This window comes from Pelomonas nitida, assembly GCF_043555975.1.
Classification (GTDB): Bacteria; Pseudomonadota; Gammaproteobacteria; order Burkholderiales; family Burkholderiaceae_C; genus Pelomonas; species Pelomonas nitida.
In genome coordinates, this window is the sequence record NZ_JBIGIA010000027.1 from 1 (window position 1) to 41,412 (window position 41,412).

Consider the following 41,412-nt stretch of genomic DNA (forward strand, 5'->3'; position numbering starts at 1 on the left):
CTTCCGCACCTCGGGCAACAGCGGCTGTATCCGCGACCACAGTGCTGCGCTGACTTCCTTCTTGACTGCCATCTTCCTCAGCGGTTCTTGAACTGAGGCAGATGATAAGTTTCGTTAGCGGCTCTAACTCAGGTGATGGAAATCACGGTGTCCGGATGCCTAGGAAACTGCTGTACGCACTGCGTATAGAGTTTGTGGAGCTGCTTCATGGGCTCAGCTGGGAGAACTATGTAATTTCCGAGCCCCCAATAATCGCGGCATAACGGAAGAAGAGCTTGGCCATGGGGTGTCGAAAGCAATGCTGCATTGTCCTCGGCGTCTGACTCCGTGTTTGTCTGGTGGTGCTGTCATCAATCGTGTGTCCCAATGGGTCTTTCGTCCTGACCTGTGCGAAGCATGAGCAAAGACACCGTTACCGCGGTTAGCCAAGATGGCCTGCGCTACCAGTCGAAAGTGGGTGGATCGCCCTTCCTCGGCAGCGGGCACACCCGGTCGTGCTTCAAATGCGGCAAGCACCGCTCGCCAGCCAGCCTGCAGTCCATCCGTCTGCTGGGGCGCAACGAGGTGATCTGCAAGCCCAGCTGCCAGACGCTGCCCTAGCGTCAAGGTCCAAGGGCGCGACTGCGGCGCTCTCGCGGCGCCACATGGCGGCTCGCTGGCGAGTTAGGGGTTTCAGCGAGGCCATCGTCAGTCGAGAGGATGTGGCGGCCCTGGCAGGCCGCCTAAGCTGCGCCGGTCTTGTTTGACTGGGAGCAGCAGATGCCCATTCCATTGATCGCGGCGGCGGTGTCGGCGATCGCGCCGCAGCTGGCCCAGAAAGGACTGGATCTGCTGAGTGGCGTCTTCCGGGGGGCCGTCAACAAGGGCACGTCCGAGATCGCCAACCTCATCCAGGAAAAAACGGGCATCGACATCAACGATGTTGCCGACAACAAGCTGACCGAGACTCAGTGGTCGCAGCTCAAGCAGTTCGAGTTCGAGTACCAGGGCAAGTTGCTGGCCTACCGGCAGCAGAGTGACGCCAACCAGCTGGAGTACGAGCGCATCGCCGCGGCCGATCGGGCCAGTGCCCGGCACATGCAGGAGGCGGCCATCGGCAGCAGCGACCCGTGGGTGCGTCGTTTCATCTACATCTACGCCAGCGTGCTGACGCTGCTGACCTTCATCTTCATCTTCTGGGCGGCGTTCGTTCACCAATACACCGCAGAGAACAAGGACGCCTCGCGTGTCATCGACACGGTGCTGGGCTTCCTGCTGGGCGTGTCGCTGTCGGCGATCATCCAGTACTTCTTCGGCTCCAGTGCGGGCAGCAAGGCCAAGGACGAGAAGATCGGTCAGCTCGGTGACGCGATTCGCGCGCAGAGCGTGGCCATGATGGCCGAGCAGGACGGTGACCAGGGGGCCAAGCCATGACGGACCTCGTGCGCGAGCAATCGGTCTTCCTGTTGCATGTCTGCGAGCTGGTCAAGAAGGCCGGCGAGCTGGGCTTCTCGGCGTCGGCGGGCGAGCTCTACCGCACGCCCGAGCAGCAGGCGCTGCACGTCAAGAACGGCCGCAGCACGACCATGGCCAGCCAGCATCTCAAGCGCCTGGCCATCGACCTGAACTTCTTTCGCGATGCACCCGACGGCCGGCCGATGCTGATCTCCGATGTGGAGACGCTGCGCCCCATCGGGCAGTACTGGGAAAGCCTGGACACGGCCAATCGCTGGGGCGGCAACTGGACGACGTTCAAGGACACGCCGCACTTCGAGCGACGCGAGGCGACGTCGACCGCCGCCGTGGCGGCCGCCGCTGCACAGGCGCCGGCGGGCAGCGGCTCGCGCGGGCGCGGCCTGACGACCGGGGCCGTCGGCGCCCAGTGCAGCAACGCGCGGGACGATGTCGAGACCGTCCAGCAGCTGCTGAATCTCTGCGGGGCTGCGGGGCGGGTGGCGCTCGCCGACGGTCCGCTGAAGGCGGACGGCGCTTTTGGCCAGAAGACTCTGGACGCCATCATGGCCTTCCAGCGCAGCGCACTGGGGCTGGGTGCGCCCGATGGCCGTGTGGACGCCAACGGCGCAACGCTGCTGAGCCTGTGCGAGTCGCTGCCCGCGGCGTTGGAGCCGCCCTGGCTGAGCGTGCTGTACCTGCGCGCCAAGGACAGCGACGTGGCGGACTTTTCTCCGCGCATTCGGCAGGTCATGGCCAATCGTCACATCGACACGCCGCTGCGCCAGGCGCACTTCCTGGCCCAGGTGGGGCACGAATCCGGCGAATTCCGGTTCCGTGCCGAGATCGCCAATGGCGAGGCTTACCAGGGGCGGGCAGACCTCGGCAACCTGCAGCCGGGCGACGGCCGCAAGTTCAAGGGGCGCGGCCTCATCCAGCTCACCGGCCGCGCCAACTATGGCGAATACGGCCGCGCCATCGGCCGCGAGGCCGAGCTGCTGGACAAGCCCGAGCTGGTCGAGACGGACGCCGAGCTGTGCGTGGACGTGGCCGGCTGGTTCTGGGCCAAGCGCAACTTGAACACCTGGGCCGATGCTGACGACCTGACCACGTTGACCAAGCGCGTCAACGGCGGCCTCAACGGCATCGACGATCGCCGCCGGTTGCTGGTGCGCGCCAAGGCACTGCTCGGCGTCTGATCGGCCGAGGCCGGCTGGCGGTGCGCCGGCGCAGCGCTGAGCGTCGCCCGGCTCAGGCGCCGGCCACCCTCACGGGCGCCGGGCTCCAGCCACCGCCTAGTGCGCGGATCAGCCCGACCGTCGCCTGGTATTGCGCGGAGCGCACCTGCAGCGCCGAGCGGCGGTTGGCCAGCTCGCTGCGGCGGGCGTCCAGCAGTTCCAGCTGGCTGATGAAGCCATTGCGGTAGCGGGAGTCCGACAGCTTCAGCGCCTGGCCGGCTGCGGCCACGGCGCGCTCGCTGGCTTGCTCCTGGGCCTGCAGCAGTGACAGTGCGCCGAGCTGGTCCTCCACGTCCTTGAGCGCCAGCAGGAACTGCTCGCGGAACGCGATGGTGCTGCCGTCCAGTGCCGCCTTCGCGGCGTTGACGCCGGCCTCGCGGCGGCCGCCGTCGAACAGCGGCAACGCGCCCAGCAGGCCGACGCCCCAGGTGCTGGCGCCGCTCTTGAGCAGGTTGCTCAGCTCGTTGGACACGCCGCCCCCTTGGGCCGTCAGCTGAAGGCTGGGCCACCAGGCGGCGCGCGCCTCGCCCACGCGGGCCTGCGCGGCCTCCAGCTGGCTGCGTGCGGCGGCCAGGTCGGGGCGGCGCTGCAGCAGCTCGGAGGGCAGGCCGGCCGGCACGGTGGGCAGCGCCGTGCTCCAGGTGGTGGGCTTCAGGCTGAACCCGGACGGCGCCTCGCCGACGAGGACGGCCAGCGCCGTCTCCAGCTCGATGCGCCGCCGGTCCAGCGACAGGGCCTCGGCCTCGTTGGCGGCCAGCTCGGCGCGCACGCGGGCCAGGTCCAGGTCGGCCACGTCACCGGCGCGGGCGCGCTTCTCGGTCAGGGACAGCGTTTCGCCGTAGGCCGCCACCGTGTCGCGCACGAGGTCGCGTTCGGTGTCCAGCGCCCGCAGCGCGAGGTAGCCGCGCGCCACGTTGGCCTGCACCAGCAGCCGCGCATCGGCGAGCAGCTGCTCCCGGGCCTGCACATCCAGTGCGGCCGCGTTGCGCTCGTGCAGCAGGCGGCCGCCCAGGTCCAGCTCGTAGGCCAGGTTGAGGCCGGCGCTGTATTGCGTGGCGGGCTGCGGCACCAGCTGGCCCGGGGTGGACGAGCGGCCGGCGCCGGCCGACGCGCCCAGCTGCGGCAGCCGGGCGGCCTGCGCCGTTCCCAGCGCCGCGCGGGCCTGTGCCAGCCGGGCGGTTGCCGCCTGCACGGTTGTGTTCGCCGCCATCGCGCGGCCGACGAGGTCGTCCAGCACCGGGTCGGCAAAAGGTTGCCACCAGCTGGCGGTCAGTGCGGCGGCGTCGTTTGTCCCGGTGGCCTTGTAGGCCGCAGGGGCCTGCGGCAGCTGCGACGGGTCGACGGTGCCGACCGAGGCGCAGCCGGCCAGCAGCAGTGCGGTGAAGAGCGAAGTCAGTTGAATCTTCATGATTACTTGCCTCGTTGCGGCAGCGCTTCGATCACGGGTGATGCGGGCTGCGCGTGGGGTGCGGGTGCGGCGGGCGTGGCCACCTGGCCACCGTGGTGGCGCAGCGGGGCGTTGCCGGTCAGGCGGCGCACGATGACGTAGAACAGGGGCGTCAGGAACAGGCCGAACAGCGTCACGCCGATCATGCCGGCGAACACCGCCACGCCCATGGCCTTGCGCATCTCGGCGCCGGCGCCGGTGGACAGCACCAGCGGCAGCACGCCCATGACGAAGGCCATCGACGTCATCAGGATGGGCCGCAGCCGCAGCCGCGCCGCCTCCAGCGCCGCCTGGATGGGTGAGCGGCCGGCGAACTCCAGCTCGCGGGCGAACTCGACGATCAGGATGGCGTTCTTGGCCGACAGGCCCACGAGCACGATGAGGCCGATCTGCGTGAACACGTTGTTGTCGCCGTGGCTGAGGTAGACCCCCGCCATCGCCGCCAGCAGGCCCATGGGCACGATCAGCAGGATGGCGATGGGCAGCGTCAGGCTTTCGTACTGCGCGGCCAGCACCAGGAACACCAGCAGGAGAGCCAGCGGGAACACCCAGACGGCCGAGTTGCCGGCGATCTTCTCCTGGTAGGTCAGGTCGGTCCATTCGTAGCCGATGCCCGGGGGCAGCGTCTCGGCGGCGATGCGCTCCACGGCAGCCTGCGCCTGGCCCGACGAGAAGCCGGGTGCGGCACCGCCGTTGATGTCGGCGGACAGGAAGCCGTTGTAGCGCAGCGCGCGCTCGGGGCCGAAGCTGGGGTTGACCTTCATCAGCGCCGACAGCGGCACCATCTCGCCGGTGGCGGAACGCACCTTCAGCGCACCGATGTCCTCGGCGCGGGCGCGGAAGGGGGCGTCCGCCTGCACGCGGACCGAGTACGTGCGGCCGAACTTGTTGAAGTCGTTCACGTACAGGCTGCCGAGGTAGATCTGCATCGTGTCGAACACGTCCGTCACGGCCACGCCGAGCTGGCGGGCGCGGGTGCGGTCGAGGTCGGCGAACAGCTGCGGCACGTTGACCTGGAAGCTCGAGAACAGGCCGGCCAGTTCGGGTGTCTGCATGGCCTTGGCCATGAAGGCCTTGGTGGCCGCGTCCAGCGCCTCGTAGCCCAGGCCGCCGCGGTCCTGCAGCTGCAGCTTGAAGCCGCCCGTCGTGCCCAGGCCCTGCACGGGCGGCGGCGGGAACATGACGATGAAGGCGTCCTCGATCTGGCCGTACTGCGCGTTCAGCGAACCGGCGATGGCGCCGGCCGACAGCGCCGGGGACTTGCGCTCGTCAAACGGCTTGAGCGTCGCGAACACGATGCCGGAGCTGGCGCTGTTCGTGAAGCCGTTGATCGACAGGCCGGGGAAGGCCACGGCGTGCTCGACACCCGGCGTCTTCAGCGTGATGTCGGTCATGCGGCGGATGACGTCCTCGGTGCGGTCCAGCGTGGCGCCGTCGGGCAGCTGGGCGAAGCCGATCAGGTACTGCTTGTCCTGCCCCGGCACGAAGCCCCCGGGCACGGCCTTGAACAGGCCGGCCGTGGCGGCCACCAGGCCCAGGTAGAGCACCATCATCACGGCCTTGCGCGACATCAGCGTCTTCACGCCGCCGCCGTACTTCTCGGAGCTGCGCGTGAACAGGCGGTTGAAGTGGTGGAAGAAGCCGCCCAGCACGCGGTCCATGCCGCGCGTCAGCGCGTCCTTGGGGGCGTGGTGGTCCTTCAGCAGCATGGCGGCCAGCGCGGGCGACAGCGTCAGCGAGTTGACGGCCGAGATCACCGTCGAGATGGCGATGGTCAGCGCGAACTGCTTGTAGAACTGGCCGGTCAGGCCGGTGATGAAGGCCAGCGGCACGAACACCGAGATCAGCGTCAGCGCGATGGCGATGATGGGGCCGGACACCTCGCGCATGGCCTGGTAGGTCGCGTCACGCGGGGACAGGCCGTTCGCGATGTTGCGCTCCACGTTCTCCACCACGACGATGGCGTCGTCCACGACGATGCCGATGGCCAGCACCAGGCCGAACAGGCTCAAGGCGTTGATGGAGAAGCCGAAGACATGCATCACCGCGAACGTGCCGATGATGGACACCGGCACGGCCAGCAGCGGGATGATGGACGCGCGCCAGGTCTGCAGGAACAGGATGACCACCAGCACCACCAGCGCCACGGCTTCCAGCAGCGTATGGATGACGGACTCGATGGACGCGCGCACGAACTGCGTCGGGTCGTAGACGATGGTGTAGTCCACACCCTCGGGCATGGCGGCCTTCAGCTCGGCCATCGTGGCGCGCACGTTGGCGGAGATGTCCAGCGCGTTGCCGCCCGGTGCCTGGAACACCGGCACGGCCACGGCGGGCTTGTTGTCCAGCAGCGAGCGCAGCGCGTACTCGCTCGCGCCCAGCTCCAGCCGGCCGAGGTCACGCAGCCGCGTGACGGCGCCGTTCGCGCCGGTCTTCACGATGATGTCGCCGAACTCCTCGACCGTCTGCAGGCGGCCCTGGGCGTTGACCGACAGCTGCAGGTCGATGCCCTGCAGTCCGGGCGACGCGCCCACCACGCCGGCTGCGGCCTGCACGTTCTGGCTGCGGATGGCGGCCACCACGTCGCTGGCCGACAGGCCGTGCTCGGCGACCTTCTGCGGGTCCAGCCAGATGCGCATGGAGTAGTCGCCCGAGCCGAACAGCTGCACCTGCCCCACGCCGGGGATGCGCGCGAGGCGGTCCTTCACGTTCAGCACCGCGTAGTTGCGCAGATAGGTCATGTCGTAGCGCTCGTTGGGCGACGTCAGGTGCACGACCATGGTCAGGTCGGGGCTGCTCTTGACGGTCGTCACGCCCAGGCGCTTGACCTCCTCGGGCAGCCGCGCCTCGGCCTGCGAGACGCGGTTCTGCACCATCTGCTGGGCCTTGTCGGGGTCGGTGCCGAGCTTGAAGCTGACGGTCAGCGTCATCAGGCCATCCGTCGTGGCCTGGCTGCTCATGTAGAGCATGTTCTCGACGCCGTTGATGGCTTCTTCGAGCGGCGTGGCCACCGTCTCGGCAATGACCTTGGGGTTGGCGCCCGGGTACTGGGCGCGGACGACGACCGACGGCGGCACGACATCGGGGTACTCCGAGATCGGCAGCGCACGGATCGACAGCAGGCCGCCGATGAAGATCAGCAGCGACAGCACGCCCGCGAAGATCGGGCGGTCGATGAAGAATTTGGAAAGATTCATGGGTGCTCCTGCGCGAGCGGTGCTGTTTTTCGGCGACAGCACGCCCCCCGCAGGCCGGCTGGACCGGCCCGCAGACAGCGCTCGCGGGTGGGGTTTGGGCTTCTTAGATCAGGAGAGGGATCACGAGGTCTTGGCCGCGGATTGCTGGGCTGCCAGCTCGGGCTTGGCGTTCATCGCCACGTCCTTGGGCGCCAGCAGCGAGCCGGGCCGCACGCGCTGCACGCCGCCGACGACGACGCGCTCGCCGGCCTTCAGGCCCGAGGTGACGACGCGCAAGCCGTTCACGTTGGCGCCGAGCGTCACGTTGCGCCACTCGGCCTGGTTGCCTGCGCCGACGACGATGACGTAACGCTTGTCCTGGTCGGTGCCGACGGCGCGCTCGTTGATGAGCAGGGCCGGCTCGCTGCGGGCCTGGCCCATGCGCAGCTTCGCGAATTGACCCGGGATCAGCTGGCCGTCCTTGTTGTCGAACACGGCGCGCACGCGCAGCGTGCCGCTGCGGGCGTCGACCTGGTTGTCCACCAGTTGCAGCCGGCCGGTCTGCGCGCCGACACCGGCGCTCATCTCGACCGGGATGCGCGACAGGTCGCGGCGGTTGGCGCCGCCGTCGGGCAGGCTGGACAGCGCGTCGCGGACGACCTTCTCGTCGGCGTCGAAGCTGGCGTAGATGGGGCTCACCGACACCAGCGTCGTCAGCACCGGCGCGCCGGCACCGGCCGCCACGAGGTTGCCGGTGGTCACCTCGATCTTGCCGACGCGGCCGGCCACCGGGGCGCGCACCTGTGTGTAGCCCAGGTTGAGCTGGGCCGACTGCAGTGCGGCCTGCGCGGCGCGCAGGTTGGCGGCGGCCTCGCGGGCAGCGTTGTCACGCTCGTCGAAGTCGCGGCGCGCCACGGCACGCTCGTCCAGCAGCGCCTTGGCCCGTTGGGCCTCGCTCTGCGTGAAGGCGACGCGTGCCTGCGCCGCCGTCACCTGGGCTTCGGCCCGGGCCACGTCGGCCTGGTAGGGCGCGGGGTCGATGGTGACGAGCAGTTCGCCGGCCTTCACGAGGCTGCCCTCGCGGAAGTGCACGGCCTGCACGGCGCCCGACACGCGGGCCCGCACGTCGACACGGTCCACGGCCTCCAGCCGGCCGGAGAACTCGTTCCAGGCGGCCACGTCCTGCGCGACGACCTGGGCGACGGACACCGGCGTGGCCGGCGGTGCGGTGGGGGCCGGGTCGGCCTGGGCGGTGCCAGCCAGGTGGCCGGCGCCGACGGCACCGAGCAAGACCAGGGCGGCGGCGCCGGCGATGAGGCCGGCGCGGCGATTGAGTTGAGGGATGGGCTTCATTTCTAGGGCTCTCCGAGGGTGCGGGCGGGATGGGCGGGATTCAGTCGGGCAGCGACAGCGCCCGGCGGGCGGCGTCACGCAGGAATTCGTGGATGGGGTTGACGACGGCGGCGGCCTCCAGGTCGGGCAGCGTCAGGTCGCGCGCGGCGCCGCCGTGCTCGCGCAGCGTGGCGGCATAGCGGTGCGATTCGTCGTTCAGCGGGTGGCCGGCCACGCTGAGCACCAGCGCTGGCGCCAGCCCGGCGAGCCGGCTGGCGTTCAGCGGCGTGGCGTAGGGGTGGTCGGCGCGGATGCAGTCACCCAGGTAGGCCTTCCAGCCCTTGGCGTAGATGCACTCCACGCCGCCGCATTCGCCGTCGCGCATGGACGCGCTGCCGAGTTGCGGGTCGAGCATGGGCGACACGAGCAACTGGCCGGCCAGGGCCGGCGCGCGCTGGTCGCGGGCCATCAGCGCCAGCGCGGCGGCGATGTTGCCGCCGGCCTCCTCGCCGCCGACGAACAGCACGGTGTGCGTCGAGCCCGTCAGCTTGGACGGCTTGGCGGCGATGGCCTGCAGCGCGCTGAACGCCGCCGTCAGGCCGGCGGGGAACGGGTGCTCGGGGGCCAGCGGGTAGTCCAGCGCGACGACGTCGGCGCCGGCCTCGGCCAGCAGTTCGCTGCGCCGGCGCGTCGCGTCGATCGAGCCGTCGGTGAAGGTGCCGCCGTGCATCCACAGCAGCAGCGCACGGGTGTCGCCGTCCAGCGGGCGCCGGGCAGCGTAGACATGGGCCACCAGGCCCGGGGCCGGGCCCAGGCGCAAGGTGGCAGGGAGGGCGATCTTGTCCATGGGCCGAAAGATAGAGATTGACGGCCTAGGGATAAACGGGCGCCAGGACGACTCACTTTTCCTTGGCGTGGAACAATCTGAACTTCCCTGCCGTTCTTGGGGGCTTAGCCAGCCCGAATCCCGCCGATGGACCGTCTCACCGCGATGCAAGCCTATGTCCGCGTTGTCGAAGCGGGCACGTTCACGAAGGCCGCCGACTCCCTGGATCTGCCCAAGGCCACCGTCACGCGCCTGATCCAGACGCTGGAAACCCATCTGCGCACCAAGTTGCTGAACCGCACGACGCGCCGCGTCACGGTCACGCCCGACGGCGCCGCGTACTACGAGCGCGCCATGCGGCTGCTGTCCGACCTGGAGGAGCTCGAAGGCAGCATGAACCAGGCGCGCGTCACGCCGCGGGGCCGCATCCGTGTCGATGTGCCGGGCGTCGTGGGGCGCGAGATGATCATTCCGCACCTGCCGGACTTCTATGCGAAGTACCCCGACATCCAGATCGAGCTGGGCGTCAGCGACCGCACCGTCGATCTGGTCAGCGACAACATCGACTGCGTGATCCGCGGCGGGGAACTGACCGACCAGAGCCTGGTGGCCCGGCGCATTGCGGAGTTCCGCTTCATCACTTGCGCCACGCCCGACTACCTGCGCCGGCACGGCACGCCCGCGCACCCGCGCGAGCTGGGCGAGGCGCCGCACCGCATGGTGGGCTACTTCTCGGCGCGCTCGGGCAAGGTGTTGTCAGACACCTTCAAGCGTGGCGAGGAGACGGTGGAGATCGTGGGCAACCACGCCATCGCGGTCAACGATGCGAACGCCTACCTCAATGCGGGGCTGGCCCACCTGGGGGTCGTGCAGGTGACCTGCTTCATGGCGGCGCCGCTGCTCAAGAGCGGCGCGCTGGTGCGCATCCTGGAGGACTGGGATGCCGAGCCGGTGCCGGTGTATGTGGTCTACCCGCCCAATCGACACCTCAGCAGCAAGCTGAGGGTGTTCGTCGACTGGGTCGTCGAACTGATCGGCCGCGAAGCGCTGGGCGGGCTGAAGATGCGCTGCACGGCCGACTGAACGCGGCGGGCGTTCAGGCCTGGGCGTTGCTGGCCGCGCCGGACACGGCCTGACCGAGGTCGTTGGTGGCCACGGCCGGCGCGTTGATGGCCAGCAGCATGCCGGCCGCCAGCGCCGTGACGGCGGTCGCGGCGGTGATCAGCGTGAAAAGGGAGCGGGTGTTGTTGTTCATGGTGACTCTCCTGTGGCGGCAACCTCTTGTTGGAATGGGGCTGCCGATGGGTTCTCACTGTATGAATTGAGCGCCCCGGGAAAAAGCCGGTGGAATAGAACGGCGAGTTGCGGCTGGCGCAACAATCGTGGACAGGGAGCGTTTACATGGGGCGAACAAAAACCGAGCCTGCCGGCCACAACGCGGCGGACTTCGCTTGGCAGCAAGACGACGTGTTTGGCCGTGTCGCCGACCGCTACGACCTACTCTGTGACTTGTTCAGCCTGGGCATACACCGGCTGTGGAAGCGCCGTGTTGCGCGGGTCATCGCACGTGAGCGCTGGACCACGTTGCTGGACGGCGCCACCGGCACGGGCGACATCATCCTGCGCGTGTTGCCAGACGTCGCCGAGCAAGGGCGTTCCATTGTTGCCTCGGATATCAGCTTGAAAATGCTGGCCATCGCGGAGCGTCGGCTGGCGCGGTACCCAGAAGTTGTCCAGCTGCGGCAGCTGGACGCCGAACGCATGCCATCCATCGCCAGTGGCAGCGTCGATGCTTACGCCATTTCATTGGCCTTGAAGATCTGCGATCGGACGCTTGCCATGCAGGAGGCTTGGCGGGTACTCCGCCCGGGGGGACGATTCATCGTGCTGGAAGCCTCTCGAATCCGCTGGGCGCCGCTACACCGGGTCTACCTTGCCTATATGTCGGTGTGCATGCCTGTGCTCGGCTGGCTTGCCACCCGAGGTGACGCATCTGCCTACCGCTACCTGCTCAATGGCATTCGCGACTTTCCCGATGCAGAGGGGCTGGCGCAGGAGCTGACACGCTGCGGCTTCGAAGACGTGAGCTTCGAGCGTTTGTCCCTGGGCATTGTGGCCATCCATACGGCGCGCAAGCCACCGGCCACCGCTGCCTCTCAGTCCGGCTGAACCTTGGCTGCCGGCCGTCCCCGCCCACGTTCTTCCAGCCAGGCCTTGGCTGTCGAGAAGTGCCCGCAGCCGATGAAGGGGCGCGGCGGCTTCAGGGCCGACAGTGGTGACGGGTGGTTGGCCTTGAGCACGAGGTGGTCGTTGCGCGCCGCCTCGATCAGCGGCGCCTTGGCCTGGGCGTAGTTGCCCCACAGCATGAAGACCTTGGGCGCCGGGTCCTCGGCGGCCGCCCGGATGAGGGCGTCCGTCAGCGCTTCCCAGCCTTGGCCCGCGTGGCTTGCGGCCTGGCCGTCCTCGACGGTCAGCACGGCGTTCAGCAGCAGCGTGCCGCCCTCGGCCCAGCGCACCAGGCTGCCGTTGGGCGGAAAAGGCTTGCCGAGGTCGCGCTGGATCTCCTTGAAGATGTTGCGCAGGCTGGGCGGCAGGGGCACGCCTTCGGGCACGCTGAAGGACAGGCCCTCGGCCTGGCCGGGGCCGTGGTATGGGTCCTGCCCCAGGATGACGACGCGGGTCTGGGACAGCGGCGTGAGTGTGAGCGCGCGCAGCGGCTCCGGCGGGTAGATCGTGGCGCCGGCGGCGTGGCGCTCGGCCAGGTAGGCCAGCAGCTTCTGCCCGACGGGCGAGGCGGCCCAGGCGTCGACGACGGGGCGCCAGTCGGTGTCCGGCAGATTCAGCGGGAAGTTCATCCGAACAGCGTCGCCAGCGCGGCGCCAGGGTCCGGCGCGCGCATGAACGTCTCGCCGACGAGGAAGGCGTGCACGTTGGCGTCGCGCATGCGCTTCACGTCGGCCGCGCCGAGGATGCCGCTCTCGGTCACCAGCAGCCGGTCCGCCGGCACGCGGGGCAGCAGGGCGAGCGTGGTGTCCAGCGTCACGTCGAAGGTGCGCAGGTTGCGGTTGTTGATGCCCAGCAGCGGCGTCTTCAGCGTCAGCGCGCGGTCCAGTTCGTCGCCGTCGTGCACTTCCACCAGCACGTCCAGCCCGATGGCGTGGGCGGCGGCTTCGAGGTCGGCCATCTGCGAGTCGGCCAGGCAGGCGGCGATCAGCAGGATGCAGTCGGCGCCCATCGCGCCGGCTTCCATGACCTGGTATTCGTCGACCATGAAGTCCTTGCGCAGCACCGGCAGTTCGCAGGCGGTGCGCGCCTGGCGCAGGTAGGCGACGGAGCCCTGGAAGAAGCGTTCGTCGGTCAGCACGGACAGGCAGGCAGCCCCGTTGCGCGCATAGCTCTCGGCGATCTGCGCCGGGTTGAAGTTCTCGCGGATGACGCCTTTGCTGGGGCTGGCCTTCTTGATCTCGGCGATGACGGCCGCGCGCCCGGCCGCGATGCTGGCGCGCAGCGAGCGCTCGAAGTCCAGCTGCTCGCCGCGACGGGCCTCGGCCTCGTCACGCAGCGAGGCCAGCGAGCGCTTCGCCTTGGCCGCCGCGACCTCTTCCCACTTGACCTCGACGATGCGGTTGAGGATGTCAGACATGGTGCCCCTCGTTCGGTGAGTACACCTTTCGGCCTTGCAGGCCGCGCAGCAGCGACAGCTGCAGCCCTTCTGCAGGCACAGCAAGTCCACAGGACTTGCCGTGTCCGGCCTCAGCCCCCGAGGGGATGCGGGCCGGCTTGGGGGCGGCCCGGCGCTCGGCCCGCCGCGTCTTCCTGCAGAAGCCGCTCATGCCTTGCTCCCGAGGTCTTGCGTCACCTTGACGAAGCTGTCCAGCTTGGCGCGTGCGGCGCCGCTGTCCAGCGCCGCGCGGGCGCGGCCCACGCCGTCGGCGATGCTGGCGGCGACGTTGGCCGCGTACAGCGTGGCGCCGGCGTTCAGCAGCACGATGTCGCGCGCCGGGCCGCTGTGCCCGTCCAGCACGCCCAGCAGCATCTGGCGCGACTGCTCGGGGCCTTCGACCTTTAGGCTGCGGTTGCTGGCCATCTGGAAGCCGAAGTCTTCGGGATGGATCTCGTACTCACGCACGGCGCCGTCCTTGAGTTCGCCCACCAGCGTCGTCGCGCCCAGGGAGATCTCGTCCATGCCGTCCTTGCCGTAGACCACCAGCGCGTGCTCGGCGCCCAGGCGTTGCAGCACGCGCACCTGGATGCCGACGAGGTCGGGGTGGAACACGCCCATCAGGATGTTGGGCGCGCCGGCCGGGTTGGTCAGCGGGCCCAGGATGTTGAAGATGGTGCGCACGCCCAGCTCCTTGCGCACCGGCGCGATGTTCTTCATCGCGGGGTGGTGGTTGGGCGCGAACATGAAGCCGATGTCGCACTCGGCGACCGAGGCGGCCACCTGGCGCGGCGTCAGCTGGATGTTGGCGCCCAGCGCTTCCAGCACGTCGGCACTGCCGGTCTTGCTGCTCACGCTGCGGTTGCCGTGCTTGGCCACCTGCGCGCCGGCCGCCGCGGCCACGAACATCGAGCAGGTCGAGATGTTGAAGCTGTGCGCGCCGTCGCCGCCGGTGCCGACCACATCGACGAGATGGGGCTGCGGCGCCAGCGGCACCTTGTTGGAGAGTTCGCGCATCACCTGCGCGGCGGCGGTGATCTCGCCGATGGTTTCCTTCTTCACGCGCAGGCCGGTCAGCAGCGCGGCGGCGATGACGGGCGACATCTCGCCGGCCATGATGCGGCGCATCAGCGTCAGCATCTCGTCGTGGAAGATCTCGCGATGCTCGATGACGCGGGTCAGGGCTTCGGTGTCGGTGATCGGCATGGCTCAGCTCTTGTTGAAAAAGTCCGCCGCGACGGCGATCGCGTGCTCGATGCCTTCGGCATCCACGTCGAGGTGGGTCACGAAGCGCAGGCCGATGAGGCCGGTGGCCAGCACGCCGTGCGCCTTCAGGTGCGCCAGCAGCGCCGGGGTGCGGCCATCGCTGACTTGCGCGAAGACGATATTGGTCTGCGGTGGCGTGACCGTGACACCCGGCAGCGCGGCCAGGCCTTCGGCGAGGCGCCGGGCCAGCCGGTGGTCGTCGGCCAGGCGGTCGACGTGGTGGGTGAGCGCGTGGTCGGCGGCTGCCGCCAGCAGCCCCACCTGGCGCAGCCCGCCCCCCACCATCTTGCGCACGCGCAGCGCCCGCTGGATCAGCTCGCGCGAGCCCACCAGCATGGAGCCGATGGGTGCGCCCAGCCCCTTGCTGAAGCAGATGGAGACGGAGTCGAAGTCCCGCGCCAGTTCGGCCGCCGGGCGGCCGGAGGCGACCGCGGCGTTGAACAGCCGGGCGCCGTCCAGATGTGTGGCCAGGCCGCGCGAGTGGGCCAGCGCGCAGGCCTCGGCCACGTAGCTGGCCGGCAGCACCTGGCCGCTCCAGGTGTTCTCCAGCGCCAGCAGGCGGGTGCGCGCGAAGTGCGGGTCGTCGGGCTTGATGGCGCCGGCGATGTCGTCCAGCTTGATGGTGCCGTCGGGCTGGTTGGGCAGCGGCTGGGGCTGGATGCTGCCCAGCACGGCGGCACCGCCGCCTTCGTAGCGGTAGGTGTGGGCCAGCTGGCCGACGATGTACTCATCGCCGCGGCCGCAGTGGGCCAGCAGGCCGCACAGGTTGCTCTGCGTGCCGCTGGCCATGAAGAGCGCGGCTTCCTTGCCCAGCAGGGCGGCCACGCGTTCCTGCAGCGCGTTGACGGTCGGGTCGTCACCGAAGACGTCGTCGCCGACCACGGCGCGGGCGATGGCCTCGCGCATGGCGGCGGTGGGTTGGGTGACCGTGTCGCTGCGCAGGTCGACCACGGCAAGGCCTGTCTGGGCGCTGGACGGCAAGGGCGCGTAGTCAGTCATTGCAGCGGGCTCTCAGATGGGGTGCGCAGGCCGAGCGCCGGGCCGCCCCAAGCCGGCCCGCGGGCGATGTGCGCGCGGCTCGATGCCGCGTGCATCGCCGTCCCCGCGGGGGACCGACTGGGCTTGCCGGCGCTCAGCCGGGCGAGACCGGGCGAGGGGCTCATTTCAGCTCCAGGAAGTTGCGCAGCATCGCGTGGCCGTGCTCGCTGAGGATGGACTCGGGGTGGAACTGCACGCCCTCCATCGGCGTGGCCGTGCCGGCCAGCTCGCGGTGGCGCACGCCCATGATCTCGCCGTCCTCGCTGCGCGACGTGATCTCCAGCACCGCCGGGCAGGTCGCTTCCTCGATGACGAGGGAGTGGTAGCGGATGACGGAGAAGTCCCGGGGCAGGCCCGTGTAGACGCCGCGCTGGTCGGTCGTGATGGTGCTGGCCTTGCCGTGCATCTGGCGCTGCGCGCGGATGATCTTGCCGCCCAGCGCCTGGCCCATGGACTGATGGCCCAGGCACACGCCCAGCAACGGCTTCTTGCCGAGGAAATGCTGGATGGCCTCCACGCACACCCCCGCTTCGTTGGGCGTGCAGGGGCCGGGCGAGAAGACGATGTGGTCCGGGTTCAGCGCGGCCATCTCGGCCACCGTGATCTCGTCGTTGCGCGCCACCTTCACGTCGGCGCCCAGTTCACCGAAGTACTGGACGATGTTGAACGTGAAGCTGTCGTAGTTGTCGATCATCAAGAGCATGTCAGGCCTCCCGCCGGGCCGTCCCAAGGGAGGCCAGCCCCCGTGGGGGGCAGTGAACGAAGTGAACGTGGGGGCGCATCAGAACCCCTCCTCGACGAGTTCAGCGGCGCGCAGCAGGGCGCGGGCCTTGGCTTCAGTCTCTTGCCATTCCAGTTCGGGGACGGAGTCCGCCACGATGCCCGCCGCCGCCTGCACGTACAGCATGCCGTTCTTGACGATGCCGGTGCGGATGGCGATGGCCAGGTCCATGTCGCCGGCAAAGCTGAGGTAGCCGCAGGCGCCGCCGTAGATGCCGCGCTGCACGGGCTCCAGTTCGTCGATCAGCTCCATCGCTCGCACCTTGGGCGCGCCGCTGAGCGTGCCGGCCGGGAAGGTGGCCTTCAGCACGTCCAGCTGACCGACCTCGGGCCGCAGCGTGCCCTCGACGTTAGAGACGATGTGCATGACGTGCGAGTAGCGCTCCACGTCGAAGGCCTGTGTGACCTGGACGCTGCCCGTGCGCGCGATGCGGCCGATGTCGTTGCGCGCCAGGTCGATCAGCATCAGGTGCTCGGCGCGCTCCTTGGGGTCGGCCTTGAGCTCGACTTCGAGCTGCTGGTCGCGCTCGGGCGTGCTGCCACGTGGGCGGGTGCCGGCCAGCGGGCGGATCGTGACCTTGCGCGAGCCGTCGCCGCCATGCTCCTCGCGCACCAGGATCTCGGGGCTGGCGCCGACGACCTGGAAGTCGCCGAAGTCGTAGAAGTACATGTAGGGGCTGGGGTTCAGCGCCCGCAGCGCCCGGTACAGCGAGATGGGCTCGGCCTTGTAGGGCTTGGCCAGGCGCTGGCCGATGACGACCTGCATCAGGTCGCCGGCGGCGATGTATTCCTTGGCGCGCTCCACGGCGGCCATCAGCTCGGCCTTGGAGAACTCGCGCTGCACGGCGTGCGACTCGCTGCGCGGCACACGCGGCACGCTGACGGAGTAGGTCAGTTTGTCGCGCAGCGCGCTGAGGCGCTTGGTGGCGCGGAAATACGCCTCGGGCTGACGCGGGTCAGCCCAGACGATGAGGTAGAGCCGGCCCGACAGGTTGTCGATGACCGCGACCTCCTCGGTCAGCAGCAGCAGGATGTCGGGCGTGCCGAGGCCGCCGTCCTTGCGGGTCTTGGCCAGGCGCTTCTCGATGGCGCGCACCGCCTCGTAGCCGAAGTAGCCGGCCAGGCCGCCGCAAAAGCGCGGCAGGCCGGCCGGGATCTTGGGCTTGATGCGCTCCTGGTAGGCGGCGATGAAGTCCAGCGGGTTGGCATCCACCGACTCGACGACGACGCCGTCGGTGACGACCTCGCACAGCGTGCCGGTCGCGCGGATCAGCGTGCGGGCCGGCAGGCCGATGAACGAGTAGCGCCCGAAGCGCTCGCCGCCAACCACCGACTCCAGCAGGAAGCTGTTGCGGCCAGGGCCGGCGCCGGCACAGAGCTTGAGGTAGAGGGACAGCGGGGTTTCGAGATCCGCAAAGGCCTCGCTGATCAGCGGGATGCGGTTGTAGCCTTCGGCGGCCAGGCTCTGGAATTCGATTTCGGTGATCACGTCGTCAAACCTTGAAAGGGCGATTTCAGGGCTTGGCGTGCCACCCGGCGAACAGCGGGCAACGCGTAGGAGTGCGCGTCAGGGCGCGCCAAGCGGCATCAGGCGGAGAATGACCAGCGACGCCAGGGCCAGGCTCCCCGGTCGCTCGACCCCGTGATGTGCTTGCGCGTGATGAACATGATCGGTTCAGTGTATCAGCGGGGTCAGGGCCGTGTCGGGCCATACTCCGGCAAACGTAAACGCCGCCATCGCGGCATAACAATGGAGTGAGACATGCGCGTATTTCTTGCCGCGGGCCTGCTGGTCGCCGCGGTTTTCGGGGGCGGCGACGCCAAGGCGCAGGCCATCGAAGTGGCCAATGTGCGGTATGAGTCGTCGGTCGATCTGGCCGGGCAGAAGCTGCAGCTCAACGGGGCGGGCATTCGCTACAAGTTCGTCGTCAAGGTCTACACGGCCGGGCTGTACCTGACGCAGCACGCCGGCACGACGCAGGACGCCCTGGCCGCGCCGGGCCCCAAGCGCATCGAGATCCACATGCTGCGCGACATCGATGGCAACGAGCTGGGCAAGCTGTTCACGAAGGGCATGGAAGACAACGCCACGCCGGGCGAGTTCGCGAAGTGCATCAACGGGGTTCTGAAGCTGGGCGAGGTGTTCGCCAACCGCAAGAAGCTCAGTTCGGGGGATGCCTTCTCCGTCGACTACGTCCCCGGTGTCGGTTCGGCGCTGCTCGTCAATGGCAAGAGCGTGCTGACCGAACCCATCAAGGAGCCCGAGTTCTTCTCGGCCTTGCTGCGCATCTGGCTGGGCAACAAGCCGGCCGACGATGGCCTGAAAGACGCCCTGCTGGGCATCAAGCGGGGCGCGCCGCGCCGTTGAGGCGGATGGCGTCCAGCCGGCCCACATGCTGCTGGGCCGGCACGGCGCGGATGTCCTCGCCGTGGTTGTAGCCATAGGTCACCAGCACCAGCGGGCAACCGGCGGCCCGGGCGGCTTCGGCATCGTTGCGCGAGTCGCCCACCATCCACGTCGCTGACGGCGGCGTGCCGAGGGCCTCGCAGGTCTTCAGCAGCGGCAGCGGATCGGGCTTCTTGCGCTCGAAGCTGTCGCCGCCAAACACATGCGTGAAAAACCCGTCCAGCCCCTTGAGGCGCAGCAACTCGCGCGCCGGGGCGACGGGCTTGTTCGTCAGCACGGCCAGCGGCAAGCCTTGCGCCTGCAGCAGGGCCAGGCCCTCGACGACGCCGGGATACACGGCCACGTGCTTGCCGTTCACCGCCGCGTAGTGCTGCTGGTAGCGCGCCCAGGCCCGGTCGAACAGCGCGGGATCGCCGCCCACATGAGCCAGCGTCTGGCGCACGAGGTGCTCGCCGCCACGGCCGATGGTGTGCTCGACGAACTCGCGGCCCACGGCTGGCAGCGAGAAGTCGGCCAGCGTCAGGCCCAGCACGGCGACGAAGTCACCCAGCGTGTCCACGAGGGTGCCGTCGAGATCGAGGATCAGCGCGCGTGGTGCGGCAGGGGTCGAGTGAATAGCGCTCAAAAGTCAGAAACAGAGTTCAAGAAATCTGCCCGCATCGTCCCACCCCGCCGCGAACAGGGTTCAAACATCAGCAAGGGCGTCTGACGAATCGTAGGTCCCCCGGGGATCTGCGCACCGTTCATGTCGGCGCCGTTGGCAGGCAAATCGAGCGGAACGGCAGGTCGGTGGCCATGGCAGCACCAGGCTGGGTGCTGCCGTTCTCGATGGCCCTCGCCGCTGGCAGCTATCGACCCATGTGCGACATTCTCGTCGCCTGATCCGACACCTCAAAGCGGACGCTGCCAGCCCGCTGGAATCAGTTGGCCGAATGCACGATTCCCAAGCCGTTTGCGAGCGCATCTGCAACGACGGCTTTGCAAGCCTGCTCGTCTTCGATCAGCAGAAATCGCTTCGTCACTGTGTTGATGAGACTGTGCCGAACCTCTTGAGCCGGTCGAACTTCCACCTTCAATCCCACCGACTCGCACTTCAGGCGCAGTTTCCTGGCCACCGAACTCTCGTGCACGCCCAGAGAGAACGTGCGTAAGCCCCTCAGTTGCTTTAGAACATCTGAAGCAGGCAAAGCCTTGAGGGACGCACACACCGACCGGAGCGCCTTGACTTCGTTGAGAGTCGGCCCATGGACGGCGAACGCGACCGATACTTCTGCCTCATCTCGCGTGTGCTCCAGCACGGCCCAACCAGGCTCGGTGCCATCCCAAAGGTAGTTGTGTTTGGAGGGCGCGCTCATATGCATTACGGGCAATCAGACTTCAATTTGCAACCGCTTGCGGCAGCGAGTTCAAATTCATATCGGCCTGAAAGACATCAGGCCGAGTTCATCGAGCAGATGATCTGGCACGAATCCAAGCTGACACGTTGAACACCAAAAGCCATTGACGAAGTCAGAACCTAGATCGCCGACGGCCGCTGCATCGACATAGGCCAGGCCCTTCGGCAATGCATGCTGCTTTCGGACAACAGTTGCATCCTATCGGCACCGGGGACAAACAATCCTCGGTACCGCTGCGGCAAGCCCTTCCTGATGCTCGGTCAAGGTTGCGGCCCGGCCGGTGGCTTGCAACCAAACGTCTTTGGCTTCAGCAACCGAAAGTCCGAAAACTTCGCGGACAGCCTTGATGGCCGCTAGCGGATCGCGCGTCTCGTCATACACCTCTCGGAAGAGCTTGTGCGGTGTAGATGCCATTCGAATAGGCTACCTGAAAGCCGCCCGTCGCGACCGACCGCTCCTGGCCGGCAGCTGTCTTCCACACTGTGCCGGCTGATCGGAAGCACCCGCTGCAGACCTGCCGTCCGTCCGGCGATGGCGGCTCCAGGCGGGTCAGGCTCATTCGGGCTCGACGAGCCGAGCGGCCGTTTCCATCAGCGCCGCCCATTCGACCGGTGTCGCCGCTTGTGGCCGAACGCATGGCCCAGAGGGCCGCGCCAAAAGGCGGGCGAGCCGGCGGTCAGGCGCGCTCGAAATCGTGCAGCAAGCTCTTCACCTTGGTGGTGATGATGTCCACCGCCGGGCCATTGGCGCCGTGCGGCAGGATCACGTCGGCGTTGCGCTTGGTGGGTTCGATGAACTGCTTGTGCATGGGGCGCACGGTGTCCAGGTATTGCTGCACCACCGACTCGGTGTTGCGGCCACGCTCCGAGATGTCGCGCTGCAGGCGCCGGATGAAGCGCACGTCGGAGGCCGTGTCCACATAGATCTTCAGCGACATCATGTTGCGCAGCTTCGTGTCGTAGAGCGCGAACAGGCCCTCGACGACGATGACTGGGGCGGGCTTCACGGCGATGGTGTCGCTGGAGCGGTTGTCGGCCGCGAAGTCGTACACCGGCATGGCGATGGCCTCGCCCTTGCGCAGCGCGGCCAGGTGTTGCGTCATCAGCGGCCAGTCAAAGGCGTCGGGATGGTCGTAGTTCTGCTTGCGCCGGTCTTCGGGCGCCATGTGGGACTGATCGCGGTAGTAGTCGTCCTGCATCACGACCGCTACTTTCTCGGGCCCGATGGCCGCCAGCACCTGGCGTGTCACCGTTGATTTGCCGCTGCCGCTGCCTCCCGCAACACCGATGACGAAAGGCTTATGAGAGGACTTGGGCATGAGGTAGCGGGGCAGGCAGCGAAAAGGCCTGCCAATTGAGACGGGAACGGGTGAATTATCGGTGGCCCCGGGCGGGCTCCGGGGATGGCGCGGGCCGAGCGCCGCCCTGGGGCAGCGCTCGACGGGCGGCGCCGCGCCGCGAAGGCGCGTGCGTCAGGGCTTCAGAACGCCGTCAGCCTTGAACATCGCCTTGATGCCCCGCACCGCCTGGCGGATGCGGTTCTCGTTCTCGATGAGGGCGAAGCGCACATGGCCGTCGCCGTGGTCGCCGAAGCCGATGCCGGGCGACACGCAGACCTTGGCCTTTTCCAGCAGCTGGCGCGCGAATTCCAGCGAGCCGAGTTCCCGGTACGGCTCGGGGATGCGTGCCCAGATGTACATGCTCGCTTTGGGGCAGTCGACCTGCCAGCCGGCTTCGATGAGGCCTTTGTGGAGCACGTCGCGGCGGCGCTGGTAGCTGGCGGCGATGTCTTTCACGCACTGCTGGTCGCCTTCGAGTGCGGCGATGGCCGCGACCTGCAGCGGCGTGAAGGTGCCGTAGTCGTGATAGCTCTTGATGCGAGCGAGTGCGGCGACGAGGTCGGGGTTGCCGACCATGAAGCCCACGCGCCAGCCGGCCATGTTGTAGCTCTTGCTGAGGGTGAAGAACTCGACCGCCACGTCCTTGGCGCCCGGCACCTGCATGATGCTGGGGGCCACGTAGCCGTCGTAGACGATATCGGCGTAGGCGAGGTCGTGTACGACGAGGATGTCGTGCTTCTTGGCCAGGGCCACGACGCGTTCGAAGAAGCCCAGGTCCACGCACTGCGCCGTCGGGTTGGACGGGAAGCCGAACACCATCATCTTGGGCTTGGGGTAGCTGCCGCGGATGGTGCGCTCCAGCTCGGCGAAGAAGTCCACCTCGCTCGACACCGGAATGGCGCGGATGTCGGCCCCGGCGATGACGGCGCCGTAGATGTGGATGGGGTAGCTGGGGTCGGGCACCAGCACGGTGTCGCCGCGGTCCAGCGTGGCCAGCATCAGGTGGGCCAGGCCTTCTTTCGAGCCGATGGTGACGATGGCTTCGCTGTCGGGGTCGATGTCAACGCCGTAGCGGCGCTGATACCAGTGCGAGATGGCGCGGCGCAGGCGCGGGATGCCTTTGCTGGCGGAGTAGCCGTGCGTGTCGGGCCGCTGCGCGACCTCGGCGAGCTTGGCGACGATGTGCGGCGGCGTGGCCCCGTCGGGGTTGCCCATGCTCATGTCGATGATGTCTTCGCCACGGCGGCGGGCGGCGAGCTTGAGCTCGGCCGTGATGTTGAAGACGTAGGGCGGGAGGCGGTCGATGCGCGCGAAGCGGCGCTTGCCGCCGGAAGCGGAAGACGAAGAGGTCATTGGCTGTGTACGTGAGCGCCCGGAACCGTCCGAGCGACGTGGGCGGCGTGGCGCCGCGCCGGGGCTGAGTCTAGTCCAGCGAATCAGTGAAATTGGTGGTGCGTGAGCCCCTGGCCAGCCGCAATCAAGGCGCAAGCGCGCAGGCGTGTAGGCACCCGGCAAGCGCGTGCAACGCGGAGTGCGGCTGGCCAGGGACTCACCCTTCGGGCAGGGGGCAGGCCGGGCCGGCCGCGTCGTTGCAGCGCTTGCCAAGGCGGCCAGCCTTGGCTGCGCGCTGCGCCTTGCCGCCAGCCCGGCCAGCCCCCTGCGCACCACCGATTTCACTGATTCGCTGGACTAGCCCATGGCGCGGGGTTCCTAGAATGAGGCCAATGACCGCATCCGCCGCCCCCGTCGTCTGCATTGGCGGCTTCAATGTCGACCGCAAGCTGCGCCTGCTGGCGCAGGCCTTGCCAGGCTCGTCCAACCCCTGCGAGGCGCATGAGACGCCAGGCGGCGTCGTGCGCAACGTGGCCGAGAACCTGGCCCGGCTGGGCTTGCCGGTGGCGCTGATCGCGGCCGTCGGCGACGACGCCGGTGGCCGCATGCTGCTGGAGCAGGCGGCCCGCGTGGGCATCGGCACCGAGGCGGTGCTGCGCCAGCGCCGGCAGGTGTCGGACAGCTACACGGCCGTGCTGTCGGCCGACGGCGAGCTGCATCTGGGGCTTGCGGCCATGCCGCTGGTCGAGCGGCTGGACGCCTGGACGCTGGCGCCGAGCAAGGCGATGCGGCGCGGCGCGGCGCTGGTGGTGGCAGACGGCAACCTGTCGCAGGACGTCTGGCCGCTGCTGCTGGACGAGGCCCGAGCGGGCGGCCCGCCGCTGGTGGTGGTGGCGGTGTCCGAGGCCAAGATGGCGCGCCTGCCGCACGATCTTGCGGGGCTGCACCTGCTGATCCTGAATGCCGGCGAGCTGTCCACGGTGGCGGCCGAGCCTGGCGAGGCGCTGGCACGGCTGCATGGCCGTGGCGTGGGTTGCGTCCTGGTGTCTCAGGGCGGTGAAGGCCTGCTGCTGAGCCAGCCCGGCCGCGAGCCGCGTCGCTGGGCGGCGCCGCCGGTCAAGGTGGTCGACGTGACCGGCGCGGGCGACGCGCTGTCCGCCGGCGTCTGCGCCGGGCTGTTGCGCGACCCGCAGGACTTCGACGCCGCCGCACGGCTGGGCCTGGACCTCGCGGCGCTGACGCTGCAGACCGAAGACAGCGTGCACCCTCAACTGACCCCCGACTTCCTTTCGAACCGATGACCGACCTGATCCAGCTCTCGCCCGAAGTCGCCGCAGCCCGTGCGGCCGGCAAGCCCGTCGTGGCGCTCGAATCCACCATCATTGCCCACGGCATGCCCTGGCCGCAGAACCTGGAGACGGCCCGCGAGGTGGAAGACGTCATCCGCGCCGAGGGCGCGGTGCCGGCCACCATCGCCGTCATCGACGGCCGCATCCGCGTGGGCCTGACGAACGAGGAGCTGCAGCAGCTCGCGCAGGCGCCCGATGCGATGAAGCTCAGCCGCCGCGATCTGCCCTACGCCATCGCCACCGGGCGCCTGGGCGCCACGACCGTGGCCGCGACGATGATCTGCGCCCAGCTGGCCGGCATCGAGGTCTTCGTGACCGGCGGCATCGGCGGCGTGCACCGTGGCGGGCACGAGAGCTTCGACATCTCGGCCGACCTGCAGGAGCTGGCGCGCACGCCGGTGGCGGTGGTGTGCGCGGGCGCCAAGTCCATCCTGGACCTGGGCCTGACGCTGGAATATCTCGAGACCCACGGCGTGCCGGTGCTGTCCATCGGCCAGGACAACTTCGCCGCGTTCTTCACGCCCGACAGCGGCCTGCGCGCCGACTTCCGCCTGGACGACGCCGACAGCCAGGCGCGCTTCATCCGCGCGAAATGGGCGCTGGGGCTGGGCGGCGGCGTGGTCGTCAGCAACCCGGTGCCTGCCGCGCACGCCATGCCGCGCGCCGAGATCGACGCGATCACGGCGCAAGCCCTGGCCGAGGCCGACCAGCAGGGCATCCACGGCAAGGCCATCACGCCCTTCCTGCTGGCGCGCATCAAGGCACTGACCGGCGGCCGCAGCCTCGCCACCAACATCGCGCTGGTGAAGAACAACGCCGTGGCGGGCGCCCGGCTCGCACGCGCGCTGCAGGGCGGGCGCTGAGGCTCAGCCGGGGCTGAGCGCCCCATCGCGCAAGTTCGCGCGCACGCTCATGTGGTGAGACGGCGGGGCCTGGGGGGCCACGCCGGCGCCACTGCGGGCGGTTCACACCCAAATCGGCCGAGTTCGTCGCACGGGCGTGGGGGCGGCAACCAGCGAGCAAAACAGCGCGGTTAAGCTGGTCTGTTTTTCTGGTCAACCCCTATTACTTTCAGCAGGCGTGCATGCGAGCGAGCTCTTCCCTGTTTCTTGGTGGCCTGACGCTGGCCCTGCTGGCCGGTTGCGGGCGCGGCGGTGAGGCCGGCGCGTCCGGCGGCGCCACGGCGCCTGCGGCGCAGAACGTCAGCGTCGTGCAGGTGAAGCAGGCGGACGTGCCCATCACCGTCGACGCCAGCGGCACCGTCACCGCGCTGCAGAGCGTGGACCTGCGCGCGCAGACCACCTCGACCGTGGCGCAGGTGCTGGTGAAGGACGGCCAGAACGTGAAGAAGGGCGAGCTGCTGTTCCGCTTCGACGACCGCGCCGACCGGGCCGCGCTGGACAAGGCGCGGGCACAGCTGGCGCGCGACCGCGCGGCGCTGGCCGACCTGGAGCGCCAGCTCAGCCGCGCCCGTGAACTCGTGGCGCAGAACTTCGTGTCGCGCAGTGCGCTGGACACCGCCCAATCCAATCTCGACGGCGGTCAGGCTCTCGTGCGCAGCGACGAAGCCGCCGTGCAGGCCGCGCAGGTCACGCTGGGCTACAACGAGCTGCGCGCGCCCATCAGCGGCCGCGCCGGCATCGTCGGCGTCTTTCCGGGCAGCCTGGTGCAGGCCAGCGCGACGGCGACGCCGCTGGTCAACATCGCCCAGCTCGACCCCATCGCCGTGAGCTTCACGGTGCCCGAGAACCAGCTCGGCGCGCTGCTGGCCGCCACGCGGGCCGGCGCGCTGGAGGTGCAGGCGCTGCCGTCGGCCGGCGCGGCGCGCGGGGCGCCGGTGGTGAAGGGCCGCGTGACGGCCGTGGACAACCTCGTCGACTCGACCACCGGCACCATCCGCGTGAAGGCCGAGTTCGACAACCAGGCCCAGTCGTTGTGGCCGGGCCAGTTCCTGCGCGTGCGCGTCACGCTGCGCACGCTGCAGGGCGTGACGGTGGTGCCGCAGGCCGCGCTCATCATGCGCGGCAACGAGCGCTCGGTCTACGTCGTCGGGCCCGACAACACGGCCAAGCTCGTGCCGGTGCAACTGCGCCAGGCCATGGGCGAGCAGGCCGTGGTGGAGGGGCTGGACGCGACGGCCCAGGTCGTCACCGATGGCAAGCAGAACCTGCGGCCCGGCACGCCGCTGCGCATCCAGGTGGCCGGCGCGGCCGCCAAGACGGCGTCGGGGGCGGGCAAATGAGGAGGACCTGGCCCCCGCTCTGCGCCGATGCCGCCGCCCACGGAGGCCGGGCATGAGGCTGACCGAGTTGTTCATCCGGCGGCCGGTCATGACCGTGCTGCTGAACCTGTCGCTGGTCATCGCCGGCCTGGCGGCGTGGAGCAAGATTCCCGTCGCCGCGCTGCCGTCGTACAACACGCCCATCATCAACGTGGGCGCCTCGCTGCCGGGCGCGTCGCCCGAGACGATGGCCTCGTCCGTCGCGCTGCCGCTGGAGAAGCAGTTCTCAACAATAGCCGGCCTGCAGACCATCTCGTCGACGAACACGCTGGGCAACACCTCGCTGACGCTGGAGTTCGACCCCTCGCGCGACATCGACGCCGCCGCCGTCGACGTGCAGGCGGCGCTGTTCCGCTCGCTGCGCGCGCTGCCGGCGGAGATGACCTCGCCGCCCAACTACCGCAAGGTCAACCCGGCCGACGCGCCGGTGCTGATGGTGGCGCTGACCTCGCCGTCCATCGACCTCACCGAGCTGAACGACTACGCCGAGAACCTGCTGTCGCCGGGGCTGTCGACCATCGACGGCGTGGCCCAGGTGTCCATCTTTGGCCAGAAGCGCTACGCGGTGCGCATCAAGGTGCGCACCGACCTGCTGAACCAGCGCAACATCACGCTGTCGGAGTTGCAGGCGGCCGTGGCTGCGGCCAATGCCAACACGCCGGTGGGTGTGCTGGACGGCTCGCAGCAGACGCTGACCATCCAGGCCAACCGCCAGTTGCGCAATGCCGCCGAGTTCGGCCGCATCGTCGTCGCCTCGCGTGATGGCGCGCCCGTCTTCCTGCGCGAGGTGGCGGATGTGCAGGACAGCGTCGAGACCAGCAAGACCTACTCCACCTACCAGGGCGAGCGCTCCATCGTGCTGGCCATCCAGCGCCAGCCGGATGCGAACACCGTGCAGGTGGTGGACAAGGTCAAGGCGCTGCTGCCGCGCTATGCGGCGCAGATGCCGGCTTCCATCGAGATGCGCACGCTGAACGACCGCTCGGTGTCCATCCGCGAGTCGCTGCACGATGTCTACGTGACGCTCGCGCTGACCGTGGGCCTGGTGGTGCTGGTCATCTTCATCTTCCTGCGCCGCGCGGTGGCCACGCTGATCCCGACGGCCTCGCTGCCGATCTCGCTGATCGGCGCGCTGACCCTCTTGTTCGCGCTGGGCTACAGCCTCGACAACATCTCGCTGCTGGGCATCACGCTGGCCGTGGGCCTGGTGGTGGACGACGCCATCGTCATGCTGGAGAACATCGTGCGCCACGTCGAGGACGGCATGAAGCCTTTCGACGCGGCCGTGCGCGGCGCGCGCGAGATGGCGTTCACCATCCTGTCGATCTCGGTGTCGCTGGTGGCGGTGCTCATCCCCATCTTCTTCATGCCGGGCGTCATCGGCCTGCTGTTCCACGAGTTCGCCGTCGTCGTGGGCCTGTCCATCCTCGTGTCGGCCGTCGTGTCGCTCACACTCGTGCCCATGCTGTGCAGCCGGCTGCTGAAGGCCGACGAGCACCACGAGGACGGCCCGCTCGGCCGGCTGTTCGAGCGCGGCTTCTCGGCCACGCTGGGCGCCTACACCCGCTCGCTGGACCTGGCCCTGCGCCACCGCACCTGGGTGTTGGGCGTGGCGCTGCTGAGCTTCGTCGCGACGGTGTGGTTCTACACGACCATCCCCAAGGGCTTCTTCCCCGAGGAAGACATCGGCCAGATCCAGGCCAGCACAGAGTCGGCGGAGGACACCTCGTTCGCCGCCATGACGCTGCTGCAGGACCGCGTGGCGGCGATCGTGCGCAACGACCCCAACGTGGCGGCCGTCAGCTCGGCCGTCGGCGGCGGCCCGTCGGGCAGCGCCACCAACACGGGCCGCATGTTCATCAACCTGAAGGCGCGCGGCGAGCGCGAGCCCATGGCCAAGGTGCTGGAGGGCATGCGCAAGAAGCTGCGCGCCGTGCCCGGCATCCAGGTCTACCTGCGGCCGGTGCAGAACCTGCAGCTGGGCGGCCGGCAGAGCAAGAGCCGCTACCAGTACACGCTGCAGTCGGTGTCGGCCGGCGAGCTCAACACCTGGGCCGTCAAGCTGCAGGACAAGCTGCGCGGCGACGAGCGCTTCCGCGACATCACCAGCGACTCGCAGATGCGCGGCCTGCAGGCCAGCCTCATCATCGACCGCGAGCGCGCCGCGCTGCTGGGCGTGCAGATGCAGGATTTGCGCAACGCGCTGTACGGCGCGTTCGGCGAGCGCCAGGTGTCCAGCATCTATGCGGAGAGCAACACCTACCAGGTCATCATGGAGGCCGGCGACAGCGATCGCAGCAGCGAGGATGCGTTCGACAAGATCTACCTGCGCGGCAAGAACGGCGCGCAAGTGCCGCTGACGGCCTTCGCCACGGTGCAGCGCACGCTGGGCCCGACGGCGGTGAACCACCAGGGCCAGCTGCAGGCGGTCACGATCAGCTTCAACCTCGCGCCCAATGTGCCGCTGGGTGACGCCACGCAGCAGATCGCCGCCTTCACGCAGGAGCTGCAGCTGCCGCCCAGCATCATCACGAGCTATGGCGGCGACGCGGCGGTGTTCCAGGACTCGCAGGGCGGCCAGCTGCTGTTGATCGGCCTGGCGGTGGCGGTCATCTATGTGCTGCTGGGCGTGCTGTACGAGAGCTACATCCACCCGCTGACCATCCTGGCGGGCTTGCCGTCCGCGGCGGTGGGCGCGCTCGTCACGCTGCAGCTGTTCGGCATGGAGCTGACCATCATCGCCACCATCGGCATCGTCATGCTGATCGGCATCGTCAAGAAGAACGCGATCATGATGATCGACTTCGCGCTGGACGTGCAGCGCAGCCAGGGACTGGCGCCTAGCGAGGCCATCCGGCAGGCGGCCATCCTGCGCTTTCGGCCCATCATGATGACGACGCTGGCGGCGCTGATGGGCGCGCTGCCCATCGCGCTGGGGCTGGGAGCCGGGGCTGAATTGCGCCAGCCACTGGGCCTGGCCGTCGTCGGCGGGCTGATCCTGTCGCAGGCCGTGACGCTCTACATCACGCCGGTCATCTACCTGGCACTGGACCGCTTCAGCGGCAGCGGCCCCGACGTGCGCGAGGTGGCCGACTTCGCGAGCAAGTCGGCCTGATCAGGCGCGCTCGTGGCGGCCTTCGCGGGCCGCTTTGAGCAGGCCGGCCGCGGCACGCTCGAGCATGCCGATGACGGCGTCGAAGCCGGCCGCCGGGCCGAAGTAGGGGTCGGGCACGTCCTGGCCGGCCAGCTCGGGCACGAAGTCGGTCACGAGCCTGATGCGACCGTGCTGTTCGGGTGTGGCCAGACGCCGCAGCGCGACGACATGGTCCACCTCCATGGCCAGCGTGAGGTCGAACCGGGCCAGCAGGTCAGGGTCCACGCGGCGCGAGCGCCATTTGCGCTCCAGCGCGAGCTGGTGCCGGGCCAGTGCCGCCGCGGCGCGCGCGTCCACCGGGCCGCCGCGCGGGTCGGCATGCACGCCGGCCGAGGCGATGGTCTGGAACACCTCACCGAGCCTGGCCTTGAAGATGGCCTCGGCCATCGGCGAGCGGCAGATGTTGGCGGTGCAGACGAGCAGGACGGAGGCCATGGGAGGAACTCAATGGTGCGGGAGGAGCGCCGGGCCGCGCTCGAGCCGGCCCTTGGGCGAGCGGCTCACAGCGCGGCCAGCTCGGCGCGCATCGCGTCGATGACGGCGCGGTAATCGGGCTTGCCGAAGATGGCCGAGCCGGCGACGAAGGTGTCGGCGCCCGCGGCGGCGATCTCGCGGATGTTGTCCACCTTCACGCCGCCGTCGATCTCCAGGCGGATGTCGCGGCCGGAGCGGTCAATGATCTCGCGCGCCTGCTTGAGCTTGCGCAGCGCCGACGGGATGAAGCTCTGGCCGCCGAAGCCGGGGTTGACGCTCATCAGCAGCACCACGTCGACCTTGTCGATGACCCACTCCAGCACGTCCAGCGGCGTGGCCGGGTTGAACACCAGGCCCGCCTGCTTGCCTTCGCCCTTGATGAGCTGCAGCGTGCGGTCCACATGGGCGCTGGCTTCGGGGTGGAAGGTCACCACGTCGGCGCCCGCGCGGCAGAAGGCCTGGGCCAGGCTGTCCACCGGCTGCACCATCAGGTGCACGTCGATGACGGCGGGCGTGCCGTCGGGCTTGGCGGCATGCTTGCGCAGCGCCTCGCAGACCATGGGGCCGAACGTCAGGTTGGGCACGTAATGGTTGTCCATCACGTCGAAATGGATCCAGTCGGCGCCGGCGGCCAGCACGTGGCGCACCTCCTCGCCCAGGCGGGCGAAATCGGCGGACAGGAGGCTGGGGGCGATGCGGTAGTCAGGGGCGGCCATGGGCCGCGATTCTAGGTTCCCGGCCTCTGGAAGGCGTCCCGCGCCCGCTGCGCTTCCTGCCAGTGGTGGCAGCCGGGCTGGTGGTCGTTGATGAGGCCCATGGCCTGCATCAGCGCGTGCATGGTCGTCGGGCCGACGAACTTCCAGCCGCGCTTTTTCAGGTCCTTGGACAGCGCCTCGGACGGTGCCGATTGCGACAGGTTGTGCGCCACGGAGTTCTTCGGTGGTTCGAAGCGCCACAGATAGGCGGCCAGCGAGCCCTCGGTGGCGACCAGCTCCACGCAGCGCCCCGCGTTGTGGATGGCCGCCTCGATCTTGCCGCGGTGGCGGACGATGCCCGGGTCGGCCAGCAGCCGCAGCACGTCGGCCTCGGTGAAGCGGGCGACGCGGTGGTAGTCGAAGCCGGCGAAGGCGGCGCGGAAGGCCTCGCGCTTGTTCAGGATGGTCCGCCATGACAGCCCGCTCTGGAAGCCCTCCAGGCACAGCTTCTCGAACAGGCGGAACTCGTCGGCCACGGGGCGGCCCCATTCCTCGTCGTGATAGCGCAGGTAGGCAGCGTCGCCGGGGGCGGCGGCGCACCAGGCGCAGCGCGGCCGGCCGTCGGGGGGCAGGTACAGGGGTTTCATCGGTATTTGTCGATCAGCTGGCGCAGCGTGCCGTCGCGTTCAAGGCGGCGCAGCGCGTCGGTGAGTTTTTCTTCGAGCGACGCGGGCAGGCCGGCGCGCAGGGCCAGGTATTGCGGCTCTTCCTGAAAGATGGTGCCACCAAAGCGGAAGCCGCCGTGTTGCCGCGGGTCGTTCACATGGCGACGGAGCTGGAGGTCCTGGCCGTAGACGAAGTCAGCCCGCCCGATGCGCAGCATGTCCAGCGCCTCGCGCTCGCTGCCTACCTCGGCAAGGGCCACGCCTGCCGCGACGAGGGGGCGGGCCAGTGCCGTGCCGCGCATGATCAACACCGGCTTGCGGCGGCTGGTGGTGGCCAGGTCCTGCAGCGTGCGCACCTGGCGCGCGTCATCGGCACGCTGCACGACGACGTGCCGGATGACGTACAGCGGCACCGGCGCATAGCGCCAGTGCTTCTCGCGTTCGGGCGACTTCAACAGGCAGAAGAAGGCGTCGATGCGACCCTCGGCCAGCAGCCGCTCCACGCGCTTGAGCGGCACCTGTTCGTCCAGCCCCGTGAACGTCAGGCCGGGCGCGGCCTTGGCCACCGCCCGCAGGATCTCCATGCACAGCCCCGGCCTGTCGGGTGGGCCGCCGGCGTCGTACTTGACGGAGGCGCTGGCCTGCTGCACGGTGCGAACGTCCAGTGCCAGCACCGGAGTGGCCAGGCCCAGCCAGACCGCCAGCGCGCCGAGCCCGTATCTCGCCTGGGGTCTGTGCACCATCATGCGACGAGCATAGCGACAATCACCCCATGGCCAATCCTCGCTTCACCTGCAGCGTCTCGGTGCAAGCCCTGCCCGAGCAGACCCACCTCGAGCAAGGGCTGTACGCCTTCAGCTACACGATCACCATCGAGAACACCGGCGACGTGCTGTCGCAGCTCATCGGCCGGCATTGGGAAATCACCGATGCACGTGGCGAGGTGCAGGTGGTCGACGGGCTCGCCGTCGTCGGCCACCAACCCGTGTTGGCGCCGGGGCAGAGCTTCCAGTACAGCTCATGGGCGCAGATCGGCACGCCGCAGGGCACGATGCGCGGGCGCTTCCTGTGCGTGACCGAAGGCTGCGACATCTTCCATGCCGAGGTCGACGAGTTCCTGCTGGCCGACAGCGCCAGCCTGCATTGAGCCGCCATGCCGGGTCCGGCCTTGCAATTGCGTGCATCGGCATCAAGTGCCTGGGTTCAGCCCCCGGGGGAGCCACCCGGGCCGAGCGGGTGGACCGCCCGCGCTAGCGATGGACCGTTGAATTGAAGAAAAACGACTGGGACCTGACCGCGCTGCTGAACGCGGCCGATCCGCAGGCCTCGCTGGCCGAGCGCAACCTCTGGCTCGTGCGGCTGCTGGAGTGGCTGCGCCAGGCGCCGGGCGAGGAAACCGCCGCCGGCACGCCGCGCCCGCTGGTGCGGCTCAAGCACCTGCTCAACGTGCTGGAGCGGCATCCCGAGCATGCATGGGCCTTCGCGAACGTCATCGGCGGCGTGTGGAACGACGTGGATGCCGTTGCACTGTTCGCCGAGGTCGGCTTTGCGCCGCGCATGGCGCTGTGGCATGAGTTCCTCGGCCGCTTGCGCCGCCGCCTGCTGCCCGCCACCACCGACACGCGCGACCTCGCCGACCTCTTCGAGCTGCTGTTCGGCAGCGACGGCGACGAGGCCTGGATGGCCGCCATCGACGACGAGCTGCTGGGCCGGCTGGGCCTGCTGTTCCGCGCCACGCCTGATGACGGCTGGCGCGTCGAGGCCCGCGCCGCCATCACGGTCCTGGTGAGCAGCGTGCATGCTGCCGGGCTGGCGGGCCTGCTGCGCGCGCGCATGGACGCGCAAGCCGTGCAGGACAAGCCGTTCCACCAGCTGCCGGCCGCGTGGGAGGCCGTGGAGCGCCTGCTGCAGCGGCACGACACCGAAGGCCTGGCGCCGGCGCTGCACTACCTGCGCGCGCTGCTGGACCGCTGCCGCGCGGCTGCCTTGACGGTGCCGGAGCACCTGGAGGCGCACGGCGTCTCGGTCGACCTGATGTTCTCCATCGAGCAGCTGACCGCGCGCATGGACCGCATCGAGGCGCTGCTGGCCTGCCTGGTGTCGGCGCATCCGCAGCGCGAGCTGCTGCGGCTGGTGACGGGGCTGGTGCAAGTGGTGCACGAGCGGCGCAGCCTGCGCACGCTGTTCGCGCGCCATTACTCGCTGCTCGCCCGCAAGGTGGCCGAGCGCAGCGCCGAGACCGGCGAGCACTACATCACCCGCAATCGCGCCGAGTACCGCGACATGCTCTGGCGCGCGGCCGGTGGCGGGGCGGTCATCGCCGGCACCACCTTCCTGAAGTTCCTCATCGTGCTGGCGGGCTTCACGGCCTTCTGGGGCGGCTTCTGGGCCGGCGTGAACTACGCGCTCAGCTTCGTCGTCATCCACCTGCTGCACTGGACGGTGGCGACCAAGCAGCCGGCCATGACGGCGCCGGCCATGGCGCAGAAGCTGCAGCACATCGGCCGGGACGACGGCGTGGAGGGCTTCGTCGACGAGGTCACGCACCTCACGCGCTCGCAGGTGGCCGGGATCCTGGGCAACCTGGCGCTCGTCGCGCCGATCGTGCTGGCGGTGCAGGGCCTGTGCTGGGCGGCCTTCGGCGCGCCGCTGGTGGGCGTGAAGGAGGCGCAGTACGTGCTGCACTCCATGAGCCTGGCCGGCCCGTCGCTGCTGTTCGCCGCCTTCACGGGCACGCTGCTGTTCGCGGCCAGCCTGATCGCCGGGTGGGTGGAGAACTGGTTCGTGTTCCACCGGCTGGACAGCGCCATCGCCTGGAACCCGCGCATCGTCGCCACGCTGGGCCCGGCGCGTGCGCAGCGCTGGTCGCGCTGGTGGCGGGCCAATATCTCGGGGCTGGCGGCCAATGTCAGCCTGGGGCTGATGCTGGGGCTGGTGCCGGCGCTGGGCAGCTTCTTCGGGCTGGGCCTGGAGGTGCGGCACGTGACGCTGTCCACCGGCCAGCTCGCGGCCGCCGTCGGTGCGCTGGGTTATGGCGTCATGGCCACCTGGCCGTTCTGGTCGTGCGTGCTGTGCATCGCCGGCATCGGCGTGCTGAACGTGGGCGTCAGCTTCCTGTGCGCCTTCAAGGTCGCGATGCGCTCGCGCGGCATCCGCCTGGCCGACCGCCGCCGCGTCTACGCGGCCATCCGCAGCCGGCTGCGCCGCGAGCCGTTGAGCTTTCTCGTGCCGCCTCGCTGAATGCGCCAGCGGCGCGGCGCGTTGGGGCGCTGCCGCCGGCCGGCGTGGAGTTATTTCTCGCGGCGCTCGCCCTTGTCGCGGCCCGCGAACATGGTCCACCAGATGATGAAGACGAAGATCAGCAGGGCACCGAGGGCTTCGAGGAGCAGGAGGATCATGGGCGGCTGGGCGCGTGGCGTGCTGGCGGCGATTCTAGGAAGCCTGGCGGCCTGTTCGTCGCTGCCGCCGCAGGTGCCCGCACCGGTGACGTCGACCACGGGCTCGTCCCCGGCGTCGACACCCGCGCCGGGCCCGGCTGGCCCACGCTGGGTTGCCGCCGACTGGCCGGACCTGCCCGGCTGGGGGCGCGACGACCTGTTGGCCGCCTGGCCGGCACTGCTGGCCGGCTGCCAGCGCCCGCCGCGCGGCTGGGCCGAGTTCTGCGCGCGCGCCGCGCTGATGTCGCCCACCGACCCGATGGAGGCGGCGGCGCTGCTGATGCGCCACCTGCGCCCGTGGCGCCTGGCCGCCGACAACGGCGAGGCCACCGGCCTGTTGACCGGTTACTTCGAGCCCCAGCTCGCCGCCAGCCGCACGCGCCAGGGCGCGTTCCAGTGGCCCGTGCATGCGCTGCCGGCCGACCCCGCACTGCGCCGCCTGCCGCGCCGCGACATCGAGGCCAACCCGCGCTTCGCGGCGCTGGAGCTGGCCTATGTGGACGACGCTTTCGGCCTGCTGCAGCTGCAGATCCAGGGCTCGGGCCGGCTCGTCATGCGCGACGCCAACGGCGCCGAGCGCATCAGCCGCGTCGCCTGGGCGGGGCACAACGACCAGCCCTTCCAGTCCGTCGCGCGCGCGCTGCTGGACCGTGGCGAGGTGGCTGACGCGACGCCCCGCACGCTCAGCGACTGGGCCCGGCGCAACCCGGCGCGCGTGCGCGACGCGATGGCCGTCAATCCGCGCGTTGTCTACTTTCGCGAGGAGGCCTTGCCCGACACCGCGCTGGGCCCGCGCGGCGCGCTGGGCGTGCCGCTGACGCCGGGGCGTTCAGTCGCCGTCGACAAGGCGTTCATTTCGCTGGGCACACCGTTGTGGCTGGACAGCACGGAGCCGCTGTCCACCACGCCGCTGCGCCGGCTCGTGCTGGCGCAGGACACCGGCAGCGCCATCACCGGCGCCGTGCGCGCCGACCTCTTCTGGGGCTGGGGCGACGATGCCGCCCAGCAGGCCAGCCGCACCAAGCAGCCGCTGCGGCTGTGGGCGCTGCTGCCGGCCGGAGTCACTCCGTGACCTTCACGCCCTTCCAGAACGCATAGCGGCCCTTGATCTCGGCCGCGGCGGGCAGCGGGTCGGGGTAATACCAGATGGCGTCGGGGTTCATCTCGCCGTTGATCAGCAGGCTCAGGTACTTGGCCTCGCCCTTCCACGGGCAGCGCGACACGTGGTTGCTGAACGTCGTGTACTGCGTGTTCAGCGACGCGGCGGGGAAGTAGTGGTTGCCTTCGATGACGACGGTGTCGTCGCTTTCGGCCAGCGTGATGCCGTTCCAGACTGCTTTCATGAGGTGTCCTTGGGAGAATGGGGGTAACAACAGACCCATATGAAACGCTACCACTCCCACCTCGGCCGCGACATCGTCCTCACCGGCGGCAGCGCGCGTGACCTTGAACCGGGCCAGTTCGGCGTGCTCGCCATCGACGGCGGCGCGGGCGGCTGGTCCATCGTGCACAAGGGCCCGGGCGGTGAGGTGGTCGAACTGAACAACGAGATGCACTTCGAGCTGCCCGAGGACGCGCTGGCCTTCGTCAAGGAGCTCATCGAGATGATGGCGCCGGGAGGCGCCGACGCATGAGAGCCGGCGTGGGCGGCGTGCTGCTGGCGCTGGCCGGCGCGCTGCCGCAGCACGCGGTGGCCGACGGCGACCCCGCCGCGGGCCGCAAGGTGTTTGCCGCCTGCGCCAGCTGCCATCAGGCTGGCCCGGCGGCGCGCCACGCCTTCGGTCCGCAGCTCAACGCGCTCGCCGGCCGCAAGGCCGGTAGCTTGCCGGGCTATGCCTATTCACCGGCGCTGAAGGCCTCCGGTCTGGTGTGGAACGCGACGACACTGGCCGCCTACCTGCGCGACCCGAACGCGCTGGTGCCTGGCACCAAGATGCGCTTCTGGGGCGCGGGCCTCGGCGAGCGTGACGCGGCCGACCTGCTGGCCTGGCTGGCGACGACCCAACGATGAAGGACCGCGGCCCATGACATCCCGTTCCCACGTACCACTGACGTTGTACGGCGCGGCCGCTTCCGGGTCGGTGGCGGTGGAGGCAGCGCTGACGCTGCTGGGCCTGCCCTACGACCTCGTCGAAGGCGCCACCTGGGCCGAGGAGGCCGCGCGAGACCGTGTCGCCACGAGCAACCCGATGCGCCAGATCCCGACACTGGTGCTGCCCGACGGCGAGGTCATGACCGAGAGCGCGGCCATCCTGATCTATCTCGCCGACCTGGACCCGGCGGCGGGCCTCGCGCCGTCGCCTACCGACCCGAAGCGCCGGCAGTTCCTGCGCTGGATGCTTTATGTGTCGTCGGCCATCTATGCGCTGCACTGGATCAAGCCCGACGTGACCCGGATCGGCGCGCCGCCAAGTTCGCGCGACAGCGTCGTCGACGCGGTGCACGAGCGCATCGCGTTCTGCTGGGCCACCATGGATGCGCAGCTGTCGCCGGGCCGCTACCTGCTGGGCGACGAGCTGACGGTGCTGGACCTGTACGTGGCCGTCGTCTCGCGTTTCGGTCCATGGCGGGAGCGCTTTGTCGAGGTGGCGCCGCGCATGGCGGCGGCGGTGCACCGCGTGGACAATGAGCCACGGCTGGTGAGGTTATGGAAAGACCGCTTCTCGGAGGATTGATCGCATGATGTCCGAACGCTTCAACATCTTCGGGGGGCTGTTCGATATCGAGCGCACCGGCGGCGGCTGGTCGGTGCTGGCCGTGGGCAACGACGGCAAGCGCCTGCCGGCCCATTTCGTCATCCCCGAGTTCGTCGCCGACGATGAACTGGAGCAGTTCCTGTTCGACTTGTTCCATGAACAGGCGGCGTACAAGAAGGGCGGGATCTTCCGGGTGCAGCGGTAGCAGCCCGGGGCGCGCGGGGAGACGAGCATGCTGATGTGTTCGCGAATTCATCACGGGTTGCACCGTGACGGCGCTCACGGCGACATGCCGCGACGCCGCCTGATGCTGGCCACCTTGCTGCTCTGCGCAGCCCTGACCGGAGCGCCCGCCCAGGCGGCGTGTCTGGCCTACGGCAGACCCTTGGCCGGCCTCGCCGGCAAGCTGGAGGTGCGGGACTTCTTCGGCCCGCCAGGGTATGGCGAAAACCCTGGCACGGACCGTCGCGAGCGGCAGGCGGTGCTGGTGCTGGACGAGCCGGTCTGCGCCGACGCTGGCGCGTTGGCAGGCGAGGTGGCCGAGGTGGGGCAGCGGGAGCTGACGCTGACGCCTGGCGGCGCGGGCATCGGGTTCACCGCCTGGGCGGGGCGGCGCGTGGTGGTTGGCGGCGAACTGTTCCATGCGTTCACCGCACATCACCACACGCCATTGCTGGTGCGCGTGACGCACATCGCCCAGGCCGCACGCTGAGCGCTGCGCCGGTGGCGGGCGCCCCCGGGTCGTCCCGGCCATTGCGCGGCTCAACCTCGAGATTCGACGCCTGGTCGGCCGGCGCTCGCGGCCGGGCTGCGCGGCGTGCAGAGTGTCTGCACGAACCACCGCCTCACCCCGTCGCCGCGCTGCCCATGACTATTCCCGACACGATCCACCGGATGCCACCTCAGCCAGCGGGCCTGACGCGGTGGGTTCAAGGTGTTCGAGCATCGAATGCGGCCAGCTGGCTGGCGGCGGTGGTGTTGATCGGCCTTCCCTTCGTGGCCGCGAACATCGTGGTTCAACGGTGGATGCCTGACGCCGGCCTGCGCGATCTGCGCAACCTGCTCAAGGCGCTGGTCCTGATGCTGGCGTATGTCGCCTACGTTCGTTGCTGGGAGCGCCGCCCGGTGCGCGAGTTGTCGGCCTCGGGAGCGGCGGGCGAAATCGGTGCAGGGCTGATGTTGGGCTCGCTGCTGTTCTCGTGTGTCGTGGCCCTCCTGTTCGTGGCGGGTGCGTATTCGGTGGAGGCGGTCGGCACACGGGATGTGTTCGGCAGCGTGCTGGCGAGCATGGCGCCCAAGGTGGCGGCAGGCGCGTTGATCGAGGAAGTGCTGTTTCGGCTCGTGCTGCTGCGGCTGCTGGTGCGGTTGCTGGGCGTGGTGTGGGCGCTGGTGGCGTCGAGCCTGGTCTTCGGGCTGGCGCACCTGGGCAACGCCGGTGCAACGCCGCTGATCGGGGTGCTGCTGGGCGTCGAGCTCGGCGTGCTGTTCGGCGCGGCCTACCTGCTGACCCGCCGCCTCTGGTTGTGCGCGGCGCTGCACTTCGCCTGGAACTTCGTGCAGGGTGCCGTGTTCTCGATTGCGGTGTCCGGTCACACCGGGGAGGCCTGGCTTCGCGGCACGCTGAGTGGTCCCGCCTGGTTGTCCGGAGGCGCGTTTGGCGCCGAAGGCTCCGTCGTGTCCGTCGTGCTCTGCCTGGCCGCGGCAGGGGTGCTGTTGACGCTCGCGCATCGACGGGGCCGCCTCGACGCAGCGGCCTCGTCGTGACGCGCAGTCGGCCACCCATCCCATCTGCCGCTGGCTGGCATAGTCGGGACGGTCAACCATCTGGCTGCGGCCGCTGCCCCGGAACATGCAGGCACTCTCGACGACATCGACCCGTACCCCCTGGCTCTTGCTCGCAGCGTTGGCGACCGTGGGGCTGCTGATCCTCTCCGGCTGGGCACCCTTCGACCGCGCCACCTGGTTGATGGAGGTGGTGCCGGTCATGATCGTGCTGCCGCTGCTGGCGCTCACCTACCGGCGATTCCCGCTGACGTCGCTGTTGTACGCATGCATCTTCATCCACGCGATGGTGTTGATGCTGGGTGGGGCCTACAGCTATGCGCGGGTGCCACTGGGCTTTCAGCTGCAGGACTGGCTGCACCTGAGCCGCAACCCCTACGACAAGATCGGCCACTTCGCGCAGGGCTTCGTGCCGGCGCTGGCGGTGCGCGAGATCCTCATCCGCGGGCAGCACGTGTGTGGGCGGCGCATGCTGGCCTTCCTGGTCACCTGCGTGGTGCTGGCCGTCAGCGCGACCTACGAGTTCATCGAGTGGGGCGCGGCGCTGGCGATGGGGCAGGGCGCCGACGAGTTCCTCGGCACCCAGGGCGACCCCTGGGACACGCAGTCCGACATGTTCTTCGCGCTGATCGGCGCGGTCACCGCGCTGCTGTGCATGTCGGGGCTGCATGATCGGCAGCTGGCGCGTATGGGCGTCGCATCAGCGCGGTAGGGTAAATGAAGCCCATTAGCCTACACAACTGAAGTAGCCCAGCGCGCTAGGCTCGGGTGAGCGCGGTGAACATCAACAAAGCCGGCACCGGAGACGTTGGGGTTCGCAAGCTCGTACCTACAGGACTGCCCTCTCAGAACCACTAATTGCGTGGGCTTGCGTGCATCTTCACGTCCGGCAAGGTGGTGACTCCATGGCGGCGTTTCCTTGGCATAGTCGCCGCGCCGTCGTGCCGAGGCGGCCAGACCTCGCGTAATCAACGCTGTTCAGCTTCATCTTCCGCTGTGGCCTCTTCATCGGCGGGTTGGTGTTCATGCTGACAATCACCCGTCACCTTACGAAAGCTTCTCCAGATGCGACAACTGCTCCAGTGCCTTGCACCCCTTGTGCTGCTTCTTCTCTCCGCATGTGGTGGTGGGGGGAGCGGGGCATCGTCAACGGCTTCGCCTGTCACCCTGACAAATGTATCGATACCAACCTTGACTGACGAGACGTACGAGAACGGCAATCCGACCTCAACGACCTTGCCCTCGTTTCAGGTAACAGCGGACCTTCAGGGCGATGTTCAGAGCCTCGCCGGAAAAACAATCTACGTGGTCGTCGAGGATCCTCACGGCTTTGTGAAGCAGGCGTCCATCGTGCAACCCATCACGCAGACCCGGAATACCCTTTATGTTGAAACAAGGACCTTTGGCCCCCGAAAGGGCAGGTATACCGGCAACTTCAGAGTTTTAGTTTGCTACGACGCAGCCTGTACGTCGCAGTTTGGAGGGAGCCCGATCGTTGTTCCATATGACATCGAGGTTCTTCAAGGTTTGGTGCTTAACGGCAACGCGCCGATCTCGTTCTCGGCCCGAGCTGGTGAGACGCAGACGGTTAGCTTTCCGTTGACCATGCCTGAGGGCCTTCTCTTGTATCCGGTAGCGCTGCCACCGCCTTTGGGTGGCCAGCCTCAGCTTGAGGTTAGACAGATGTCTAGTCCGTCGATTGCTTGGAGTGTTGTCGCGGGCGCTACGCCGTCTGGAGCAATTGCTGGATCGATCTCTGCTGGGTTGGCTGGCGATATCCTTTCTGCCTATGCGGAAGTGCAAACACCCAAAGGCAAGCGCCTCAGGTTGTCGGCACAGGTTCAGGTCGCGTACACCCTTCTGCCCTGAATGGTTTGCATGGCTGTCAAATAGTTGCTTCCCCAGAGACTCCCTCCGAATGGAGGATTCCATTGGAGGTTTCTCGACTGGGCGACGACAGTCTGGTGCTTGATTGCTCTGCAACTGCGAAAGGCTACTTGCCGGCCATCATTTCTTTCCACGGCCGACCTCGTCACGTCGCTGCAGGTCGGTTGGCTTCAACACCGACGCAGTTTGGTGTTACTGACCTTGCCCCCGAAAACCGTCTCCCTTGCTGAGTGATTCAATGCAAGCAAGGAGAGTGGGAATGACGAAGCCGAAGGCGGCGCCGAGGGCGCGCTACACGATGGAGTTCAAGCAGGAGGCCGTG

Annotated in this window: 41 protein-coding genes; 21 read left to right on the plus strand and 20 right to left on the minus strand. The window is 68.9% G+C overall.

Going from position 1 to position 41,412, the window contains the following annotated elements; translation table 11 throughout:
* The first annotated feature begins 396 nt into the window (after positions 1–396).
* The 3 genes from ACG00X_RS22725 to ACG00X_RS22735 all read left to right on the plus strand — a co-directional run bounded on the left by ACG00X_RS22725 (position 397) and on the right by ACG00X_RS22735 (position 2,630).
* Positions 397–600 (plus strand): hypothetical protein, encoded by a 204-nt coding sequence (locus tag ACG00X_RS22725; protein WP_394491882.1) that lies wholly within the window; start codon positions 397–399, stop codon positions 598–600.
* Between the two features lie 159 nt (positions 601–759).
* Entirely contained in the window at positions 760–1,413 is a 654-nt protein-coding gene (locus tag ACG00X_RS22730) for a hypothetical protein (protein ID WP_394491884.1), read from the plus strand.
* Positions 1,410–2,630, plus strand: coding sequence for a glycoside hydrolase family 19 protein (locus ACG00X_RS22735; RefSeq protein ID WP_394491886.1), 1,221 nt, complete (start codon positions 1,410–1,412; stop codon positions 2,628–2,630). Before ACG00X_RS22730 ends, ACG00X_RS22735 begins: the two co-directional genes overlap by 4 nt.
* A 52-nt stretch (positions 2,631–2,682) precedes the next feature.
* Here the strand turns inward: ACG00X_RS22735 and ACG00X_RS22740 are convergent, their stop codons facing one another.
* The 4 genes from ACG00X_RS22740 to ACG00X_RS22755 all read right to left on the minus strand — a co-directional run bounded on the left by ACG00X_RS22740 (position 2,683) and on the right by ACG00X_RS22755 (position 9,471).
* Positions 2,683–4,077: an efflux transporter outer membrane subunit gene (locus ACG00X_RS22740; RefSeq protein WP_394491888.1), complete on the minus strand. Its 1,395-nt coding sequence runs from the start codon at positions 4,075–4,077 to the stop codon at positions 2,683–2,685.
* 2 nt (positions 4,078–4,079) lie between these two features.
* Positions 4,080–7,313 (minus strand): efflux RND transporter permease subunit, encoded by a 3,234-nt coding sequence (locus ACG00X_RS22745; RefSeq protein ID WP_394491890.1) that lies wholly within the window; start codon positions 7,311–7,313, stop codon positions 4,080–4,082.
* Between the two features lie 120 nt (positions 7,314–7,433).
* Positions 7,434–8,645, minus strand: coding sequence for an efflux RND transporter periplasmic adaptor subunit (locus tag ACG00X_RS22750; protein WP_394491892.1), 1,212 nt, complete (start codon positions 8,643–8,645; stop codon positions 7,434–7,436).
* A gap of 40 nt (positions 8,646–8,685) precedes the next feature.
* Complete coding sequence (locus tag ACG00X_RS22755; protein WP_394491894.1) at positions 8,686–9,471, minus strand: alpha/beta hydrolase fold domain-containing protein; 786 nt, start codon at positions 9,469–9,471, stop codon at positions 8,686–8,688.
* Positions 9,472–9,597: 126 nt separating this feature from the next.
* Between ACG00X_RS22755 and ACG00X_RS22760 the strand changes: the two genes are divergently transcribed.
* On the plus strand, positions 9,598–10,533 hold the full coding sequence (locus ACG00X_RS22760) for a LysR family transcriptional regulator (protein ID WP_394491896.1): 936 nt from the start codon (positions 9,598–9,600) through the stop codon (positions 10,531–10,533).
* Between the two features lie 13 nt (positions 10,534–10,546).
* Here the strand turns inward: ACG00X_RS22760 and ACG00X_RS22765 are convergent, their stop codons facing one another.
* Positions 10,547–10,705, minus strand: a complete 159-nt coding sequence (locus ACG00X_RS22765; protein ID WP_394491898.1) for a hypothetical protein — start codon at positions 10,703–10,705, stop codon at positions 10,547–10,549.
* A gap of 146 nt (positions 10,706–10,851) precedes the next feature.
* On the opposite strand from ACG00X_RS22765, the gene ACG00X_RS22770 reads away from it, so the two are divergent.
* A complete protein-coding gene (locus ACG00X_RS22770; RefSeq protein WP_394491900.1) occupies positions 10,852–11,619 on the plus strand; it encodes a ubiquinone/menaquinone biosynthesis methyltransferase in 768 nt (255 codons plus the stop codon).
* On the opposite strand, the gene ACG00X_RS22775 is transcribed toward ACG00X_RS22770, so the two are convergent.
* From ACG00X_RS22775 to trpE, 6 genes are all read right to left on the minus strand, one after another.
* Complete coding sequence (locus ACG00X_RS22775) at positions 11,607–12,305, minus strand: uracil-DNA glycosylase (RefSeq protein WP_394491902.1); 699 nt, start codon at positions 12,303–12,305, stop codon at positions 11,607–11,609. The two genes, ACG00X_RS22770 and ACG00X_RS22775, sit on opposite strands and share 13 nt — an antisense overlap.
* Entirely contained in the window at positions 12,302–13,093 is a 792-nt protein-coding gene (gene trpC, locus ACG00X_RS22780) for an indole-3-glycerol phosphate synthase TrpC (RefSeq protein ID WP_394491904.1), read from the minus strand. The genes ACG00X_RS22775 and trpC overlap by 4 nt, the downstream gene beginning before the upstream one ends.
* A 186-nt stretch (positions 13,094–13,279) precedes the next feature.
* Positions 13,280–14,317: an anthranilate phosphoribosyltransferase gene (trpD, locus tag ACG00X_RS22785; RefSeq protein ID WP_394491907.1), complete on the minus strand. Its 1,038-nt coding sequence runs from the start codon at positions 14,315–14,317 to the stop codon at positions 13,280–13,282.
* 3 nt (positions 14,318–14,320) lie between these two features.
* Positions 14,321–15,376, minus strand: a complete 1,056-nt coding sequence (gene ltaE, locus ACG00X_RS22790) for a low-specificity L-threonine aldolase (RefSeq protein WP_394491909.1) — start codon at positions 15,374–15,376, stop codon at positions 14,321–14,323.
* A 160-nt stretch (positions 15,377–15,536) separates the two neighbouring features.
* Entirely contained in the window at positions 15,537–16,118 is a 582-nt protein-coding gene (locus ACG00X_RS22795) for an anthranilate synthase component II (RefSeq protein ID WP_394491911.1), read from the minus strand.
* A 78-nt stretch (positions 16,119–16,196) separates the two neighbouring features.
* Positions 16,197–17,684 carry an anthranilate synthase component I gene (gene trpE, locus ACG00X_RS22800; protein ID WP_394491913.1) on the minus strand — a complete coding sequence of 496 codons (1,488 nt, stop codon included), beginning with the start codon at positions 17,682–17,684 and terminating at the stop codon, positions 16,197–16,199.
* A 273-nt stretch (positions 17,685–17,957) separates the two neighbouring features.
* Between trpE and ACG00X_RS22805 the strand changes: the two genes are divergently transcribed.
* Positions 17,958–18,563: a chalcone isomerase family protein gene (locus tag ACG00X_RS22805; protein ID WP_394491915.1), complete on the plus strand. Its 606-nt coding sequence runs from the start codon at positions 17,958–17,960 to the stop codon at positions 18,561–18,563.
* Here the strand turns inward: ACG00X_RS22805 and gph are convergent.
* The 4 genes from gph to alaC form a co-directional block, all read right to left on the minus strand.
* Positions 18,538–19,227: a phosphoglycolate phosphatase gene (gene gph / locus ACG00X_RS22810; RefSeq protein WP_394491917.1), complete on the minus strand. Its 690-nt coding sequence runs from the start codon at positions 19,225–19,227 to the stop codon at positions 18,538–18,540. The genes ACG00X_RS22805 and gph overlap by 26 nt on opposite strands.
* A 295-nt stretch (positions 19,228–19,522) precedes the next feature.
* Positions 19,523–19,957: a hypothetical protein gene (locus tag ACG00X_RS22815; RefSeq protein ID WP_394491919.1), complete on the minus strand. Its 435-nt coding sequence runs from the start codon at positions 19,955–19,957 to the stop codon at positions 19,523–19,525.
* 718 nt (positions 19,958–20,675) lie between these two features.
* Positions 20,676–21,317 (minus strand): uridine kinase, encoded by a 642-nt coding sequence (gene udk / locus ACG00X_RS22820; RefSeq protein ID WP_394491921.1) that lies wholly within the window; start codon positions 21,315–21,317, stop codon positions 20,676–20,678.
* 153 nt (positions 21,318–21,470) lie between these two features.
* A complete protein-coding gene (gene alaC / locus ACG00X_RS22825; RefSeq protein WP_394491923.1) occupies positions 21,471–22,691 on the minus strand; it encodes an alanine transaminase in 1,221 nt (406 codons plus the stop codon).
* Between the two features lie 371 nt (positions 22,692–23,062).
* On the opposite strand from alaC, the gene ACG00X_RS22830 reads away from it, so the two are divergent.
* The 4 genes from ACG00X_RS22830 (at position 23,063) to ACG00X_RS22845 (ending at position 29,415) form a co-directional block, all read left to right on the plus strand.
* Positions 23,063–23,971 carry a carbohydrate kinase family protein gene (locus tag ACG00X_RS22830; protein ID WP_394491925.1) on the plus strand — a complete coding sequence of 303 codons (909 nt, stop codon included), beginning with the start codon at positions 23,063–23,065 and terminating at the stop codon, positions 23,969–23,971.
* Positions 23,968–24,882 carry a pseudouridine-5'-phosphate glycosidase gene (locus tag ACG00X_RS22835; RefSeq protein WP_394491927.1) on the plus strand — a complete coding sequence of 305 codons (915 nt, stop codon included), beginning with the start codon at positions 23,968–23,970 and terminating at the stop codon, positions 24,880–24,882. The genes ACG00X_RS22830 and ACG00X_RS22835 overlap by 4 nt, the downstream gene beginning before the upstream one ends.
* Before the next feature lie 221 nt (positions 24,883–25,103).
* Positions 25,104–26,261, plus strand: a complete 1,158-nt coding sequence (locus ACG00X_RS22840; RefSeq protein ID WP_394491929.1) for an efflux RND transporter periplasmic adaptor subunit — start codon at positions 25,104–25,106, stop codon at positions 26,259–26,261.
* Between the two features lie 52 nt (positions 26,262–26,313).
* A complete protein-coding gene (locus ACG00X_RS22845) occupies positions 26,314–29,415 on the plus strand; it encodes an efflux RND transporter permease subunit (protein WP_394491931.1) in 3,102 nt (1,033 codons plus the stop codon).
* On the opposite strand, the gene ACG00X_RS22850 is transcribed toward ACG00X_RS22845, so the two are convergent.
* From ACG00X_RS22850 to ACG00X_RS22865, 4 genes are all read right to left on the minus strand, one after another.
* Positions 29,416–29,889: a low molecular weight protein-tyrosine-phosphatase gene (locus tag ACG00X_RS22850; RefSeq protein WP_394491933.1), complete on the minus strand. Its 474-nt coding sequence runs from the start codon at positions 29,887–29,889 to the stop codon at positions 29,416–29,418.
* Positions 29,890–29,954: 65 nt separating this feature from the next.
* Positions 29,955–30,644, minus strand: coding sequence for a ribulose-phosphate 3-epimerase (gene rpe / locus ACG00X_RS22855; RefSeq protein WP_394491935.1), 690 nt, complete (start codon positions 30,642–30,644; stop codon positions 29,955–29,957).
* Between the two features lie 11 nt (positions 30,645–30,655).
* Positions 30,656–31,270: a DNA-3-methyladenine glycosylase I gene (locus ACG00X_RS22860; RefSeq protein ID WP_394491937.1), complete on the minus strand. Its 615-nt coding sequence runs from the start codon at positions 31,268–31,270 to the stop codon at positions 30,656–30,658.
* Positions 31,267–32,031 (minus strand): substrate-binding periplasmic protein, encoded by a 765-nt coding sequence (locus ACG00X_RS22865; RefSeq protein WP_394491939.1) that lies wholly within the window; start codon positions 32,029–32,031, stop codon positions 31,267–31,269. Before ACG00X_RS22865 ends, ACG00X_RS22860 begins: the two co-directional genes overlap by 4 nt.
* A gap of 29 nt (positions 32,032–32,060) precedes the next feature.
* Here ACG00X_RS22865 and apaG point away from each other — a divergent pair, with 29 nt between their 5' ends.
* The 3 genes from apaG (at position 32,061) to mltA (ending at position 35,797) form a co-directional block, all read left to right on the plus strand.
* Complete coding sequence (gene apaG, locus ACG00X_RS22870; protein ID WP_394491941.1) at positions 32,061–32,435, plus strand: Co2+/Mg2+ efflux protein ApaG; 375 nt, start codon at positions 32,061–32,063, stop codon at positions 32,433–32,435.
* Positions 32,436–32,557: 122 nt separating this feature from the next.
* Positions 32,558–34,528 carry a site-specific recombinase gene (locus ACG00X_RS22875; RefSeq protein WP_394491943.1) on the plus strand — a complete coding sequence of 657 codons (1,971 nt, stop codon included), beginning with the start codon at positions 32,558–32,560 and terminating at the stop codon, positions 34,526–34,528.
* 156 nt (positions 34,529–34,684) lie between these two features.
* Positions 34,685–35,797, plus strand: coding sequence for a murein transglycosylase A (gene mltA, locus ACG00X_RS22880; protein ID WP_394491945.1), 1,113 nt, complete (start codon positions 34,685–34,687; stop codon positions 35,795–35,797).
* On the opposite strand, the gene ACG00X_RS22885 is transcribed toward mltA, so the two are convergent.
* On the minus strand, positions 35,787–36,068 hold the full coding sequence (locus ACG00X_RS22885; protein ID WP_394491947.1) for a DUF427 domain-containing protein: 282 nt from the start codon (positions 36,066–36,068) through the stop codon (positions 35,787–35,789). The genes mltA and ACG00X_RS22885 overlap by 11 nt on opposite strands.
* Before the next feature lie 39 nt (positions 36,069–36,107).
* Between ACG00X_RS22885 and ACG00X_RS22890 the strand changes: the two genes are divergently transcribed.
* The 8 genes from ACG00X_RS22890 to ACG00X_RS22925 all read left to right on the plus strand — a co-directional run bounded on the left by ACG00X_RS22890 (position 36,108) and on the right by ACG00X_RS22925 (position 41,072).
* Positions 36,108–36,359 carry a hypothetical protein gene (locus tag ACG00X_RS22890; protein WP_394491949.1) on the plus strand — a complete coding sequence of 84 codons (252 nt, stop codon included), beginning with the start codon at positions 36,108–36,110 and terminating at the stop codon, positions 36,357–36,359.
* Entirely contained in the window at positions 36,356–36,736 is a 381-nt protein-coding gene (locus ACG00X_RS22895) for a c-type cytochrome (protein WP_394491951.1), read from the plus strand. The genes ACG00X_RS22890 and ACG00X_RS22895 overlap by 4 nt, the downstream gene beginning before the upstream one ends.
* A 13-nt stretch (positions 36,737–36,749) precedes the next feature.
* Positions 36,750–37,400, plus strand: coding sequence for a glutathione S-transferase family protein (locus tag ACG00X_RS22900; RefSeq protein ID WP_394491954.1), 651 nt, complete (start codon positions 36,750–36,752; stop codon positions 37,398–37,400).
* A gap of 4 nt (positions 37,401–37,404) precedes the next feature.
* On the plus strand, positions 37,405–37,626 hold the full coding sequence (locus ACG00X_RS22905) for a DUF7661 family protein (protein WP_394491956.1): 222 nt from the start codon (positions 37,405–37,407) through the stop codon (positions 37,624–37,626).
* Between the two features lie 84 nt (positions 37,627–37,710).
* Positions 37,711–38,133, plus strand: a complete 423-nt coding sequence (locus ACG00X_RS22910) for a DUF4431 domain-containing protein (protein WP_394491959.1) — start codon at positions 37,711–37,713, stop codon at positions 38,131–38,133.
* Between the two features lie 155 nt (positions 38,134–38,288).
* On the plus strand, positions 38,289–39,185 hold the full coding sequence (locus ACG00X_RS22915) for a CPBP family intramembrane glutamic endopeptidase (protein ID WP_394491961.1): 897 nt from the start codon (positions 38,289–38,291) through the stop codon (positions 39,183–39,185).
* A 127-nt stretch (positions 39,186–39,312) separates the two neighbouring features.
* Positions 39,313–39,915: a DUF2238 domain-containing protein gene (locus tag ACG00X_RS22920; protein ID WP_394491963.1), complete on the plus strand. Its 603-nt coding sequence runs from the start codon at positions 39,313–39,315 to the stop codon at positions 39,913–39,915.
* A 479-nt stretch (positions 39,916–40,394) separates the two neighbouring features.
* Positions 40,395–41,072, plus strand: coding sequence for a hypothetical protein (locus tag ACG00X_RS22925; protein ID WP_394491965.1), 678 nt, complete (start codon positions 40,395–40,397; stop codon positions 41,070–41,072).
* Positions 41,073–41,412 lie beyond the last annotated feature (340 nt).

Bases quoted from the DNA above. Each gene is read 5' to 3' on its own strand.
- ACG00X_RS22725 (WP_394491882.1), top strand. From the start codon at position 397: ATGAGCAAAGACACCGTTACCGCGGTTAGCCAAGATGGCCTGCGCTAC.
- ACG00X_RS22730 (WP_394491884.1), top strand. From the start codon at position 760: ATGCCCATTCCATTGATCGCGGCGGCGGTGTCGGCGATCGCGCCGCAG.
- ACG00X_RS22735 (WP_394491886.1), top strand. From the start codon at position 1,410: ATGACGGACCTCGTGCGCGAGCAATCGGTCTTCCTGTTGCATGTCTGC.
- ACG00X_RS22740 (WP_394491888.1), bottom strand. From the start codon at position 4,077: ATGAAGATTCAACTGACTTCGCTCTTCACCGCACTGCTGCTGGCCGGC.
- ACG00X_RS22745 (WP_394491890.1), bottom strand. From the start codon at position 7,313: ATGAATCTTTCCAAATTCTTCATCGACCGCCCGATCTTCGCGGGCGTG.
- ACG00X_RS22750 (WP_394491892.1), bottom strand. From the start codon at position 8,645: ATGAAGCCCATCCCTCAACTCAATCGCCGCGCCGGCCTCATCGCCGGC.
- ACG00X_RS22755 (WP_394491894.1), bottom strand. From the start codon at position 9,471: ATGGACAAGATCGCCCTCCCTGCCACCTTGCGCCTGGGCCCGGCCCCG.
- ACG00X_RS22760 (WP_394491896.1), top strand. From the start codon at position 9,598: ATGGACCGTCTCACCGCGATGCAAGCCTATGTCCGCGTTGTCGAAGCG.
- ACG00X_RS22765 (WP_394491898.1), bottom strand. From the start codon at position 10,705: ATGAACAACAACACCCGCTCCCTTTTCACGCTGATCACCGCCGCGACC.
- ACG00X_RS22770 (WP_394491900.1), top strand. From the start codon at position 10,852: ATGGGGCGAACAAAAACCGAGCCTGCCGGCCACAACGCGGCGGACTTC.
- ACG00X_RS22775 (WP_394491902.1), bottom strand. From the start codon at position 12,305: ATGAACTTCCCGCTGAATCTGCCGGACACCGACTGGCGCCCCGTCGTC.
- trpC (WP_394491904.1), bottom strand. From the start codon at position 13,093: ATGTCTGACATCCTCAACCGCATCGTCGAGGTCAAGTGGGAAGAGGTC.
- trpD (WP_394491907.1), bottom strand. From the start codon at position 14,317: ATGCCGATCACCGACACCGAAGCCCTGACCCGCGTCATCGAGCATCGC.
- ltaE (WP_394491909.1), bottom strand. From the start codon at position 15,376: ATGACTGACTACGCGCCCTTGCCGTCCAGCGCCCAGACAGGCCTTGCC.
- ACG00X_RS22795 (WP_394491911.1), bottom strand. From the start codon at position 16,118: ATGCTCTTGATGATCGACAACTACGACAGCTTCACGTTCAACATCGTC.
- ACG00X_RS22805 (WP_394491915.1), top strand. From the start codon at position 17,958: ATGCGCGTATTTCTTGCCGCGGGCCTGCTGGTCGCCGCGGTTTTCGGG.
- ACG00X_RS22815 (WP_394491919.1), bottom strand. From the start codon at position 19,957: ATGAGCGCGCCCTCCAAACACAACTACCTTTGGGATGGCACCGAGCCT.
- udk (WP_394491921.1), bottom strand. From the start codon at position 21,317: ATGCCCAAGTCCTCTCATAAGCCTTTCGTCATCGGTGTTGCGGGAGGC.
- alaC (WP_394491923.1), bottom strand. From the start codon at position 22,691: ATGACCTCTTCGTCTTCCGCTTCCGGCGGCAAGCGCCGCTTCGCGCGC.
- ACG00X_RS22830 (WP_394491925.1), top strand. From the start codon at position 23,063: ATGACCGCATCCGCCGCCCCCGTCGTCTGCATTGGCGGCTTCAATGTC.
- ACG00X_RS22835 (WP_394491927.1), top strand. From the start codon at position 23,968: ATGACCGACCTGATCCAGCTCTCGCCCGAAGTCGCCGCAGCCCGTGCG.
- ACG00X_RS22840 (WP_394491929.1), top strand. From the start codon at position 25,104: ATGCGAGCGAGCTCTTCCCTGTTTCTTGGTGGCCTGACGCTGGCCCTG.
- ACG00X_RS22845 (WP_394491931.1), top strand. From the start codon at position 26,314: ATGAGGCTGACCGAGTTGTTCATCCGGCGGCCGGTCATGACCGTGCTG.
- ACG00X_RS22850 (WP_394491933.1), bottom strand. From the start codon at position 29,889: ATGGCCTCCGTCCTGCTCGTCTGCACCGCCAACATCTGCCGCTCGCCG.
- rpe (WP_394491935.1), bottom strand. From the start codon at position 30,644: ATGGCCGCCCCTGACTACCGCATCGCCCCCAGCCTCCTGTCCGCCGAT.
- ACG00X_RS22860 (WP_394491937.1), bottom strand. From the start codon at position 31,270: ATGAAACCCCTGTACCTGCCCCCCGACGGCCGGCCGCGCTGCGCCTGG.
- ACG00X_RS22865 (WP_394491939.1), bottom strand. From the start codon at position 32,031: ATGGTGCACAGACCCCAGGCGAGATACGGGCTCGGCGCGCTGGCGGTC.
- apaG (WP_394491941.1), top strand. From the start codon at position 32,061: ATGGCCAATCCTCGCTTCACCTGCAGCGTCTCGGTGCAAGCCCTGCCC.
- mltA (WP_394491945.1), top strand. From the start codon at position 34,685: ATGGGCGGCTGGGCGCGTGGCGTGCTGGCGGCGATTCTAGGAAGCCTG.
- ACG00X_RS22885 (WP_394491947.1), bottom strand. From the start codon at position 36,068: ATGAAAGCAGTCTGGAACGGCATCACGCTGGCCGAAAGCGACGACACC.
- ACG00X_RS22890 (WP_394491949.1), top strand. From the start codon at position 36,108: ATGAAACGCTACCACTCCCACCTCGGCCGCGACATCGTCCTCACCGGC.
- ACG00X_RS22895 (WP_394491951.1), top strand. From the start codon at position 36,356: ATGAGAGCCGGCGTGGGCGGCGTGCTGCTGGCGCTGGCCGGCGCGCTG.
- ACG00X_RS22900 (WP_394491954.1), top strand. From the start codon at position 36,750: ATGACATCCCGTTCCCACGTACCACTGACGTTGTACGGCGCGGCCGCT.
- ACG00X_RS22905 (WP_394491956.1), top strand. From the start codon at position 37,405: ATGATGTCCGAACGCTTCAACATCTTCGGGGGGCTGTTCGATATCGAG.
- ACG00X_RS22910 (WP_394491959.1), top strand. From the start codon at position 37,711: ATGCCGCGACGCCGCCTGATGCTGGCCACCTTGCTGCTCTGCGCAGCC.
- ACG00X_RS22915 (WP_394491961.1), top strand. From the start codon at position 38,289: ATGACTATTCCCGACACGATCCACCGGATGCCACCTCAGCCAGCGGGC.